This window comes from Bradyrhizobium sp. Leo114 (assembly GCF_055229415.2).
On record NZ_JBUYEN020000038.1, the window covers coordinates 1 to 57,671 of the forward strand.

46 protein-coding genes (1 of these 46 running past the window's edge) are annotated in these 57,671 nt (G+C 61.6%); 14 read left to right on the forward strand and 32 right to left on the reverse strand.

All coding sequences use genetic code 11. From position 1 onward, the window contains the following. Positions 1-241: 241 nt before the first annotated feature. The 12 genes from ACZIRK_RS33570 to ACZIRK_RS33625 all read right to left on the reverse strand — a co-directional run bounded on the left by ACZIRK_RS33570 (position 242) and on the right by ACZIRK_RS33625 (position 17,098). On the reverse strand, positions 242-3,202 hold the full coding sequence (locus tag ACZIRK_RS33570; protein WP_130227474.1) for a bifunctional [glutamine synthetase] adenylyltransferase/[glutamine synthetase]-adenylyl-L-tyrosine phosphorylase: 2,961 nt from the start codon (positions 3,200-3,202) through the stop codon (positions 242-244). After that, a complete protein-coding gene (locus tag ACZIRK_RS33575) occupies positions 3,199-4,659 on the reverse strand; it encodes an ATP-binding protein (RefSeq protein ID WP_130227473.1) in 1,461 nt (486 codons plus the stop codon). Before ACZIRK_RS33575 ends, ACZIRK_RS33570 begins: the two co-directional genes overlap by 4 nt. A gap of 84 nt (positions 4,660-4,743) precedes the next feature. Beyond that, positions 4,744-5,424 carry a response regulator transcription factor gene (locus tag ACZIRK_RS33580; RefSeq protein WP_130227483.1) on the reverse strand — a complete coding sequence of 227 codons (681 nt, stop codon included), beginning with the start codon at positions 5,422-5,424 and terminating at the stop codon, positions 4,744-4,746. A 324-nt stretch (positions 5,425-5,748) separates the two neighbouring features. Continuing rightward, positions 5,749-7,332 (reverse strand): Do family serine endopeptidase, encoded by a 1,584-nt coding sequence (locus ACZIRK_RS33585; protein ID WP_130227472.1) that lies wholly within the window; start codon positions 7,330-7,332, stop codon positions 5,749-5,751. A gap of 230 nt (positions 7,333-7,562) precedes the next feature. Further along, complete coding sequence (locus ACZIRK_RS33590; RefSeq protein WP_474418914.1) at positions 7,563-8,906, reverse strand: methyl-accepting chemotaxis protein; 1,344 nt, start codon at positions 8,904-8,906, stop codon at positions 7,563-7,565. Between the two features lie 199 nt (positions 8,907-9,105). Next, the gene (locus tag ACZIRK_RS33595) at positions 9,106-9,603 is read right to left on the reverse strand and encodes a cytochrome c-type biogenesis protein (protein WP_456645064.1); all 498 of its coding nucleotides are present in this window, start codon (positions 9,601-9,603) and stop codon (positions 9,106-9,108) included. Further along, entirely contained in the window at positions 9,603-11,585 is a 1,983-nt protein-coding gene (locus ACZIRK_RS33600) for a heme lyase CcmF/NrfE family subunit (RefSeq protein WP_130227470.1), read from the reverse strand. The genes ACZIRK_RS33595 and ACZIRK_RS33600 overlap by 1 nt, the downstream gene beginning before the upstream one ends. Next, complete coding sequence (ccmE, locus tag ACZIRK_RS33605; RefSeq protein ID WP_130227469.1) at positions 11,582-12,070, reverse strand: cytochrome c maturation protein CcmE; 489 nt, start codon at positions 12,068-12,070, stop codon at positions 11,582-11,584. Before ccmE ends, ACZIRK_RS33600 begins: the two co-directional genes overlap by 4 nt. A gap of 29 nt (positions 12,071-12,099) precedes the next feature. Beyond that, positions 12,100-13,206: a c-type cytochrome biogenesis protein CcmI gene (gene ccmI, locus ACZIRK_RS33610; protein ID WP_130227468.1), complete on the reverse strand. Its 1,107-nt coding sequence runs from the start codon at positions 13,204-13,206 to the stop codon at positions 12,100-12,102. 199 nt (positions 13,207-13,405) lie between these two features. Beyond that, positions 13,406-14,809: a hypothetical protein gene (locus ACZIRK_RS33615; protein ID WP_474418915.1), complete on the reverse strand. Its 1,404-nt coding sequence runs from the start codon at positions 14,807-14,809 to the stop codon at positions 13,406-13,408. Between the two features lie 127 nt (positions 14,810-14,936). Then, positions 14,937-16,310 (reverse strand): sensor histidine kinase, encoded by a 1,374-nt coding sequence (locus ACZIRK_RS33620; RefSeq protein WP_130227467.1) that lies wholly within the window; start codon positions 16,308-16,310, stop codon positions 14,937-14,939. Between the two features lie 116 nt (positions 16,311-16,426). Continuing rightward, positions 16,427-17,098: a response regulator transcription factor gene (locus ACZIRK_RS33625; protein WP_130227466.1), complete on the reverse strand. Its 672-nt coding sequence runs from the start codon at positions 17,096-17,098 to the stop codon at positions 16,427-16,429. Between the two features lie 235 nt (positions 17,099-17,333). On the opposite strand from ACZIRK_RS33625, the gene ACZIRK_RS33630 reads away from it, so the two are divergent. From ACZIRK_RS33630 to gmd, 5 genes are all read left to right on the forward strand, one after another. Then, a complete protein-coding gene (locus tag ACZIRK_RS33630) occupies positions 17,334-17,735 on the forward strand; it encodes a VanZ family protein (protein ID WP_245474837.1) in 402 nt (133 codons plus the stop codon). Positions 17,736-17,897: 162 nt separating this feature from the next. Beyond that, positions 17,898-18,107 carry a hypothetical protein gene (locus ACZIRK_RS33635; RefSeq protein ID WP_028167983.1) on the forward strand — a complete coding sequence of 70 codons (210 nt, stop codon included), beginning with the start codon at positions 17,898-17,900 and terminating at the stop codon, positions 18,105-18,107. Positions 18,108-18,232: 125 nt separating this feature from the next. After that, a complete protein-coding gene (locus ACZIRK_RS33640) occupies positions 18,233-19,726 on the forward strand; it encodes a phosphomannomutase/phosphoglucomutase (RefSeq protein ID WP_474418916.1) in 1,494 nt (497 codons plus the stop codon). A 353-nt stretch (positions 19,727-20,079) separates the two neighbouring features. Then, complete coding sequence (gene galE / locus ACZIRK_RS33645) at positions 20,080-21,084, forward strand: UDP-glucose 4-epimerase GalE (RefSeq protein WP_474418917.1); 1,005 nt, start codon at positions 20,080-20,082, stop codon at positions 21,082-21,084. A gap of 260 nt (positions 21,085-21,344) precedes the next feature. Beyond that, positions 21,345-22,436, forward strand: a complete 1,092-nt coding sequence (gene gmd, locus ACZIRK_RS33650) for a GDP-mannose 4,6-dehydratase (RefSeq protein ID WP_130229127.1) — start codon at positions 21,345-21,347, stop codon at positions 22,434-22,436. Between the two features lie 94 nt (positions 22,437-22,530). Here the strand turns inward: gmd and ACZIRK_RS33655 are convergent, their stop codons facing one another. The 4 genes from ACZIRK_RS33655 to ACZIRK_RS33670 form a co-directional block, all read right to left on the reverse strand. After that, positions 22,531-23,829, reverse strand: coding sequence for a WcaI family glycosyltransferase (locus ACZIRK_RS33655; RefSeq protein ID WP_130229128.1), 1,299 nt, complete (start codon positions 23,827-23,829; stop codon positions 22,531-22,533). 64 nt (positions 23,830-23,893) lie between these two features. Next, complete coding sequence (locus tag ACZIRK_RS33660) at positions 23,894-24,871, reverse strand: GDP-L-fucose synthase family protein (RefSeq protein ID WP_474418940.1); 978 nt, start codon at positions 24,869-24,871, stop codon at positions 23,894-23,896. Positions 24,872-25,132: 261 nt separating this feature from the next. Further along, a complete protein-coding gene (locus tag ACZIRK_RS33665) occupies positions 25,133-25,405 on the reverse strand; it encodes a hypothetical protein (RefSeq protein ID WP_474418918.1) in 273 nt (90 codons plus the stop codon). A gap of 181 nt (positions 25,406-25,586) precedes the next feature. Next, positions 25,587-26,678, reverse strand: a complete 1,092-nt coding sequence (locus ACZIRK_RS33670) for an ABC transporter substrate-binding protein (RefSeq protein WP_474418919.1) — start codon at positions 26,676-26,678, stop codon at positions 25,587-25,589. Positions 26,679-26,863: 185 nt separating this feature from the next. On the opposite strand from ACZIRK_RS33670, the gene ACZIRK_RS33675 reads away from it, so the two are divergent. The 3 genes from ACZIRK_RS33675 (at position 26,864) to ACZIRK_RS33685 (ending at position 30,694) form a co-directional block, all read left to right on the forward strand. Continuing rightward, positions 26,864-28,363 carry an undecaprenyl-phosphate glucose phosphotransferase gene (locus ACZIRK_RS33675; protein ID WP_474418920.1) on the forward strand — a complete coding sequence of 500 codons (1,500 nt, stop codon included), beginning with the start codon at positions 26,864-26,866 and terminating at the stop codon, positions 28,361-28,363. Positions 28,364-28,697: 334 nt separating this feature from the next. Further along, on the forward strand, positions 28,698-29,375 hold the full coding sequence (locus ACZIRK_RS33680; protein ID WP_474418921.1) for a class I SAM-dependent methyltransferase: 678 nt from the start codon (positions 28,698-28,700) through the stop codon (positions 29,373-29,375). A gap of 353 nt (positions 29,376-29,728) precedes the next feature. Continuing rightward, on the forward strand, positions 29,729-30,694 hold the full coding sequence (locus tag ACZIRK_RS33685) for a glycosyltransferase family protein (protein WP_474418922.1): 966 nt from the start codon (positions 29,729-29,731) through the stop codon (positions 30,692-30,694). A 188-nt stretch (positions 30,695-30,882) separates the two neighbouring features. Here the strand turns inward: ACZIRK_RS33685 and ACZIRK_RS33690 are convergent, their stop codons facing one another. The 11 genes from ACZIRK_RS33690 to ACZIRK_RS33740 all read right to left on the reverse strand — a co-directional run bounded on the left by ACZIRK_RS33690 (position 30,883) and on the right by ACZIRK_RS33740 (position 44,263). Then, positions 30,883-31,836, reverse strand: coding sequence for a hypothetical protein (locus ACZIRK_RS33690; RefSeq protein WP_474418923.1), 954 nt, complete (start codon positions 31,834-31,836; stop codon positions 30,883-30,885). Then, the gene (locus ACZIRK_RS33695; protein WP_474418924.1) at positions 31,820-32,734 is read right to left on the reverse strand and encodes a glycosyltransferase; all 915 of its coding nucleotides are present in this window, start codon (positions 32,732-32,734) and stop codon (positions 31,820-31,822) included. The genes ACZIRK_RS33690 and ACZIRK_RS33695 overlap by 17 nt, the downstream gene beginning before the upstream one ends. A 6-nt stretch (positions 32,735-32,740) precedes the next feature. Further along, positions 32,741-33,754 (reverse strand): hypothetical protein, encoded by a 1,014-nt coding sequence (locus ACZIRK_RS33700; protein ID WP_474418925.1) that lies wholly within the window; start codon positions 33,752-33,754, stop codon positions 32,741-32,743. A 233-nt stretch (positions 33,755-33,987) separates the two neighbouring features. Then, positions 33,988-35,256 carry an O-antigen ligase family protein gene (locus ACZIRK_RS33705; protein WP_474418926.1) on the reverse strand — a complete coding sequence of 423 codons (1,269 nt, stop codon included), beginning with the start codon at positions 35,254-35,256 and terminating at the stop codon, positions 33,988-33,990. A 31-nt stretch (positions 35,257-35,287) separates the two neighbouring features. Further along, positions 35,288-36,238: a glycosyltransferase family 2 protein gene (locus ACZIRK_RS33710; protein WP_474418927.1), complete on the reverse strand. Its 951-nt coding sequence runs from the start codon at positions 36,236-36,238 to the stop codon at positions 35,288-35,290. A gap of 495 nt (positions 36,239-36,733) precedes the next feature. Continuing rightward, positions 36,734-37,456, reverse strand: coding sequence for a hypothetical protein (locus tag ACZIRK_RS33715; protein ID WP_474418928.1), 723 nt, complete (start codon positions 37,454-37,456; stop codon positions 36,734-36,736). Positions 37,457-37,481: 25 nt separating this feature from the next. Then, entirely contained in the window at positions 37,482-39,788 is a 2,307-nt protein-coding gene (locus ACZIRK_RS33720; protein WP_474418929.1) for a polysaccharide biosynthesis tyrosine autokinase, read from the reverse strand. Positions 39,789-40,116: 328 nt separating this feature from the next. Then, on the reverse strand, positions 40,117-40,743 hold the full coding sequence (locus tag ACZIRK_RS33725; protein ID WP_474418930.1) for a hypothetical protein: 627 nt from the start codon (positions 40,741-40,743) through the stop codon (positions 40,117-40,119). A gap of 120 nt (positions 40,744-40,863) precedes the next feature. Further along, positions 40,864-42,342, reverse strand: a complete 1,479-nt coding sequence (locus tag ACZIRK_RS33730) for an O-antigen ligase family protein (RefSeq protein ID WP_474418931.1) — start codon at positions 42,340-42,342, stop codon at positions 40,864-40,866. A 36-nt stretch (positions 42,343-42,378) separates the two neighbouring features. Continuing rightward, positions 42,379-42,963, reverse strand: coding sequence for a hypothetical protein (locus ACZIRK_RS33735; protein WP_474418932.1), 585 nt, complete (start codon positions 42,961-42,963; stop codon positions 42,379-42,381). Positions 42,964-43,063: 100 nt separating this feature from the next. After that, positions 43,064-44,263: a polysaccharide biosynthesis/export family protein gene (locus ACZIRK_RS33740; RefSeq protein WP_474418933.1), complete on the reverse strand. Its 1,200-nt coding sequence runs from the start codon at positions 44,261-44,263 to the stop codon at positions 43,064-43,066. A gap of 315 nt (positions 44,264-44,578) precedes the next feature. On the opposite strand from ACZIRK_RS33740, the gene ACZIRK_RS33745 reads away from it, so the two are divergent. The 3 genes from ACZIRK_RS33745 to ACZIRK_RS33755 all read left to right on the forward strand — a co-directional run bounded on the left by ACZIRK_RS33745 (position 44,579) and on the right by ACZIRK_RS33755 (position 46,859). Then, positions 44,579-45,130: a hypothetical protein gene (locus ACZIRK_RS33745; RefSeq protein ID WP_474418934.1), complete on the forward strand. Its 552-nt coding sequence runs from the start codon at positions 44,579-44,581 to the stop codon at positions 45,128-45,130. Between the two features lie 73 nt (positions 45,131-45,203). Beyond that, the gene (locus ACZIRK_RS33750) at positions 45,204-45,479 is read left to right on the forward strand and encodes a hypothetical protein (protein ID WP_456642941.1); all 276 of its coding nucleotides are present in this window, start codon (positions 45,204-45,206) and stop codon (positions 45,477-45,479) included. A gap of 195 nt (positions 45,480-45,674) precedes the next feature. Then, positions 45,675-46,859, forward strand: a complete 1,185-nt coding sequence (locus ACZIRK_RS33755; protein ID WP_474418935.1) for a hypothetical protein — start codon at positions 45,675-45,677, stop codon at positions 46,857-46,859. Positions 46,860-46,866: 7 nt separating this feature from the next. On the opposite strand, the gene ACZIRK_RS33760 is transcribed toward ACZIRK_RS33755, so the two are convergent. Further along, positions 46,867-47,484 carry a transglutaminase-like cysteine peptidase gene (locus ACZIRK_RS33760; protein ID WP_130229131.1) on the reverse strand — a complete coding sequence of 206 codons (618 nt, stop codon included), beginning with the start codon at positions 47,482-47,484 and terminating at the stop codon, positions 46,867-46,869. A 268-nt stretch (positions 47,485-47,752) separates the two neighbouring features. On the opposite strand from ACZIRK_RS33760, the gene ACZIRK_RS33765 reads away from it, so the two are divergent. Both ACZIRK_RS33765 and ACZIRK_RS33770 read left to right on the forward strand, forming a co-directional pair. Further along, positions 47,753-48,490 (forward strand): metallophosphoesterase family protein, encoded by a 738-nt coding sequence (locus ACZIRK_RS33765; RefSeq protein ID WP_130229132.1) that lies wholly within the window; start codon positions 47,753-47,755, stop codon positions 48,488-48,490. Positions 48,491-48,587: 97 nt separating this feature from the next. Then, the gene (locus ACZIRK_RS33770; protein WP_245475001.1) at positions 48,588-49,217 is read left to right on the forward strand and encodes a hypothetical protein; all 630 of its coding nucleotides are present in this window, start codon (positions 48,588-48,590) and stop codon (positions 49,215-49,217) included. A gap of 1,471 nt (positions 49,218-50,688) precedes the next feature. On the opposite strand, the gene ACZIRK_RS33775 is transcribed toward ACZIRK_RS33770, so the two are convergent. From ACZIRK_RS33775 to ACZIRK_RS33790, 4 genes are all read right to left on the reverse strand, one after another. Then, a complete protein-coding gene (locus tag ACZIRK_RS33775; RefSeq protein ID WP_028169089.1) occupies positions 50,689-51,510 on the reverse strand; it encodes a DUF2182 domain-containing protein in 822 nt (273 codons plus the stop codon). 49 nt (positions 51,511-51,559) lie between these two features. Continuing rightward, positions 51,560-52,189, reverse strand: coding sequence for a DUF1326 domain-containing protein (locus ACZIRK_RS33780; protein ID WP_130229135.1), 630 nt, complete (start codon positions 52,187-52,189; stop codon positions 51,560-51,562). A 184-nt stretch (positions 52,190-52,373) separates the two neighbouring features. Beyond that, on the reverse strand, positions 52,374-53,747 hold the full coding sequence (locus tag ACZIRK_RS33785) for a SagB/ThcOx family dehydrogenase (protein ID WP_165435496.1): 1,374 nt from the start codon (positions 53,745-53,747) through the stop codon (positions 52,374-52,376). 94 nt (positions 53,748-53,841) lie between these two features. Then, entirely contained in the window at positions 53,842-56,088 is a 2,247-nt protein-coding gene (locus ACZIRK_RS33790; protein ID WP_474418936.1) for a TOMM precursor leader peptide-binding protein, read from the reverse strand. Positions 56,089-56,950: 862 nt separating this feature from the next. Here ACZIRK_RS33790 and ACZIRK_RS33795 point away from each other — a divergent pair. Beyond that, positions 56,951-57,671, forward strand: partial view of a VOC family protein gene (locus tag ACZIRK_RS33795; RefSeq protein ID WP_245475002.1) — the 5' portion only. It continues 149 nt past the right edge of the window; 721 of the gene's 870 nt are visible here — the first part of the coding sequence; its start codon is at positions 56,951-56,953; the stop codon falls past the right edge of the window.

The following is a 57,671-nucleotide window of genomic DNA, read 5'->3' on the forward strand; positions in this document are numbered from 1 at the left end:
ATGCTTCGACGTATCCATTCCAATGCGGATAATCTGCGTCACGAACGGCTCCCTCGTTTGAGATTTCGACAACCTCATTCTGGCACAACTGATGCCGTAGGGGGCCGTCCACCCCATCAACCACAGGATCGGGTTGTGGCGCGCGCAAGCGGTTGCGGCGGAGCACATTACAAACGCCTGTGGTTATGGGTCCCGGGTCAAGCCCCGGACGACACCGAATTTGTAGCGATCGGCGCCGCGCCTAACGTCCGCCGACGATCGCGTTGAACACGCGCCTCACCTCACCTTGCGTCTCGCGCACGCCGGCTTCGAGGGCGGAGAAATCCGGCGTGTCGCCTGCGCGCGCCATCACGCGTAGCAGATCGTCACCGGCGGTTTCGGGATTGAATTTGCCAATCACGCAAAGGCGCAGGATCTGCGTGAGGTCGTGATAGAGCCGCGCGGCCGAGCGCAGCACTTCGGCTTCCGACTGGCCGAGCACGCCGAGTTTTGCGGCGTTGTCGAGCACCTGCAATGTGGAGACGCTGAGGATGTCGGGCTTCTGGGCGGCGTGCACGAGTTGCAGATATTGCGCGATGAAATCGATGTCGATGAGGCCGCCAGCGGCGAGCTTCAGGTCCCAGATGTCGTCCTCGCCCTTCTCGAGCGCGATCGCGCGCCGCATCTCGACGACGTCGTTGGCGGTTTTGCCCGCATCGCGCTTGCGCGTCAGCACGCGGCGGATGATGTCTTCGATCTTCTCGCGGAACGCCGGCGATGACGAGATCACGCGCGCCCGCGTCAGCGCCATGTGCTCCCAGGTCCAGGCCTCGCGCTCCTGATATTCGGCGAAGGAATCGAGCCGTGATGCCAGCGGACCGGCGCGGCCCGATGGGCGCAGCCGCATGTCGACCTCGTAGAGCACGCCGTAATTGGTTCGTGTCGTGAAGGCGGAGATCAGGCGCTGGGTGAAGCGGGCAAAATACTGCGCACCGTGCAGCGCGCGGTCGCCGTCGGAGTCCGGGCGCTCGTGGTCGTAGTCGTAGAGCAGGATCAGGTCGAGATCGGACGACGCCGTCATCTCGCGGCTGCCGAGCCGGCCCATGGCGAGGATCGCGGTCTCCTGGTCGTTGATGCGGCCGTATTGCGTAGCGAACTGGTCGGTGACGAGGCCATGCACGGTGTGCACGATGCCTTCCGCGACGTCGGCGAAGGCGACGCTCGCCTGCTGCGCCGACACCGTGCCGGAGAGGATCCGCGTGCCGATCAGGAACAGGCTTTCCTGGCCGAACAGCCGCAGGCGATCGAGGAAGTCCTCGTAGGAGCCGGCGTCCTTGAGCGTGATCGCGAGCCGCTCGGACAATTCGCGCTGGTCCGGCATCGCGCCGAAGAAGCGCGGATCGATCAGCCCGTCCATGATCTGCGGCTGCCGCGCCAGCATGTCGCCGAGCCGCGGCGCGGCGCCGAGGATCAGCGCCACCAGCGCGACCAGGTCGCGGTTCTGGCTCAGCAGCGTGATCAGCCGCCCGCCCCGCTGCAGCGCCCCGAGGAAACGGTCGAACGCCACAACCGCAGCGTCCGGCTCCTCGGCATGCGCGAGGCCGTCGATCAGGCCCGGAATGAACTCGAGGAAAGCGTTGCGCGTCGCCTCCACGCGCAGCGCGCGATAGTCGCCTTCGATCCATTGCTGCACGGTCTTTGCGACCGCGACCGGCTTCTCGAAGCCGAGACTCACGAGGTGCTCGAGCAGCCGCTGGTCTTCGGGGCCGGCGCCGTAGTTCAGCTTCGGCAGGTTTGCCGTGCCGGTCGGCTCGTCGCCCTCGAAAAGCTTAGCGTAATGGCCCTGCACGATGTTGAGATGCGCGAGCAATTCCATCGCAAAGGTGGCCCTGCTCGTATAGCCGAGGAAATGAGCAAAGCGCTCGATCGCCGCCGGATCTTCCGGCAGCGTGTGCGTCTGCTCGTCGGCGATCATCTGCAGGCGATGCTCGACGCGGCGCAGGAACTGATAGGCCGCGGTGAGCTCGTCACGCGCCTCAAAGGTGATCCAGTTGCTGGAGGCCAGCATCGCGAGCGCCTCGAGCGTCGGCCGCACCCGCAATTCCGGATGCCGCCCGCCCGCGATCAACTGCTGGGTCTGGGCGAAGAACTCGATCTCGCGGATGCCGCCGCGGCCGACCTTGACGTTGTGGCCCTCGACCGAGATCTCGCTCTGGCCGCGGTAGGTCTGCATCTGCCGCTTCATGTCGTGGACATCGGCAAGCGCGGCGAAGTCCAGATGCTTGCGCCAGACGAAGGGGGCGATTTCCGCAAGCAGCACCTCGCCCGCCCTGCTGTCGCCGGCGCAGGGGCGCGCCTTGATCATCGCGGCGCGTTCCCAGGTGCGCCCTTCCCGCGCGTAATAGTTCAGGGCCGAATCGGTCGATATCGCGACCTGCGTCGACGCCGGATCGGGCCGCAGCCGCAGGTCGACGCGGAACACATAGCCGTCGCCGGAGCGCTGCTGCAGCATGCGCGCCATCGATTGGGTGACGCGGACGAAGAACGGCTGTGGTTCGATATCCTCGGCCAGCGAGGTCGCAGCCGGATCGTAGAAGACGATGAGATCGATATCGCTGGAATAGTTCAGCTCGCCCGCGCCCATCTTGCCCATCGCGAGCACGATCAGCCCGCTGCCCTCTTCGGGATGGTCGGGGTCGGGCGCATGGAGGCGGCCGCGCGCCATCTCCTGGCGCAGCAGGTAGCGCAGCGCCGACTGCACGGACGCGACCGCAAGGTCGGTCAGCGCGGCGGTGACCCGTGTGACCGGCCACACGCCGCCAATGTCGCAAAGCGCGATCAGGAGCGCCGCCTCCGCCTTCATGCGGCGGAGCAGTTGCATCACTTCGGCCTCGCCTGAGGCGGCGAACACATCGTGCGAGGTCTTGTCGATCAGGTCGGCCAGATGCGGCTCCGGGTCGCAGGAGAGCAGCCGGATCAGCCGCGCCGGATCGGCGCGCACGAGCTCGAACAGGAACGGCGAGCATTCCGCAATGCCGAGCAGGATGCGCTTGGCGAAGGGATAGCCGAGCAGTTCATCGAGCGCGGCCGATTGCGCCGGCTCGAGTTCGGCGAGCCAGTCTGTCAGGCGCTGTTCGGCTTGGATGGGCGCGGACACATACGGTCCGTCCGCGAACCGCGCGGCCAGACGATGTCCCGCGGAGCCCGGCGCGGAAGCGTTCATGCCGCCTTCTGTGGCACATCCTGCGTTTGGGCCGCAAGCCTGTCAGCCGCGCCGGCACGCGCCGGCAGCACCAGCGTCGCAACCAGCCCGGGATGGGCGTCGCCGAGCCTGAGCTCGCCGCCATGCAGTGTCGCGACCGCCGCGGCGAGGCTGAGCCCAAGCCCGGAACCCGGCAGCGTGCGGCTCGCCTCGAGCCGGACGAATCGTTCCACCGCGTGCTTGCGATCGGCTTCGGGAATGCCCGGACCATGATCGGTGACGCTGAGCAGCACGGAGTCGGCCTCGCGCCGCGCCTCGATCAGGATCTCCTTGGCTGCGGCGGCCGCCTCCGGGTCGATCGGCTGCACGACCGGCTTGCCATATTTGATCGCGTTCTCGACGAGGTTGGCGAGCGCCTGGCTGATCAATTCACGGTTGCCGTGCATCGCGCTGGGCGCGGTCTTCACATGCAGGCTCATGCCGTCGTCCTCGGCGAGCGGCTCGTAGAGCTCATGGATGCCGGCGGCGACATCGGCCGCGTCGAAATCATCCATGTTGCCGCGCGCCTGACCGGACTCAGCCCGCGCGATCATCAAGAGTGCATTGAAGGTACGGATCAGGCCATCGGATTCCTCGATGGTGCGCTCCAGCGCCGCCCGGTAATCGGCCTCGCTCCTGGCGCGCGCCAACGCCTCCTCGGCGCGGTTGCGAAGGCGCGTCAGCGGGGTCTTGAGGTCGTGGGCTATGTTGTCGGAGACCTCCTTCAGCCCCGTCATCAGCGCCTCGATGCGCTCCAGCATGGCGTTGAGGTTCTCGGCGAGACGATCGAGCTCGTCGCCGCTGCGGCCGACCGGCAGGCGGTCGGAGAGATCGCCGGCCATGATGCGCTGGGCGGTGCCGGTCATGGCATCGATCCGCTGCAGCACCCGCCGCGCGACGAAGATGCCGCCGCCGATGCCGAGCACGACCACGACCAGGATCGACCATTGCGCGGCTTTGGCAACGATGCCGAACAGCCGCCGCCGCTCCTCGAGGTCGCGCCCGATCAAGAGCCGGAAGCCATTGGTCATCTCGGTGACCCGCACCAGCGCGCGGTGATCGGTGTTGTCGTTGTCGTCGAGCCGCCGATAGGCCGTCTCGGTCCAACCCTGCATTCCCATCACCCCCGGCGCCAGCGAGCCGACATTGCCGGCGATCGCCTGCCCGTTCGGTGCGGTTACGAGGTAGAGGTTGGCGCCCGGCCGCAGCGCCCGGTTGCCGATCGTGAACACAAGGCCGCGCAGGCCGCGCCGGTTGTAGATCTCGGTGACCTCGCCGACCTCGGCATTGACCGTGGAGGTGATCTGCTCGGTGATCAGGCGGCGCGTATTCCAGGCGAAATAGCCGAGCAGCGACGCTGCGAACAGCGCAAACAAAAACAGATAGACCAGCGTCAGCCGGAACGCCGTGGTGCGGATCAGTTTACCGAATGCCGTCACGGATGATGCTACCCAAGATGTTGCTGTTGCGCGTTGCTATCCGATGCTCCCAAGCACCGATGCAGCTACGTCTTTCGGACTCAGCTACCGTATCCCGTCGCGGATCATGTACCCTGCCCCGCGGATCGTGTGCAGCAAGGGCCGCTCGAAGCCCTTGTCGATCTTGGAGCGCAGGCGCGAGATGTGCACGTCGATGACGTTGGTCTGCGGATCGAAGTGATAGTCCCAGACATTCTCGAGCAGCATGGTGCGCGTCACCACCTGCCCTGCATGCTTCATCAGATATTCGAGCAGGCGGAATTCGCGCGGCTGCAGCGTCAGCTCGTCCTTGCCGCGGGCGACGCGGTGCGACAGGCGGTCGAGCTCGAGATCGCCGACCCGATAGACCGTCTCTTCCGCCGGGCCGACATTGCGGCGCGACAGGACTTCGACGCGCGCCAGCAGTTCGGCGAATGAATAGGGTTTCGGCAGGTAGTCGTCGCCGCCGGCGCGCAAGCCCTTGATGCGGTCGTCGACCTGGCCGAGCGCAGAGAGGATCAATACCGGCGTACGGTTCCCCTTGTCGCGCAGCGTTCCGATCAGGGACAGGCCGTCCCGCTTCGGCAGCATGCGGTCGACGACGAGGACGTCATAGTCGCCGCTTTCGGCCATCGACAGGCCCTCCTCGCCGTCGTCGGCGAGGTCGGCGATATAGCCGACTTCGCGGAACGCCTTGACGAGATAGTCGGCGGATTCGCGATCGTCTTCGATGATCAGGAGGCGCATCTGGGGTGCGGCTAAAGGTGCGGTGGCGGTCACGGGATTGGTTTCCTCTCAGCATGGCGCGGCCGCCCTGCACATGCAAGACGGCCGCGCGCGTTCGCGTTGATTTGCATGATCCTTCCGGAAAACCGGCTTCCGCTTTTCCGGATCATGCTGGAGGGGAAAGAGTGGGCGGTGAAGCTGGGGGACCTCACCGCCCTAGGCCTTCCGACGGAGGGGGGCGCATTCCACCGGAAGGTAGCAAGAGGGGGCGAGCGTTGAGGCTCGCTCCCCAGGAAGGGCCGTCGGCGGGGGCGACGATTGCCGGCGACGCCTTCCATCTCGTATTTAACCCTTCGCCAGCGGGACTGCCACAAAGCGCGACGAACCGCCGCTCTTTACACGCATCAAAACGCTGTTCTTGTTGTCGTTCCGTGCGGAGGTGATCGCATCGCGCACATCACCGGCGCTGGTGACGTTCTTGCCGGCGACTTCAAGAATGACGTCGCCTTCCTTGAAGCCGCGCTCGGCCGCGGCGCTCTTCGGGTCGACCTCGGTCACGACGACGCCGTCCTTGCCGGCGCCGGCCACGCTGTTGGCGGGGGCCACCGTCAGGCCGAGCTTCGGCACATCGGTGCCGCGGGAAGAAGAGCCGCGATCGCCGTTGTCGTTATCGGCCTTGGCCTCAACCGTGTTCGGCAACTGGCCGAGCGTGAGGTTGACGGTCTTCTCCGTGCCCTTGTGCAGGACGTTGAGCTTCACCGCATTGCCGGGCGCCAGGCCGCCGATGGTGCGGGCGAGCTCGCGCGCGTCCTTGACCGTTTCGCCGTTGACGGCGGTGATGACGTCGCCGGACTCGATGCCGGCCTTGGCCGCCGGACCGTTGGCCTGGGGCTCCGCCACCAGCGCGCCTTCGGCCTTCTTCATGCCGAGGCTGTCGGCGATGTCGGAGGTCACCGGCTGGATCTGGACGCCGATCCAGCCGCGGCTGACCGTGCCCTTGTCCTTGAGCTGGGCGACGACGCTCTTCACCGTCGCGGCCGGGATCGAGAAGGCGATGCCGACGCTGCCGCCGGAGGGCGAGTAGATCGCGGTGTTGACGCCCATCACCTCACCGGACACGTCGAACGCCGGGCCACCAGAGTTGCCCTTGTTCACGGGCGCGTCGATCTGGATGAAATCGTCATACGGGCCATTGCCGATGTCGCGGCCGGAGGCCGAGACGATACCGGCGGTAACCGTGCCGCCGAGCCCGAAGGGGTTGCCGACCGCCAGCACCCAGTCGCCGATCCGCGGCTTGGTGTCGGACAGCTTAGCGAACGGGAAGTTGGAACCACCCTCGACCTTGACTAGCGCGAGGTCGGTACGCGGATCGGTGCCGATCACCTTGGCCGAATAGGTCTTGCCGTCATCGGTCGTGACCTCGACCTTGTCGGCGCCGTCAACGACGTGGTTGTTGGTCACCGCAAAGCCGTCAGCCGAAATGAAGAAACCCGAACCCTGGCCGGTCACGATGCCACGGCCACGCGGTCCGCCGCGCATGCCCGGGGGGAGTCCATCCTGTCCACCGAAGCGACGGAAGAAACGCTCCATCGGCGAGCCCGGCGGGAACGGCGAGTCCTCGTTGCTGTCGTCCTTGGCGAGCTTCTCGCCGATATTGACTTTGACCGAAATCACCGACGGCTTCACGCGCTCGACAATATCAGCAAAGCCGACCGGCTGCTGAACCTTGCGGACCTCGTTGTTGACCTGCGCCTGCGCCGGGCTGGCGAACAGATCGCTCGGCGTGTGCTGCGGGCTCAAACCATAGCCGGCGACGCCGAGGCCGGCGACGACCGAAGCCATCAACGCAAATCTGCGGGCCGAGAACAGCGAAGGCCGCGGCGCGCGGTAAGACGGCAGAGACGAAAGATCGGTGGGTCGTTCGGTCATTCTAAAAATCTCCAAGAGCCAGAACTCGAAAGGTGCGGGGGCAAGCACCGGACGTGTCTAAACATGGGGGTGTCAGCCTTACGGCGCGCTGGCTGCGGAATTAAACTTTCGTAATAGAGACGAGACCGGGTGCGGCAGAATATCGCAGCTCCGCCAATGGGTTAGTCGCGAGCTGCAGGAGCTCGCGGTAAGTCCCGCCCGAAGGTTCCAGGTCGCAAAATCGCGAGCCGTCAGACTGCCCTGACGCTGGCAATGAAACCCTCGACCTCGCGCTTGAGGATGTCCGCCTGCTGCGACAGGTCGACCGCGGAATCCTTGGCCTCGCCGGCCATGCGGCCGGTGTCGGACGAGGTGGTGGTGATCTGGACGATGTGGTTGGTGACGTCCATGGTTCCCCTCGCCGCGTCCTGGACGCTCCTGGAGATGTCCTGGGTGGCGTTGCGCTGGCGTGCGGTGTCGACGTCGATGCCCGACATGATCGAGCTGATTTCGGCGATCGTGTTCGATATCCCATCGATGGCGCCGCGCGTTTCCGCCGTGATCGCCTGGATGCTCGTGACCTGCTGCGAGATCTCCTCGGTCGCCTTGCTGGTCTGGCTGGCCAGGTTCTTCACCTCCGAGGCGACCACCGCAAATCCCTTGCCGGCCTCGCCGGCCCGCGCGGCTTCGATGGTGGCGTTGAGCGCCAACAGGTTGGTCTGCGAGGCAACCGTCTGGATCAATTGCACGACGGCCCCGATCTTCTCGGCCGCGTCCGAGAGCGCGTGGATGGTGTCGGCGCTCTGGCGCGCCTGCGCCACCGCCCCTTCGGCACGCTGAGTGGCGTCGGTGACACGCTGACTGATCGCCGCGATCGAGGTCGTCATCTGCTCCGCTGATGTCGCCACCGTCTGGACGCTGGTGCTGGCCTGGCCGGCTGCGCTGGCAACCGCGCTCGCCTTCTGGCTGGTCTCGTTGGCGGCGCGCGACAGCGTTTCGGCGTTGCCCCTGAGGCGGACGGCCGATGCGGCAACGCTGCCGACGACATTGGCGACGAGGCCGTTGAAGTCGCGGATCTTCTCGTCGAGATAGCGAGTCCGCTCGCGCTGGTTGTGGGCGTCGCGCAGTTCCTGGTCGGTCAGCCGCTGGCGTTCGATCCCGTTGGTCTTGAACACTTCGAGCGCGCCGGCGAGCAGCCCGATTTCATTGCTCCTGCCGAGACCCGGAATCGGCGTCTCGTACTTCTGCTCGGCCACCTCGCGCATCGCATGCACCATGCCAGCCAGCGGCCGCATGACGCCGTCCCGAACCGCGAAGTAGGTGGTCAGGCAAACCGTAAGCGCGATCACGGCGATCGCACCGCAGGCAATAAGGAAGTAGGAGAACGCGGTCTGCGCCTCCTGATAGATCTGCATGGCATGCTCGCGGCCCGGGCCGCTCAGCGATTTGAACTCAGCGGCAAGCGCCGTGATCTCGTTGTTGAGGTAGAGCACGGCGATGAAGCCCGTACCGCCGCCGATCCCAAGCAGCACCAGAAGCGCAATGACAACGGATGCGACAAGGAAGCGGATAGTCAGATTGCTGTTGGAAAACATCGGCTTGCTCAAGAGCGTTACGACAAAGCATCATCACGCTCTATCGTTTTGTGAACGTGATCCTCTCGGACAACCGGTACCCACTTTTCCGGATCATGCTCTGGAGGAAGGGCGAGGCAAAGTTCCACACAAAAGGTCAAGATTGGATGAATGCCGCAATTGATGCCGACGCCTATGGACCTACGTAACAGTACGTAGATCAGCCACGCCTTTCCGGCGCTTCCTCCGACATCAGCGCAGCCAGCCGGCTCTCCTCCTCAGGAGTGAGATGGGCGCCGGTTGTGGCGCCCGCCGGGGCAACTGGCCGGCGGCGGCCAAACAGCCAAAGCGCCACGCCGCCTCCGACCAGGACTAGCGGCGGGACCAGCCAGAGCAGCAGCGTATGCGGATTGAAGCGCGGCTTCAGCAGGACGAATTCACCGTAGCGCGCCACCAGGAAATCGATCACCTGCCGATCGCTGTCGCCGGCCGCGATCCGCTCGCGGACCAGGATGCGCAGGTCGCGCGCCAGCGGCGCCTCGGAATCGTCGATCGACTGGTTCTGGCACACCATGCAACGCAGTTCGCGCGACAGCTCCCGCGCCCGCGCTTCCTTGGCGGGATCGGCCATGATCTCGTCAGGCTGCACGGCGAACGCCGCCGGTGCGCCGAACGACACGGCGAACGCCAGCACACAAGCTGCAAGCGCCCTCCGCATCACTCCGCCGCCTGCAATGCGCGCGCGGCCTTGGCCGGCTTGGGCGCACCGACGCGCAGGCGCCGGTCGGACAGCGACAAGAAGCCGCCAAAAGCCATCAGCACCGGGCCGAACCAGATCAAGAGCACCATGGGCTTGTGATAGATGCGCACCGCGATGCCGCCGTCGGCGGCGATATCGCCGAGCGAGATATAGAGCTGGCTCACCCCGCGCGTCAGCAGCGCGGCCTCGGTGGTGGACGCACCGCGCGTGGTGAAATTGCGCTTCGACGGCGTCATGACGTTGAGCGTCTTGCCGTCGAGGCCGACCGTGAACCTCGCCACCATCTCGCGGAAATTCGGTCCCTGGCGCTGGCCGATATCGTCGAGCTTCAATTCGTAGCCGGCGACTTTCGCGGAGTCGCCCGGCTTCATGGTGCCGATATATTCGCTGTTCCAGGTGGTCTCGCAGACGATCCCGATCAGGGCGATACCGACGCCGGCATGGGCGAACGCCGTGCCCCACGCCGCCCGCGGCAGGCCGCGCGCCCGCTGCACGGAGGTGCCGAACGGAAGCCGGAACAGCCCGATACGCTCGGCGAGGTCGGTGAGCGCCCCAGCGACGACGAATACCGCAAGCCCGATCGCGAGCGGCGCGAAGCTGGCACCGCCGCGCGTCCAGGCCCACAGCACCGCGATCGCAATCAGCGCGACGATCCCGGCCGCGGTCAGGCGCTGAGCGGCGCCAAGCAGGTCGCCGCGCTTCCAGGCCAGCAAGGGGCCGAACGGCACGGCGATCATCAATGGCACGAACAGCGGCCCGAAGGTCAGGTTGAAGAACGGCGCGCCGACCGAGATCTTGTCGCCGGTCAGGACCTCGAGCGCCAGCGGATAGAGCGTGCCGATGAACACCGTCGCGCAGGCCGTGGTCAGGAACAGGTTGTTGAGCACCAGCGCGCCCTCCCGCGAGATCGGCGCGAACAGGCCGCCCTGCTTCAACGATGCGGCCCGGGCCGCATAGAGCGACAGGCTGCCGCCGATGAAGAGGCAGAGGATCAAGAGGATGAACACCCCGCGCGTCGGATCGGTCGCAAAGGCGTGCACCGAAGTCAGGACGCCGGAGCGCACCAGGAAGGTACCGAGCAAGGACAGCGAGAAGGTCAGGATCGACAGCAGGATAGTCCAGACCTTCAGCGCGTTGCGCTTCTCCATCACGACCGCCGAATGCAACAGCGCCGTGCCGGCGAGCCAGGGCATCAGCGAGGCGTTCTCGACGGGATCCCAGAACCACCAGCCGCCCCAACCGAGCTCGTAATAGGCCCAGTACGAGCCCATCGCGATGCCGAGCGTAAGGAAGATCCAGGCCAGCAGCGTCCACGGCCGCACCCAGCGCGCCCAGGCGGCATCGATGCGGCCCTCGATCAGGGCGGCGACCGCGAAGGAGAACGAGATCGAGAAGCCGACATAGCCGAGATAGAGCATCGGCGGATGCACGGCGAGGCCGATATCCTGCAGCACCGGGTTCAGATCCCTGCCCTCGATCGGCGGATTGGCAATGCGCAGGAACGGATTCGAGGTGAGCAGGATGAAGAGATAGAAGGCGCTCGCGATCCAGGCCTGCACCGCGAGCACGTGCGCGCGCAGGGTCAGCGGCAGGTTGTTGCCGAAGGCGGCGACGAGGCCGCCGAACAGCGCCAGGATCGACACCCAGAGCAGCATCGATCCCTCGTGGTTACCCCAGACGCCGGTGATCTTGTAGATCAGCGGCTTCATCGAGTGCGAGTTCTCGAACACGTTGACGACGGAGAAATCCGAGGTCACGTGCAGCATCACCAGCGCAATGAACGAGGCACCCACGAACAGGAGCTGCGCGAGCGCGGTGGAGCGCGCGACGTTCATCAGCGCGACATCGCCCCAGCGCGCGCCGAGCATCGGCACAATCGACTGGATCAGCGCCAGCCCAAGCGCCAGCACCAGCGCGTAATGTCCGGCTTCCGCGATCAACGCATCGCCCCCTGCACCGGCTGCGGCTCGGCCGAGGCGCTGGGCTTGCCGTAATCGTCCTTCCAGTGGCCCTGCTTCTTCAGGGCGTCGGCGACCTCCTTGGGCATGTAGGTCTCGTCATGCTTTGCGAGCACGGTGTCGGCGCGGAACACACCGGATTGATCCAGCGCGCCCTCGGCGACGACGCCCTGCCCTTCGCGGAACAGGTCCGGCAGGATTCCCTTGTAGGCGACCGGCAGCGTGGCGCTGCCGTCGGCGACCTCAAACGTCACCGCGAGGTTGTCGCCGCGTTTGAGCGAGCCTGGCTGCACCAGGCCGCCGAGGCGGAACCGCTTGCCGGCGGAAATATGCTTTTCGGCAACCATCGAGGGCGTGGAGAAGAACACGATGGAATCGCGCAAGGCGCTGAGCACCAGCGCGGCCGCCACCGCGAGCACCGCCAGCGAGCCGCCGATCATCACCAAGCGCCGCTGCTTACGCGTCATGGTTCCCTATGGTCCTGTCTGTGCGCATGTCATCCATCCAGCCCGAGATTCTTCAGGCCTTCATTGAGCTGGCGCAAGCGTTCGGCATCATTGGCAACCGCCTGGCGGGCATCGGTGAGCGCGGCAACCGCCTTGTCGCGCTCTCCCATCACCATATAGGCACGCACCAGCCGCAGCCATCCCTCGACATCGTTGCCGTCCTGCTTGAGGCGCGTGGCGAGCCGGTCGACCATGCCACGGATCATCGCGGAGCGGTCGTCCGTGCTCATGTCCTTGGCCGCGGCCATGGTCTCGTCTGACAGCGCGGGCGCGACGACAGCGCCGCCGACCCGCGTCAGCGAGGCCTGCACCAGCGATCGCCACGGCGCATCCGCCGGCGCCTTGGCGAGCATCGCGCGCCAGATCGAGGCTGCGTCGTCCTTGCGGCCGTCCTGCTCGGCGGCGAGCCCGAGGAAGTAGTTCGCCTTGGGATCGTCGGCGTTTTGCGCCACGGCGCGCTCGAATTCGGCCTTGGCCTCCGCGGTGACGACGCCTCCGGCCACACCGGTCAGCGCCTCGCCAAGATCGGCGCGGCGTTCCGAACTGTCGCCGTTATAGGTGATCGAATTGCGATAGGCGCGCACCGCGTCGTCGTAACGGCCGAGCCTGGAGAGCACCGGCGCCAGCACGTTCCAGCCGCGGCCATCGGTCGGATTCTTCTCGAGATGCGCCTCCACCTGCGCCACCAGATTGGCGAGCGGCTGATTGACGTCTGCCATGCGGCTGCGCGCGGCGAGCGGAAAATCGCCGAGCTGTGGCGAGCCCAGCGCAAGATAGAACGCCGCCGCCATCACCGGCAGTCCGACCAGCGCCGCCACGGCGGCCGACCGCCGCAGCGGCAGGTTGGCTTTTGGCGCCGCCGCAGCCTCGCCGTCCACGGCGGCAAGCAAGCGTCGGCCGATCTCGACCCGCGCCGCCTCGGCTTCCGACGCCCCGATCAGGCCCGAAGCAAGATCGCGCTCGATCTCGGCGAGCTGGTCCTTGTAAACATTGGCCTCGCTGCCGCCTGATGTCGCAGGGGTCGCGCGACCAAGCGGCCAAAGCACGGCGAAGATCGCCGCGACCGTCATCAGCGCGAACACAAACCACAGTGTCATCAACGAGTTCCCGGGCGAACGGCACCGAAAGCTGGTACCGATGTGCCGCTTTACACCACCGGCGGGAAGCGGAGCAATTGACAATTGCTGGATCGGAACCGCCCTCCGTAACCAACCGGAGGGAGAAATTGCGGGAGCAACCGAATTTTCGCGCGACCCCGATATCGGATCGCAGAAGGAAAACCGTAAAAAATGACGATCAGCCAGCGCGGGACGATTTGCGCTCGCCGGTCATGGCGTTCTCCGCGGCGCGGTTCATCAGCGAAGCGTAGTCGTGGCCGAACAGGACCTCGCAGAAGCGGATCGCTGCGCTGGCCTGCTGCTGACGATAGCCCCGCACCCTGTGGTCGCCGGCGCGCAAGGACTGCACCAGCGCCTCCGTCGACTTCTCGACATATTGCTGCAGGTCGGAATAGGTCCGCAGCGTCACCTCGTTGATCGCGAGCTCGCTCGCATAGGTGCGGCACACCGCGACGAAGTCGATGAGCGCGGCGACCTCCTCGACTTCGGTCGTGTCGATCATGGCGGCGGCGGAGATATCCTTGTCCGGGCGCTGGCGCAGAATGCGGCGGACCCGGCCGGGAACGCTGTCGATCTCCGATTGCATTGAATTGGAGATATCGGCCCGGATCGAGGCCAACTGCCTGCCCCAGGTGGATTCGTTGCGCAGGTCGAGCTCCGTACGCAGGCCGCGCACACCATCATGCAGCGTCTTCAATTGATCCCCGACATTGTCGAGATGACCGCGCCGGATATCGCTGCGCAGGCAGGCTGCGAGATAGGAGAGATCGTGCAAGGCGATCGTGACGGCAACGCCATAGGGCGTGGCGGCGACGCGGATCTCGTCGTCGGAAGCCGCCATCTTGATCGCGAGGCGGATGATCTGCCAGGGCGCGACCAGGCGCTGCATCACCAGCGACAGCGCGAAGGGTAGCAATTGCGGCGTCTGCAGCGAGGGGACGTTGAGCGCGGCGGTGACAGAGGCGATCTGGGTGTCGCCGAACATCCGGAGCTGGCTCGGAAGCCGGCTGCCGAGCGTCTCCAGTGCCTCGCGCGCGCGCAGCACCAGCCCGATCGACACCAGGTCTTCGACCACATTGGGCGGGCCGACGCGCGACAGCGCCCGCTGTTTGTCATCACCGGGCACTGGCGTCGCGACCTTGACGATCGCCTCCGCTGCGGCGACCTGATATTTGCGGGCTGCGGCCTCGGCGGCCGAAGTTGCACCGCTGTCGTGCGCCTTCACAAGCGCGGTCTCGAATTCGCGGGTCGCATCAGGCGCGCCCTCGCGGCCGAGCCACTGCCATATCGGCAGCAGCGAGGTGCGGCGGACCTGTCCCGGCCGGATCGGGAAATTGCCTTCGGCGAGGAACGGCTCGAGCGGACGGAACAATAGGCGCGCCGGATCATCGCCCCGGGGGCGCGTCTCCTCCTCCTCGGCCCGGCGCACGATCTTGCGCAACTGCTCGAGCACCAGGGTGGCGACGCTGACGTCCTCGCCGCGCTCCACTGCGCGCTCGAACTCGCGCATCAGCAGCGCCTGCGATTGCGGCGGAAGCTGCGCGAGATAATCCCTCAGCCGCTCGGTTGGTGTCTGGCTCATGGGCCTGGGGTGATTGAATGCTCGTGATGGCGACGCAGGAGGCGTCGGCTCGGCATGATAGGAGGGCGCGCGTTAAGAAGGCGTTTAGGAAATGATGCACGGGCGCCCCTCGCCGCGCCCGCGGCCTTCAAACTCCCGGCAATTCCAGTTCCGCCCGCAAGCCGCCGATCGGCGCATTGCGGAGTGACAGGCTGCCGCCGTAGAGGCCGGCGAGATCGGTGACGATTGAAAGCCCGAGTCCCGAGCCCGGCTTGGATTCGTCGAGCCGCTGGCCGCGCCGCGACACCTGGGCCCGCTCGGCGGCCGACAAGCCGCGCCCGTCGTCATCGACGATAATATGCAGCCGCGGGCCGGCACCCGGCTCCGCTGGCGGCTCGACCAGGACTTCGATGAAGACCTGCGAGGCCGCCCATTTGCAGGCATTGTCGACGAGGTTGCCGGCCATCTCCTCGAGGTCCTGGCGCTCGCCGCGGAATTTCGCCGATGGGTCGGCTTTCAGCTCGATGGTGATGTCGCGGTCGCGGTGGATCTTTTCCATGGTTCGCCGCAGTGCCTCGAGCACCGGTGCCACTTCGGTGACGGTGGCGACGATGGTGACGCGCGCGGCGATGCGGGCGCGCTCCAGGTGATGCGTGACCTGGTCGCGCATCACTTCGGCCTGCTCCAGCACCTTGGCGGCAAAGGGATCGGGGGCATGCGTCGCGGCCTCGTTGACGATCACCGACAAGGGCGTCTTGACCGCGTGGGCGAGATTGCCGACATGGGTGCGCGCGCGCTCGACGATCTCGCGGTTGGCATCGATCAGCGCGTTGGTCTCGCGCGCGAGCGGCGCGATCTCCACCGGAAACTTGCCTTCAAGCCGTTCGGCGCGGCCGGAGCGGATATCGGCGATCGCCTCCGAAATGCGCTTGAGCGGCGCCAGGCCGAAACGGACCTGGAAGATCGTGGTCAGCAACAGCACGATGCCAAGCGAGGTGAAGGTGCCGCCGAGGTAGTAGTCGAAGCTGCGCGTCTCATCGAATATCTCGCTGGCGTCGCCGGCGACGCCGACCAGGAACCTGCCATCGCTGCCAAGATCGACCGGACGCTCGACCATGCGCAGCGTCTGTCCTTCGGGGCCGTCGACATAGCCGGTGCGAATGCCGGCGGCGGTCAGCTCAAAGCCCTGATCCTCCAGTTTCGGCAACTTCTTGTCCCACAGCGACCGCGAGGCGCGCGTCTCGCCCTTTTCCACGTCGGTGCGCAGGATCTGCCAGTACCAGCCGGACAGCGGCAGTTCGAACAGCGGCTCGCCGAGCTGGAACTGGTGATCCGCCGGCTCATCAGGCGTGGCGACCTCGGCGATCAGGGTGCGGAGATAGAGGTTGAGGCGACGGTCGAAGGCACGCTCCGTCGCATCACGATACACCGAGGACAGGATGAAGCCGGTGATCGCCAGGATCACCACCAGCCATGCGGTCGCCGACAGGAACAGGCGGGTGGCGAGCGAGCTTCCACGCATCAGAGCAGGATCCCGAAAAGGCTGGCCCCGCATCTAATGCGAGGTGGGCACCGGTTTTCGGATAAGATCATGCTGCGATCAAAAAGTAAGCCCGGCGACCAGCGGCGCCGGGGCGGTTACGCGCCTTTCGGCGGCGGCGTCAGCAGATAGCCGAGGCCGCGGACGGTCTGGATGATGTCGACGTCGAGTTTCTTGCGGATGCGTCCGACGAACACTTCGATGGTATTCGAGTCGCGGTCGAAGTCCTGGTCGTAGAGATGCTCGACCAGCTCGGTGCGCGATACCACGCGCCCGGTGTGGTGCATCAGATAGGCCAGCAGCCGGTATTCATGCGAGGTCATCTTCACCGGGTTGCCGGAGACGCTGACGCGGCCGGTGCGGGTATCCAGTGTCACCGGGCCGCAGGTCAATTCGGACTGGGCGTGGCCAGTGGAGCGGCGCAGCAGCGCCCGGATCCGCGCCAAGATCTCTTCCATATGAAAGGGCTTTGCGACGTAATCGTCGGCGCCGGCGTCGAAGCCTTGCACCTTGTCGCTCCAGCGGTCGCGCGCGGTCAGGATCAGGACCGGCATGACGCGGCCGTTGCGTCGCCAGGCTTCCAGCACCGAGATGCCGTCCATCTTCGGCAGGCCGATGTCGAGGACGACGGCGTCGTAGGGCTCGCTGTCGCCGAGATAATGCCCCTCCTCGCCATCGAAAGCACGATCGACCACATAACCGGCATCCGTCAGCGCGGTCGTAAGCTGGCGATTGAGATCCGGATCATCCTCAACGACGAGTAGGCGCAATTTGGCCTCCGATGGCGAGTCGCAGCATAGCTAAGATGAGACCCACCGGCGTGAACGGGCTATGAACAAGATGAACGGTGTCATGTTACTTTTTGTTCATTTCCGCGGCTTGATAGCAGATTTGGACCGGCTGAACAGCCGCCGGGTTAACGATATCGACTGATAGCGCCGCCATGCGTGCGGCGACGATCGTGCGTGGGTTGAGCTCGGCCCCGTTTTTGCTTAGCAACAACCTATGAATCAACGACTGTCCCTGGGCGCCGCCTGGCTGGTGCTCGCCTTCATCGCCTTCGCGACGCTTTCCCCGCTTCAAGACCGCCCTGTCGTCGCAGGTCCCCAGTTCGAGCATTTCACAGCGTTCGCGCTGATGGGATTTGCATTCGTGCGGGCCTATCCCAACCGGCTGCTCTTGATCATCGCAGTCGTCATCGGCACCGCGTTCGCGCTGGAGGCCCTGCAACTGCTGACGCCGGATCGGCACGGCCGTCTGCTCGACGCGCTGGTCAAGGCTGGCGGCGGGCTCTCCGGGATTGCCATCGGCCATTTCGCGGAATTGCTACTGCGCGGCCCGCTCAACCGCTTCAAGGCAATACGCCCCGACGGTGCGCAGGAGCCGCCGTCGGCGCTGCAGCCTTAGCGACAAACGCAGAGCGTTTGTGCTGACCGCTTAGGGTTAAAACAGACGTCACATTGAAATGCCACGATCATCCGAATAACCTCAGCCGCACGGCGATGCATTGCTGGCATGAGGCTTGCTTCGTCGACAATTTGTAGCGTCCGGATGGATTGAATTTCGAAAATGAGTTTTCAGCTCGTATGCATTGAATGCGACAGCATCGGCGTGGTGATCGACGATGGTGAACTCGCCCCGCCCTCCGCGATCGTCAAATGCAGCCATTGCTCGGCCGCGCGCGGCACGCTCGGCGAATTGCGCAGCTTGGCGCTGTCAGACCGGCGCGACTTGTTCGATGTCGGCTTGGGCATCGGCACGACGGGCGCGGCGATCTAGCTGAGGCGTTTCTATTTCCGCGATGAAGGACCGCGTGGGTCGCGCTCAGCGCGTCGTGCTATCGCGATGATCCTGTCTCGATTTGATCTCCCGAACAACCGACTGTCTCTTAGAAAGACGACTGCATGTTTCCAAGACCAAAACCGGTACTCCTCCCGAACACCTACGCCTTCGAATCCGAGCCGATGGTGAAGCCGACCGGGTTTCGCGAATATGACGCGCGCTGGCTGTTCGGCAAGGAAATCAATCTGATGGGCGTGCAGGCGCTGGGCATGGGGCTCGGCGCGCTGATTGCGGAACTCGGGGTCAAGCAGGAGATCGTGACCGGGCATGATTTCCGCGGCTATTCCGCCGCGATCAAATATGCGTTGATCTCCGGCCTGATGGCCGCGGGCTGCAAGGTGCACGACATCGGGCTCGCGGTGACGCCGATGGCCTATTTTGCGCAGTTCGACCTCGACGTGCCCTGCGTCGCGATGGTCACCGCCTCCCACAACGACAATGGCTGGACCGGCGTCAAGATGGGCGCGAGCCGCCCGCTGACCTTCGGGCCCGACGAGATGACGCGGCTGAAGGAGATCGTGCTCGGCGCCAGCTTCAGCAACAAGGCCGGCGGCGGCTACCAGTTCCACGAGAATTTCCCGGCGCGCTACATCGCCGACCTCACCAGCCGGCCGAAGCTTAAGCGCAAGCTCAAGGTGGTGGCGGCCTGCGGCAACGGCACCGCCGGCGCGTTCGCGCCGCAGGTCTTGGAGGCGATCGGCTGCGAGGTGATCCCGCTCGACACCGATCTCGACCACACCTTTCCGAAATACAATCCGAACCCGGAAGACATGGAGATGCTGCACGCGATCCGCGACGCGGTCTTGCAGCACAAGGCCGATGTCGGCTTCGACGGCGACGGCGACCGCTGCGGCGTGGTCGACAACACCGGCGAGGAGATCTTCGCCGACAAGGTCGGCGTGATGCTGGCGCGCGACATGTCGGCGATCCACAAGGACGCGCAGTTCGTGGTCGACGTGAAGTCGACCGGCCTGTTCATCACCGATCCGGTGCTGCAGCAGCAAGGCGCGAAAACCGCGTATTGGAAGACCGGCCATTCCTACATGAAGCGCCGCACCAACGAGCTCGGCGCGCTCGCCGGCTTCGAGAAGTCCGGCCACTTCTTCTTCAACAAACCGTTCGGCCGCGGCTATGACGACGGCCTGGTCTCGGCGATCGCGATCTGCGAGATGCTCGACCGCGCGCCCGGCAAGTCGATGGCCGACCTGAAGGACGCGCTGCCCAAGACCTGGTCGTCGCCGACGATGTCACCGCATTGCGCCGACGAGGCCAAATACGGCGTGGTCGACGCCGTGGTGAAGCACTTCGAGGGCCTGCAACAGCAGGGCGCCAAGATCGGCGGCCAGGCGATCCGCGATCTCGTCACCGTCAACGGCGTGCGCGTCACGGTGGAGGACGGCAGCTGGGGCCTGGTGCGCGCCTCCTCCAACAAGCCGGAGCTCGTGGTGGTAGTCGAAAGCCCGGTCAGCGAGCAGCGCATGCGCGACATGTTCGAGACCGTGGATAGCGTGCTGCGCACGCATCCCGAGGTCGGCGAGTACAATCAGAAGATCTGATTGAGCTGTTCGCCATGCCCACCGTCGTCATGCCTTGCGCATGCGGGCATCCAGTACTCCGCGGCGTCTCAATCGAAGACGAACCTCTCTGGAATACTGGATCGTCCGCGTTCGCGGGCGATGACAGTGGAGTGACGACTTACGCGGCCGCTCCGCAGTCGGCCGCCATCCATCGGGAAGGCGCCCGGCAACGTCCTCGATGACCGAGCGAAATTCTTTCCGATCGATCTTGACATGCCGGCCTCTATCCCGCTGTCTACCCCTCGCATCGCACCTTTGCTTTCAACAGCTCTAGATTGTAGAGACTCTTTGCGCCAACGCTCCTTGAGAACCCAATCTAGCGGAGAATGACGATGATCCTTGTGACCGGCGGGGCCGGCTATATCGGCTCGCATGCTTGCGTGGCCTTGCTGGCTGCGGGCGAAGATGTCGTCGTATTCGACAATTTCTCCAACAGCAGTCCGATTGCCCTGCAGCGCGTCCAGCAGATTTGCGGCAAAGCGCTGATTGCCGTTGAAGGCGACATTCGCGACGAACGCGCGATCGAGCAGGTGCTGACGCAATACAACTGCACGGCCGTCATGCATTTTGCCGGTCTGAAATCCGTTCAGGATTCCGTTGCGCAGCCGCTCGAATATTACGATCAGAACGTTATCGGATCTCACCGGCTGCTGCGCGCGATGCAACGGTCGGGCGTCAAGAACATCGTGTTCAGCTCATCGGCCACGGTCTACGGCACCCCGAAATTCCTGCCCTACACCGAGGACCATCCCCTCAATCCCGTGAACCCCTATGGGCGGACCAAGCTCATCATCGAGGACATGCTCCGCGACCAATATGTCAGCGACCCGAGCTGGGGGATCGCCATATTGCGCTATTTCAATCCAGTCGGGGCACACGAGAGTGGATTGATCGGCGAGGATCCTCGCGGCGTCCCCAATAATCTGGTCCCCTTCGTGGCTCAGGTTGCAATCGGACGACGCGAGCGATTGAACATATGGGGCGCCGACTACCACACGCCTGATGGAACAGGCGTTCGCGACTATATCCATGTCATGGACCTCGCGCTGGGACACCTGTCTGCGCTGAAGGCGTTGGACAGTCCGAAATGCTTTTCGGTCAATCTCGGAACGGGTACTGGCAGCAGCGTGCTCGAAGTCGTTCGCGCCTTCGAAAAAGCGAGTAGCCGGCCCATCCCATATGACATCAAGCCGCGTCGGGCGGGTGACATCGATGCCTACTACGCCGCCACGGAAACCGCGTCCCAACTGATAGGATGGAAAGCGGCCAGATCGCTCGAGACGATGTGCGCGGATCATTGGCGCTGGCAGAGCAACAACCCCAATGGATATTGCTGATCGTGACGAGTGAAGACGCCGCTGCGCACGGTGATATCCCGTCCCGCGCGCAGGCCATGATCAAACATGGTTGCGGATTCTCATTGCGCGCAGCGCCGCCTTTTGAGGCAGAGCGCCTTATCGCGTGCTATTTTTACTAACGGGCACACCTTCACGATTAATCCTGTTGGCCGATCGCGCAATAATTCTGCCAGAATATCTGTTCTGGCAGAATTATTGCGTTATGAAGCGGGCTGAAATTTCAGTGCGGGGGCTTATCCATGACGAAGAAACGAGCTTTAATCACCGGCGTTACCGGTCAGGACGGTGCCTATCTGGCAGAACTGCTCCTGGAAAAAGGATACGAGGTCCACGGCATCAAGCGCCGGGCTTCGCTTTTCAACACCGATCGAATTGACCACATTTATCTCGATCCCCACGAGGCCAATCCGCCATTCCGTTTGCATTATGGCGACCTCACGGACTCTTCCAGTCTGGTCCGTATCGTCGGCCAGGTCCAGCCGGACGAGATCTACAATCTCGCAGCGCAGAGCCATGTCGCCGTTTCATTCGAGGAACCCGAATACACCGCAAATTCCGACGCGCTGGGCACGCTGCGCCTGCTCGAGGCCATCCGCATTGTCGGCCTGGAGAACAAGACACGCTTCTACCAGGCTTCGACTTCCGAATTGTACGGGCTTGTGCAGGAAATCCCGCAGAAGGAGACGACGCCCTTTTACCCCCGCTCGCCCTACGCCGTCGCCAAGCTCTATGCGTACTGGATCACGGTCAACTACCGTGAAGCGTATGGAATGTACGCCTGCAACGGCATCCTGTTCAATCACGAGTCCCCGGTCCGCGGCGAGACATTCGTGACGCGCAAGATCACGCGGGCGCTGGCGCGGATCCATCTCGGGCTGCAGGACCGCCTCTACCTCGGCAACATGGACGCGCTACGCGACTGGGGTCACGCGCGCGACTATGTCGAGATGCAGTGGATGATGCTGCAGCAGGACAAGCCGGATGACTTCGTGATCGCCACCGGCAAGCAGTATTCAGTGAGGGATTTCGTCAACCACGCCGCGGCCGAGATCGGAATCAAGGTCCGATGGGAAGGCAGCGGGGTTCACGAGAAAGGCTATGACGAGGCGACCGGCAAATGCATCGTTTCGGTGGACCCCCGCTATTTCCGGCCGTCGGAAGTCGCGACCCTGCTCGGCGATCCCTCCAAGGCAAAGCAGAAGCTCGGCTGGGAGCCGAAGACCTCGTTCGAGGCGCTGGTCAAGGAAATGATGCAGGAAGATCTTGAATCGGCCAAGCGGGACGAACTGATCAAGCAGCACGGCTTCCGCTACTACGCGCGGCACGAATAGCCGCAGAGCGGGATCCGCTTGCGGCGATTGCTCGAGCGCATTGGTTATCCAACCGCTCGAGCGTTTGACCAGCTTATTTGCCGGTCAGGCGCACCTACTCCTTGACCGGAAGCAACAGCGCTTCCGGCTGGAGCTGTGTCCCACCGCTGCTCTGCGGCCTGACACTGTCATCATCGATGGACAGCATCTCCCTCAGCCACTGATGGATGATGCGTTCCCTGTTCCAACGTTCAAGCGCGCGCGTCCTGCCCTGCTTGCCCAGGACATTTCGAAGCGGCTCATCTTCGCCGAGCGTTCGGACAGCCTCCGCCAGCGCATTCGCATCACCCGGCGGGACGACCAAACCGGCGCCTTCCACTTCATCGGCCAGCCCGGTACCCGATCCCGCCATGGCGACGACCGGGCGCCCGGAGGAGAAGATGGCTCCGAGCTTGGAAGGCAGCACCAGATCTGCCGCCTCTGCCCGCTGCGGAATCAGGTGAATATCGGCGCTCGCCATCAACGCGGCAAAACGATCGTTGGGCTGCACGCCGAGAAAATGGATGTTGCCGCGCCCCTGTGACATCTCCAGGAGTCTCGGCTTGTGAGGCCCCTCTCCGGCGAGAATGAAATGAACGTTGGGGTGACTTTGTTCGAGAACAGAAGCCGCCTCCACGACGAGGTCGAGTCCCTGCTTATTCGACATCGTTCCCGAGTAGAGGGCGACGACGTCGTCTTCTCCAATCTCGAGCTCAGTCCGGAAATTGACCGTTGCGGGACCCGGAGTGATTGCGCCGGTGTCGATCCAGTTTCGGACCTCCCTCACCTTCTCCTGCGGAATTCCCTTCTCTTTGAGACGTCGCAACATCTGCGGTGAGATTGTGGAGACACGGTCGAAGGATTTCAGGATTCTCGCTTCCGCGCGCAGCATCAGCCGACGGAGCCTTTGGTTCTGCAAAAGACCGAGATCAAAGGCCGCGTCCACCTCAAAGTCCTGCACATGAAGCCAGGATTTCGCCCCGGTCAGGCGCGCGGCGGCGGCGACGAGGGCCGCTGATGTCAGCGACGGCGCCACCGAAAGCATGATGTCGGGTCGCCACGAGAGCGCCGTCCGCACCAGAGGGATCGCACTCGCCAATGCAAACGACGCATGGTGAACGAGCCGCTTGGCCCCCGACGGACGAGCAGGCACGTAGATTGGCGTACGGATCACCTGCACGCCATTCAGCTTTCTCGACCGGAAATACCAGGATCTGAAGCCCCGAGGAATTCGCCACGCCGGATAATAAGGCGGTGCGGTGATCACTCGGACGTCGTGGCCTTCGGCCACGAGACTTTCGCAGAGCTCAGTGTTGTATTTCGCGACACCGACAAGATCGGGCGCGTAGTTGATGCCCACCAGAAGTATGCGCATTAAATGCAGACCAAATCAAAGATGTTAAGTTTCTTAGTTTTTAGACGAGATACTGCACTCCCGTTCAGTTTGACGCACTGGGACTAAGCGCGAGATTGCGGCCGTGTCCGCGGAGAAAATCGGCGTAGGCCGCGGCGAGGCCGGCACGCATCGAAATCTGCGGGCGCCAACCGAGTTCGCGGATACGCGAGCTATCAAGCAGCTTGCGCGGGGTGCCGTTGGGCTTGCTGACGTCGAAGACGAATTTGCCCTGATAGCCGACGACCTCGGCGACCAGAGCCGCGAAATCGGCGATCGAGAGTTCGTCCCCGCTGCCGACATTGATCGGCATGTCCTGCGAATATCGCTTCAGAAGGAAGGCGCAGGCATCCGCCAGATCATCGACGTTGAGGAATTCGCGGAGCGGCGTGCCGGTGCCCCACACGGTAACCGTCGGCGCTCCCGCGAGCTTGGCTTCATGAAAGCGGCGGATCAGCGCCGCCGGAACGTGGCTGTGATCCGGATGATAATTGTCGCCCTTGCCATAGAGATTGGTCGGCATGGCCGAGATGAAATCATCGCCGTATTGACGGCGATAGGCTTGGCACATCTTGAGGCCGGCGATCTTGGCGATCGCGTACCACTCATTGGTAGGCTCAAGCGGGCCCGCCAGCAGTTGGTCCTCTCTGATCGGCTGCGCTGCGTGCTTGGGATAGATGCAGGACGACCCCAAAAACAACAGGCGCTGAACCCCGACCGCGTGACTCGCACGCACCACGTTCAATTCGACCGAGAGGTTGTCGCAGAGAAAGTCGACCGGGAAATTGTTGTTGGCGCCGATGCCGCCGACTTTCGCGGCGGCATGCACCACGACTTCGGGCCGGTTTGCCTCAAACCAGCGAAGCGTCGTCTCTTCCTTGGCAAGATCGAGCGCGCTTCGGTCCGCTGTCAGGACCGTGCAATTCTCGGTTGAGAGCCGACGTACGATCGCTGAGCCGACCATACCTCGGTGTCCTGCGACAAAGATTCGTTTATCTGCAAAATCGTAATGAAAGGGCGCCATCATGCGCCCCCTTCCGCGTGCCCCGCGCGGAAAAACAGACAATCAAAACTCATTTCAAAAAAAGCCCAACACACGCTGCGCGCTTGCAGCCCCAAGCGCGCGAACTTGCTAACACAAGCTTCACCATTAGACAGCCCCACGCCCAACCTCACCATAGTTCATGGTGAATGCAGAGAGCCGCACAAACTTGTGGCAACACACGGCGCAAGAAGGCAGCAGCGATTGAGCTATCGCGCCGGTGAAGCAGCTTCGTGCGGTGATTTAGTAGGCGCGCCGAAGGACTGTTGTGCCGGGATTCACGCAGACACGATCCCAATACCATCCGTACGGCGTTTCAATGCGGACGCGTGGACAACGACGCCACGGCACGTAGCCGTAAGGATAAGGTTGCCCCCAGAAGGTGACGGCCTGCACGCCAGTGTCTGCTCGAAGCATGGCTGCCGTTGCCGGCATCTGAACGGCGGCCGTGGCCGAACTTGCCATCACGGCAACGCCAAACGTCAACCCAATAACCCCAGCGAATGTCTTGAGCATCAAAACCCCCTAGCCCCAACAGCGCATCCCAAAGCCCCGCCGTTGCTGGCAGTGACAGGGAAGCGAGAAATCGCGAAAATAAAGCCCCAATGGCATTAGCTTTATCAACGCCACGCAGCGAGCGCAACTTGACCACGACGATCTGCGCGCCGCTGTGGTTTATCGGCATCGGTTGCGGTGCTCAGGGGTTGCCAGGCCATGCCCCCGGGCCTTCGAGATCGGGCGACCGGCGGTAGACGTCGCGGACGAAGCCGTAATTTACCGCTTGCGACAGCGGTACCGTCTCCTCCCCCAGCTTTGCGAACATCAAAATGTCACGCAGCGTTCGCCAGCGGCTTTCGTCATAATCCGCGATTCGCATCCCTGTCGGCGAGACGAGATCGCGCTGCTGCTGAAGGTCGAAGGTCACGCGCTCCGCCCGCAGGCGGGCGGGATCGAATCCCACGATCAGCGGCACGCTGCGTGCATAGTCACCATAGGCGAGCTGCCAGCCGCGGATGATGGCTCGCAGGGCCTGGCCGACGATGGAGGGGCGATCGTGGACGAGATCGGAGCTGGCAAAATAGACCTGGCCCGGCACGTGGATGGCATATTCCTGCGGCCTGATGATGTTGAGGCGGGGCATGGCGGCGTCGGAGGGCAGCGGCCGCGCGCCGATGTCGGTGATGACAGCATCGACCTCGCCTGCGCGCAGAGCCTCCAGATTGTCGCGGTCAGCGACCTTGGTGATCTGGCTGCGCGGCAGGCCGAGCTGCGCCATCATGGCGTCGAAAATCACCTCGCCCTCGCCTCCCCTGAGGACACCGACCCGCTTGCCGATGAGGTCGGCGGGACGCCGCAGCCCGGAGCTCTCGAGGGTGAGGATCACGACGGAGGTGTCGAGGAAGCTGGCGGCGAATGCCGTGACGGGCACGCCGCGCCAGGCCGCCAGCAGGAACTTCTGCCCGGTTGTCACACCGATGGCATGCTCGCGTGCGACCATCTCGACAAAATCCGCGGTGGCTTTCTCCGCGACCGTGATCGTATGACCGTCCTGGGCGAACAATCCCTGCTGCTTGGCAAGCATCTCGCCGGCAAAGCGCGCACCGAAACGGCCGTCGAGGAAGATCGTTGTCTCATTGCGCGCAGGCGTTGTGGTGCGCGCAGGAGCAATGTCGTCGCGCTTGAACGCCAGATAGGCGACACTGAGGATGACGAGCGCGGCGACCGCCAGCCAGGCCCGGCGATATCTGCGTCGCGCGGCCTTGCGCGGGCGCCTGGACGTCCTGCTCAATGGGAGACTCCGCGAGATTTTCGCAACGCGCGCAGGGGTGAGATGCAAATGGGATACAATGCCAGCATATTGAGTAAGGTTACCGTTCGGTATCCCTTGTTTTCGTTCACGTTTGGATTGATACGCTGAGGCCCGGCTGAGCAAGTATTTTCATCAATTTTGTTTTGGCTGGCGGATACTTTTTCATGACGATATTGGCGACGCGTCCGGCCTCCTTACCCACGGGGGGCCCACCTCTCCAGCCTGCACAAGTTAACGGCCAGCTCCCGGAATGGTCCGGGCGGAGCTGGCTGCGGCCGGCACTGGTGGAATGGCTGGTGACGCTGGCGGATGGGCTGTTGATCTTCGTCTGCGGCGTCGGCTGCACGGTAGCATATCACCTTTTCATGCAATCGACGCTCGGCAAGACCGACATCTACGCCGCTGCCAGCCTGATGGTGGCGATCAATTTCGGCCTGCTCGTCACGGTGCAGAAGGGCTATGAGCTGACGGCGATCACCGACCTGCCGCGGCAGCTTCGGATCACGCTGACGACCTGGACCGGCGTATTTGCCGCGCTGCTGGCGATCGCCTTCACGATGAAGGTAAGCGAGGAGTTTTCCCGCGGCACGACGATCTCGTTCTATCTGGTCGGGCTGATCGCGCTGTCGCTCTGGAAGACGGTGGCGGCGCGCTGGACACGGCGGGCGCTGCGCGAAGGCGCGTTTGCCAACAGCCGCGTGGTCGTGATCGCCGAGCAAGGGCTGCAGGCGACCTCGGCGGCGATGCTGGAATTGTGCCAGCACGGCTATCGGCTGATGCGCGTGTTCGAGATCCGCTCGAGCGAGCTCGCCTCGCCGCTTCTGATGTCCTCGATCGGCCCGCGCTTCGACGAACTCGTCGCCTACGCGCGCGAAGAGCGGATCGAGCATGTATTCCTGCTGATGAACTGGAGCCGCCAGCACGCGATCGACAGCCTGTTGGACGGGCTGAAGATCCTGCCGATCCCGGTGCACCTGGTGCCCGACGCCAACGTCTCGCGCTTCCTGAAATACCCGCAGGTGCACAGCGGCAGCGCCTGGACGGCGGAGCTGCGCCGGGCGCCGTTGAGCTGGAAGGAGCGCGCGGTCAAGCGCGCGCTCGACCTGATCGGCGCCTCGCTCGCCTTGATCGTGTTCGCGCCGATCATGCTGTTCACCGCGCTCTTGATCAAATGCACCTCGCGTGGGCCGGTGTTCTTCCGCCAGACCCGCAACGGCTTCGGCGGCCGGGCCTTCCGCATCTTCAAATTCCGCACCATGCGCGTGCTGGAGGACGGCCCGACGATCCGCCAGGCGACCAAGAACGACCCGCGCGTGACGCCGATCGGCAAATGGCTGCGGAGGACCTCGATCGACGAGCTGCCGCAGCTCTTCAACGTGCTGAAGGGCGACATGTCCCTGGTCGGCCCCCGCCCCCACGCCGCCGCCCACAACTCCGAATACGAGCAAATCATCGGCAACTACGCGTTTCGGCATCACGTGAAGCCGGGCATTACGGGCTGGGCCCAGGTGAACGGGTATCGCGGGGAGACGAGGACGGTGGAGCTGATGCAGAAGCGGGTGGAGTATGATCTGTGGTATATCAATAATTGGACGGTGTGGTTGGATCTGCGGATCTTGCTGGGGACGCTAATGGTTACTTTTACACGGCCGACAGCCCACTAACGAGCTAAAGCGGCATGCGATTAGGTCTGAACCGGGCGCCTTCGCGACCGTCCAATCAAAATGTCGAAAACAACCCCATGCAAAGTAGCAATCACGCCTTCCGTCACCCCGTGCAGCCGGGCATTACGGGATGGGCCTAGGTGAACGGATATCGAGGGAGACCCGCGGGCTCAAGCTGGTGCAGAAGCGCGTGGAGTCTGACGCGTGGTACATCAATAATTTGGAGCTTGTGGTTGAATATGAAGATTGTTCTTCGGACGAGTGTCGCGTGCGTGGTTGGGCACCGCGCATATTAGTACTCGGTCCAACAAACACAGAAACACGGGCAGGCACTATGGCACGAAAAGTCTCTTACGACGCACAGACTATAAACTCACCGAATCCGATTGCGAGATTTGCGCACCGAACGCGCGCGTCTAGGTCTGTGGCGTTGGCAACGAAATATCTCTCAAACGGTGCGGCAGTTTGTGACTTTGGAGCCGGCACAGGATTATTCTTGAGTCAACTGGGCGATATGAGGCCAGACACCGTGTTGTACGCCGTTGAGCCTTATATGCCGGCGTCCGCGGATTCCAGGATCCGCTACGTGTCTGGCCTCGACCTGCTCCCAGAGAAGTTGGACCTGTTGGTCTCATTTGAGACCTGCGAGCATCTGTCGGACGATGACCTGAGCGCATTTCTGGCGAAGGGGGTTCGATCGCTTCGGGCCAACGGGACACTCATCTTGTCTGTCCCGATCATGATGGGCCCGGTGCTTTTCCTAAAGGAGCTGAACCGCATGTTTCTGTACAGGCGGAAATCCGACCATTCTGTCGCGGAATTGATCGCCGGCATTTTTGCTCGGCCGGTCAGCCGCGCGACCAATCGGTTGGTAAGTCACAAAGGTTTTGATTTTCGCCGGCTGCGCCAGATGGTTTCCGAACACTTCGCCATCGAGCAGGAGCTCTATTCCCCACTACCCTTGCCTTGGTGGGCCAACTCCCAAGTTTTCCTGGTATGCCGCCCCAAGTAAATCAAGGCTGCTCGCGCAGCGAAAGACATAGTTGGCATCGGTCAGATTTTCCCGTCGAGACACAGCCTTGCCTACATCACGTCCAAATTCACCAAGCTTCTGAGTGAAGACCGTGAAAGTGCTGAATATCTCCCAACCCGCGCAAGAGCGCAACCGCGCCTGATGCATGCCGCGTTTTGCGCACCCAAGCGCTTATTGATATACCCTCCGCTGCGCGTCGCTGATAAACGAACGCTTATCGACGCCATTGAACGCCAAATTCAGAAATGAAAAAAATACTCTTTGTAAGCTTCGCCCCTAAACATACTTCATTTGTCAGAAGGGTTAGGGATGCTCAGGGAGGATCTTTCGAGTTGGAAGTCTATTCTACTCGAGTAGACAGGAACGCCCAGTCAATTTTGCACCGATTGCTTACATTCTCCCACGTGCGCTTGTTGTTCAATCTTCTTAAATCCGACGCCGAAGTCATTTGGCTGTGGGGCATTGACGTTTGCCTTGTCGGATCACTTGTGAAGTTCTTGCGTCCCCGCAAGACCATCGTGTGGGACATCTCGGATTTGCATCCAAGACTATTGGAGAACTCGTTCCAGGCCAGATTTCTTCAACACGTCGAGCGAACACTTCTTCAAAAAGTGAACTGGCTCCTTCTGACCTCTCCAGAATTCTTCGACAAATATTATTACCGCTGGATAGAGAGGCAAAAAGTGTGCGTAGTTGAAAACTATCTACTAAATTCGCTTCGCCAGAATGCGCCCGCGCCTCCTCCAGAACTCGGCAAACTAAAGATTATTTACACGGGATTATTTCGCTCTGAGCATCTCCTTCGTCTCCTTGCTAAAGTAGCAGTGGAGCTACCCAAGGAGATCGAGTTCCACCTGCATGGCTACTGTAGCAAGAATGTAGACGAACGGCTTCTTCAAGAGTTGAAGACCAAAGACAACATCATCGTCCACGGGTCCTATAGCATGGAGGATTTGCCCAAGATTCATGCAGGCGCTCATCTTATCTTTGGTTTTTTGGATGAGACAGCCGACCTAAACGAACGGTGGCTGCTTCCCAATCGAATATACCATGCGGGAGCCTTTCGGCGGCCGATCTTGACTAATCGAGCGACCTTCACCGGAGAGATCGTTCTCAAACGGGGGCTCGGAGCAGTTTGTGATTTGTCAGTGTCCGAAATCGTCTCTACTCTCCGAAAGATGACTGCAAATAGCGGAGAGGTCTACTTCAAATTAGTCGCGTCGATACCGCAAGACGGTGACTACTTTCTCGATGGTCACTATAGGCGCTTTATGGAGAGAGTGGCCGCAGATCTTTAAGCAATTGCGCTTGCTTGAAACCGGGAATGTAATGGCACACACCTCGTGTGTTCTCTGAACGCGGGTACATTCAGCGCTATTTGGCGGCACGATCCATGATCTGACTGATTGGCATTGTAGCGTTTGAGGAATCTTGCCAGACCTCGCTTTTGCGCATTTCTTTCATTCCCTCGAAACGGCGTAAAGCATTAGTTCGACAAGTTATCGCGGGCGCTCCGCTGATATACCTGCACAGAGCGCACGAAGATCGGAGCGTCCCCGCTGCTGATTACTAACACCATATGATGTCCATCGATCACGGAGAAATCGAGAAATTCCTCCATTCGTTCCCTTGTTGCCGGAACGCTCTTCCAGCAATACGGCGGGGCAATTGAATGGCCGTTGAAAAATGTCTGAATGCAGCCGGGGCGATCAGCGGTCGCTGGCACCCAAACGCCAATCACGGTCTGCCATTCGTTCCAATCGGTGCTGGCGGGGAATGCACCGGAATCTGCAGTAAATGAGCCCTCGCGTTTACAGAAGGGGCGACGGCAAATATGCTGCCCCAATCTTAGCTCGCCCTTTGCAATATAGGGCCCAAACCAGTCGATCCAACCGCTGTGAAACCCAGGTGGCGAGACCTTAAAATATTCCAGGATGTCCCATTCAGCGAAGTGCGTGAAGCCAGGATTCTTGCCAAGCCAATGATCATCACCGCTTCCGTCCAGATGCTCCTTTGACATCGCCCAGAAAGAAGGGTGCGCTTCATTTGCAGCCCGCGGATGGGGATCGAACCTTAGTTTCAGTTGTACGCAAGCTCCCCCACCGAAGGCGGTGCCCACGAATCCGGGCGCTGTTGATGAAGATGCGGCCGTCACAAGAGAACCGCTGAATTCGCCTCGGGCCGAGATGCTACCGTCTGAATGCTGATAGGCGAGGTCCTTGTTAGGTCTAACATTGAACCAGTTCCAGCGATACCATCGATATCCTGGCTTGTAGGAGGCCTCGCCATCAAAGATCTGGCTGCCCTTACTAAAATCGCTGTCGAACGTCTTCAGTGTGTAGCCAACCGCTCGGCAAGGGGCAGGCACTTCGGCCAGTACCGGCGTTGCCACTACCATAGCTGTGAAGAAAGGGAGGAACAACTTAACGCTTCTGTTCATGCCGCGGGCCTTTGCTTCCCTGTGGGAGAAGCCATTCAGAGAAGAAGAAGTGCGCCTCTTGAGAGCGCTTCCGATCCTTAGATAAGAATCGCAAAATCCGCCTTCGGCCGCGTTGCAATTCAGGCCTCACGCGTTGGCGGATCGCAAACCAAGGCCAATAGATTAGGCGTCCGAGGACGAAGACAAGCACCGACATCCCGATATGCTCACGGTGCATCTTCTTGACATAAACGTACTCACTTCGCTTCCGCGATCTGAATTGGGCGGAGGCCTGGCTCTCTCGAATTCGAAATGCGCCGAGCCGTTTTCTTACCCACCGTCCACGCCGCCCCCAGCGCAAGCGCAAGAAGAAGGCGTAGTCGGTGTAAACTCGAAGATCAAACGCTTCACCCGGAAGATGGCGGGTTATCGAGCGTCTCCAATACACGCACTCCGAATACATCTGTCTGTAGAACAGAAAGTGGTCGAGATCGGAGAGGCCACGGATGGGTGGACCGTAGTAATAGCCTCGATCTTCCTCTCGGAATGCTACGTCGTCGGAGTAGACGAAGTCGACGTCGTGCTTCGCAAAAGTAGCCCGCACCTCCGGGAAGGCGCCAGGCATGACTATGTCGTCAGCGTTCAGCCACAAGACAATGTCGCCGCTTGCTATACGAAGTCCTTTCTGCAGCGCGTCAAGTTGACCACGGTCCGGCTCTGAGACCACTTTGATGGACAACGCTGAGAAAGCGGACGCAATAGCCAACGTATCGTCGGTACTATTACCGTCGACTAGGATTACTTCTACCGCGTCAGCCCCTTGCGACTGAATCGACTGCAACGTCGCAGCGAGGTAGGGCCCTGCATTGTACGCAGGGATGACCACGCTAATAGAGAAAGGAATACGACCGTCAGCCATTGGCGATCATGACAATTTGCGAGAAACTGAACGCCAACGGATAGCGAACGCGGCGAAGACTACCACAAACAGCACTAGATGCGCTGTGACGCGCAGCCACAACGATTCGGTCGCGTTTGTTACTACCACGGGAATGCACGCACCTATAACCAGAACGGCGGCCGCGGCCAGCGACGCAAACAGCTCGGCAAAGGCCGAGACCCGTGCCTGGAAAAACACAGAAAAAGGGGCCTTGGCGAACATAATTGCCCCCGCAATCACCGACAGCGTTATCGGCTCCATGCCTACTTGGTATTTGCTCGGCAGCATCAACAAAATGAATGCGCCAGTTTCTATGAACACGACGATCCCCAGCACGCTAAGAAAAAGAGCTGCGCCTCCCGCACGCAGTACTTCGCGCAGCTGCTGGTGCTCACGACCTGCTATACTTAAACGACGCAGCAGCAAAGGCCCAAAGACTCCAGGCAAGAACAAAACCACATTGTAGAACTGGCTACCAAGCGCAAATACAGCTCCTTCCACCGGCCCTCCTTGGGCAAGCAACTGTCGCTGCAGAAGCCAAAGACCAAACTGGAACGATAGCGAGGCGCAAAAAGAAAGGACCGAGAAGATGAAGATGCCGCTTCCGCTGTGCTTAAGAAAGGCAAAGAGCGAGTTCCCGACCTGCCTGATGTCGTGATGCAAACCGCCCCAGAGCAGTGTAATCGCCGAGACAATGCCGCCAAGTGAAACGGCAAGGGCCCCGAGCCGTAACGCCTGCGTTAAAGATAGGCTCTGCGCGACCGCAAGGGTGACGCACAGTGTAGAAGCGCTTAGAAGAACCGGAATGGTACTTCTAAGGCGCTCACCGCGCGCAACCAGGGCGGCGCCGCCGATCACCTGCAAGCTGCTCATGCCGGAAAATACAAGAAACCAAGCCAGCCCCTCGAGGCCAAGCGGCACCTCAGGAAACGCAAAATAGAAGCACGCCAGCGAGATCAGTACTGCTAGTGAACCGGATCCAAGCAAAACGGCGCTCAAGATTGTATTCTCTAGGCGGAGGCGGTGCCCTCCTCCACGCGCGAGAACTACCGCTATCGGCGTCGGCAAATTCAAGCTCGTGAAGGTGACTACTACGCTAGCAGACACCTGGAGAAAGGCGTAGATGCCAAAATCGGCGGGGCTCATCGCGTGAGCGAAAAGTAGAACGGCGAGAAAGTTAAGCGCGCGCGCACAGACGGTTAGCGCCAAGTAGATTGTAAGTGACGCCTGCATCATCTTGTATTGTAAGTGGGCGCTCGCGGTGGGAGCGTGATCGAGAGGAAAAAGATGAGAAACGATGGATACAGGTTTTGAAGCGCCGCTTCGATGGACGCGAAGGCGACTGTTACCGTGCAAGCTGCGACAACGAACCGAAGTAGCGTTTGTTCATCTTGAGTCAGGGATCGTTGGCGGGCGAGGCGCCGCGCATAGGCTAGACAGGTATAGGGCGCACTCAGCAAGATCGCAACAAGCCCAATTGCTCCGACAATACCAGATTTTGCGAGATAGTTGATCAGAACGGAGTGGTAGTACAAGAGAAGATTCTTGTCCGTGCTTGGGTCGTCTGTCACGAACGTTGTTCCGAGACCATTGCCAACTAGCATGTTGCTCTCGAAATCTGACAGACCTAGTTTCCAAATAGCTATGCGGGCCAACGTAGATCCGGAATATTGATTTTCTTCGACCGAAACGGACATGAGGTCGCTAGCTACAGTGATAGGGAGCGTCGTTGAAGCTAGAATAGCACCCGCAAAGAATAGCCAGGGCACCACAATTGACCGGAGCAGAACTCGCGAGTTGACGAGTCGGATGACTCCAAGTTGGCAAAGGAGCGAAACAGCAAAGGCAATTTCGCCAGTCCGCGAGTCAGCCATGAAAATCACCGTCGCGCTAACTGCGGCAAGGATGCCGGCGCTCCAGCGCTGCGCTTTGTTGCGTTTCGTGAATAGGGCGACCGACCCAAACACTGTTGCGACCAAACTAGCGAAATAACTGATTACCGCTGGATGTGGTGTTAGTCCGTAGAGGCGTTCCCGTTCAAGCCCGATCAAACGGAAAGCGCGCTCGGGTGCAACAACGCTCAATACCACCGACCCGATAACAACCGCCACACTCGCAACAAGGATGAGTCGGATCACCTTCACTCGCTGAGAAAAGGCTAAGGTGCCCACGAAGATCGCAAGAATTCCTGCACCGAGAATTCGTGCAAAAATTGGAAACGAGGATTCAAGAGCCCCATTCAAGAACATAGTGAAGCCGACGGTCACAACGAAAAATACAATCGGCCAGCCGCGGCGGATACCGTGCACCGAAACAAACGGCACCGTGACGCACATAAGGACTACGATGAGCCAGCGGATCGGTGGGACAAAATTGGCGCCTTCGCCAAGAAGCTCCGGCTCGATAGCCCAAGAAAGGACGAAAACCGCGCACAGGAGAGGTACTTCCCACCCTGCCCCACGCGCACTTATGGCACCCTCTACCATGGCTCGCTGCTTCATCACCACGTCCTGTGTACACATTTCGAGTCCCCTAACGGCGGAGCGCGAGCGCCGTTAAGTAAGTCGATGTGCTAACGGGAGCTCGATAGCGCCGGACGAAGGCCAAGAGCGGCACGCGCTTTCCAAACAATTCCGAAAAATAGATCTGGCAGTTCATTTTTTTGCGGTGACGAACGGCCCAGCGAAGAGCCCGGAAGCAGCCGACCGGGAGCAGCCAGAGAGGCGCCCTGATTAGCTCCCTGCGCAGATAGTTGGCGGCTTCGAGTGCAATGTGGCGCGCCCGGTTTCGATTGATCGGAGATTGCGCATGGAAAACACGTACGCCGGGGACGCTGCGGATTTCGAAACCGGCATCCATAATCCGCAGGGACCGCTCGACCTCTTCCCCCTGGCGGTAGAACTCACTGATATAGTCACCTGCTGCAGTAATTGCCCCCCGGCGGTAAACATTGCCACAACCTGTGTACGTTCGAAGCCGGATAGACTCCGAGTCGGATGGCCAGAGATATCCCTGCTCGGCAAGTCCAATGTTCAAGGCGGCAACTCCCGTACGCGGATGGTCGCGCATGAACATCACGATCAGCTCGAGACCGTGGTCATCCTCCAGCCAACTGTCATCATCCAGATTGAGAACGAACTCGCCCGTGCAATGCGCCGCACCGAAGTTCCGCGCTCCTATTAGACCGAGGTTCTCGGGTGTGCGCAGATAGATAACGTTCGGGAATTCTTTGACCACGTCCAGAATCGTGGACCCTGGCGTACTATCGTCGACAACAATTATTTCCTTGTTGCGATAGGTTTGAGCTACCGTGTGACGCAACGTGGTGCGCAGGTCTTCGGCGCGCATATAGGATGGGATCAGGATCGAGATGCGGCCAGCCACAGCAGACACGGTCTTCGCATTGCAACCGTCACGAGATAGCTCCAAACCCGCTGTGGACGTATCGGGGACATCTGTCACCTCGGTGTTGAATTCAACCAAGAAGATCTCCTCTACACTATCGCGAGCGCATCTTTGAAGCAGGCCGAAACGGCCGCTGATCTAGCGTGGCGAGCGGTCATTTCTGAAAAATTGAATATCGAAAGCTCCGCACTGCGGTCATCGTTCCGAGTATAGTGTCAGACCGTCCATAGCTCTGGAGCGTCACGTCATTGCATCGATCCGACTGGAAGTAACAAACCTTCAACTTAATGACTCTCGGACAGTTGTTTTTCACGCTAACTACGTGATCAAGAACATTGGGACTAGAGACGTGTGCGCGTGCCGCGGCCTCAACATCCAAGCACGGCCGACCAACAGCATCGCGAATAATCGGCTTGCTAGACTGTTCGGCGGGTCCCTGCATTGTGAGCTTAGAAATGCTTGAACTGTTTGTTTGGGCTCGTGCGGCAGTAAAGGCGCCCTGCGGTATGGAGAACAGCACAAAAACAATAGCCGCGTAGCGCCCCGTCTTTGAGCGCGTTTTCCTGCAACCGTTCATCGCCACCATCTTTCATCAATCTCAACCCCGGGCACGCTGACCTTCACCCCATCCCGTGCCAGCCTTTTCGCAAGCGCCTCGCGCGAGGTGATATCCGCCTGCTCCAGGCTCGCCACCAGCCGATCCTTTTGTGCCCAGCCGACGCTGATCAGGTTGATCGCCGCTTGCTCAATGAAATCAGAGTCCACCATGGCAGCGAACTCAGTCACCGCCTTCTGCTGCGTCGCCTCGCTCAGCATTGGAAAGATCGCGAGCGCTAGGAGGTTGCGGCGGAGCGCGATCCAGCTCTCGAACGGGCCGCTTGCGTAGGACTGGTCGAGATAGCCGAGATTACGGATGTCAAAACCATTGTGGGTGTTGCCGACCGAGTAGAGCATCAACCAGAGAAAGCTATCCGCCGGGTTCAGGGACAGCGAGGATTTCACCTTCTCCGCGGCAGCTACGGTCTCCTGGTCGGCCTCCTCCGAGCCCGTAGCTTCCTCGGCCGTGCGAAGGCGGATAAGCGCCGCGGCCTGCGCAAGCGCCGACTGCACCATGGCACCTTTGGAAGCGCGTTCGATACTCGCCAGCGTTTCGCTAAGCGCGCCCGACTTGAAGCGGTCATCCGCCACGACGCGCGACGATATCTCGCGAGCCGGCGCCCCCGCCCGGAATGACGGCAGCGTGCTAGATGACCAGAGCACGGCGGCAAGGGCGAACAACAGCAAGCCTCCGCGCATGCACGCTTGCCGCATCGGCGAACGGCTATTCCACATACCCATAGCGCGCGTAGTATTTCTGGTAATAATAGCGGCCGTGGTAGGATTCATACCGCGCCAACGCCTTCGTGTCGGCCTTGTTCAGCACCACGCCGAGCAGCTTGTTTTGGATCTCCTGCGAGCCGCGCAAATTGTGGCTGACGACATCGATGTTGGTCCTGCCCCACTCGACCACAAACACATACGAATCCACGAACGACGACGTCACGCGGACGTCGACCACGGGCGCCATCGGCGGCATGTCGAGGACCACGTAGTCGAACTTCGAGCGCAGCAGGGTTATCAGCGCGTGCATCGGCTTGGAGGCGAGGATCTCGTTGGTGTGCAGGAGTTTTGAGGTCGTGCCTGCGGGGAGGATCGCGAGCCTAGTGACGGGATCGACCGTCAGCACGTCCTCGAGCTGCACCTTCTGCGCGACGACGTCGACGAGGCCGGCTTGCGCAGTCGGCACCAGCGCGCGCGACAGCGAGGGGTTGCGCAGGTCGCAATCGACCAGCAGCACGCGCGCGCCGCTATGCGCCATCAATTGCGCGAGGTTGGTCGAGAGCGTGCTCTTGCCTTCGTTTGGCAGCGTCGAGGTCACCGCCAGCACGCGGTTCTCGCGCACGATCGAATTGAGATCGACCGCAACTTTCAGCGTGCGGACGGCCTCAGCGAATCGCGACAGCGGATTCTCCACGACATACCGGAGCAGGTCCGGCTCCGGATTGTTCTTCGGCTTTGCGAGCTTGCCGGCGAGCTTCGACTGCAGGCCGGCCGGGAGCTTCGACTGGAGGCCGTCCGGGAGCCTCGACGGTAGGCGGGCCGGCGGCGCCAGCGAGGGCAGGATCGCGATGCAGTTCGTGCCCAGCACCTCCTCCACCTGCGAGGTGGTGCGGAACACCTTGTCGGTGAGCTCGCGCGCCATCGCCGCGCCGAAGCTCAGCATCAAGCCGCCCATCAGCGCGGCGGCGAGGATGATCAGCGTCTTCGGATAGCTCTTCTTCAAGGGCGCGGTCGCCGCGCTGATCACACGCGCCTCGGTGATCGGGAAGGATTGCTGCTGCACCGATTCCATGTAGCGCTGCAGGAAATTGTCATACATCGCCTGGTAGGACTGCGCGTTGCTCTCGAGCTCGCGGAGCTGGATCTGCGCCTGGTTGGTGAGCTGGGATTCGGAGACGACATTGGCGAGGCTGGTCTTGATCGCCTCCTCGCGCGTCACGGCGATGTCGTAGTCGCTCTTGTAGGATTCCTGGATGCGCTTGAGCTCGTCCTGAATGTTCTTCTTGATCTCGGCCATCTGGTTGCGCAGGTTGACCGCGGCAAGATGCTCGCTGCCATATTTGGTCGACCAGATCGATTCCTTCGAGGCCATGTCGACATATTGCGCGCGGAGCTTGACGATGGTGTCGTTCTTCAGGGCATCGGCGACGTTGGCGTCCGGAATATCCTGCTTGAGCATGTCGTTCATGCGGTCGAGCCGCGCCTTGGCTTCCGCGGTCGCCGCATGCGCCAGGATCAACTGGCTGTTGACCTCGGCGAGCTGCTGCTCGTTCATCAGCCGCCCGCCGGTGTCGACGATATTGTTGGCGGTCTTGAAATCGACCACGGCGCGCTGCGCGGCGGAGGCCTGCGTGCGCAATTCCTTGATACGGTCCTGCAGCCAGACGCTGGCACGGCGGGTCGCCTGGTACTTCGCCTCGAGCTGGTCGACGATATAGGCGTCGGCGATCGCATTGGCGATCTTCGCCGCCTTCTGCGGATCGAGCGAGGTGAAGCCGATCTCCATCACGTAGGTCAGGCCGAGCCGCTTGATGGTGCGGTTCTTCTCGAACCGCTCCAGCGCCTTGCGCGTCTGCTCGAATTCGGACGGCGCGCTGCCGGTCGAGAACAGGCTGCCGATCCCGCCGATCACGGTGCCGAGCAGGCCGCCGCCGCCGCCGGTGAATTCGGGATCGTCGATCAGATGCAGGTCGCGTATCACCGCAAGGCTGATGTTCTCGGATTTCAGGATCTCGACCTGGGTCTCCACGGTCGCCGAATCCACCGCGATGTCGCCGAGCACGGATTGCTGCTGGAACAGCTGCACCTTGCGGGTGTCGATCACCATCGAGGCACTCGAGGTGAATTGCGGCGCGGCGGTGAACAGATAGAGCAGCGCGAGGATCAGGCACGCCGAGACGATCGCCACCATGGTCGGAAACTGCCGCCGGATCACCTCCAGATAGGAAGTCAGCGTCTGCGATGGGGAGCTCTCGACTTCGATATATTCGCGGTTGATTTCCGAGGTCGGCTTATTCACCTGCAGCATCTGCAATTCCTGAAATCAACCAGCGTTCAAGTATCGAAGGATAACGGATCTGGATTTTTAATCTTGGATCGCCCCGCGGCCCGCGCGAGCGAGGGAAATACCGTGCCCCAAAGCGCGATGCCGTGCGGCAGAATAGCATGGCGCAGGACCGGGATGAACTTAATTGATGCGGTGCAGTCGCACTCCACACACGAGATTTCGCGTGAAGCTTAACGGCGCTCGCGCGCGACCATGAGGCGCGTTTGACACCCCGTCCAAATACGGAAGAGCGGCGCATTGGCGCCGCTCTCGAAAGCCGATTGAGATGCGTCGACTGAGCTGAACGCGCTCAGCGGCGCGGGCTGACGCTGCTGGTCGTGCCGCCGACCGAGCCGCTGAAGTTCGAGCCGGAGTTCGCATAATGCAACCCGCCGAACGTTCCAGCGCCGCCATTGTTGCCGCCGAACGCGGCACCGAAATTACCAGTCGGCCCGCCGGCGCCGGTGCCACCGCCGCCTGCGCCACCACCACCACCGCCGGCCGCCGCGATCGCGACGTCACCGGTCGCGGCCTGATAGGCGGCGATCACGTCCTGGTTGTTGGTGCCGGCGATCGCCCGCTGGATCTCGTCGGCGAAGGCCTGATCGTTGCGAGCGGCAAGCCGCGCCACCTGCGCCAGACCCGCTACGATGGCCTTGACCTGATCCTTGCTGGTCGCCGAATCCTTCAGGAGCCCGATCAGCGCCGGAAGCGTCGTCGGATCGGATGCCGCGAGGTCGCGCACCCGCGAAATCATCGCCGCGCCGGCTTGCGGATGCTGCTGCAACAGGCTCGTGGGCGAGCCCTTGAATTCCGAGATGATCTGCGCCGGAAGCTGCTGCCGCGGCGGATAAACGGCCGCGCTGGCTGCCGATGAAATGGTCGCGACGATTGCCGCCGCCGCGGCCACCCGCAGCGCAAACTTAACAACGCTCATATAATTCCTCCTGAAATCAGCCGCCCCTGAGCGCGAGAATATCGCTATGCGCGGTGCAACGTAGCGGAACCGGTTCCCGCTGTCCACTCATTCTAAAAACTTCGTTAAGCGGCAAGCGCTTCAAAAATAGACAGTTTTATGAACTTCAAGGGTACGCGGCTGCCGCTGCCCGGCTGCGTCGTCGCTGCCCTCCTGCATCTCGCTCGGCTTGATCGCGGCCTCGCCGGAGCGAAACGATTGCGCTAGCCCAGCGCCAAAAAGCGCAAAGAACGGAATGCTGTAGCCGGGGACTTGCAAAGTAAAGTCGAGCATCGAATGCAACAGCGAAAGGCAGGCGGTGGCTGCTGCCGCGAGCGGAATGATGACGTCACGCCGCCGTCCGAAGACGCCCTTGGCAAGAACGACGAACATGACGATCCAGCCGGTTGCCACCAGCAGCGCGAGCGGAATACCGACCTCGGAAGCAAGCTCGAGCGGCGTCGAATGCGCGGCATCCCAGACGCCGCGAATCGAGATGTTCGGGCTGCGATACGGCGGGAAGGCCCATTGAAAAGTGCCCATCCCGGTGCCGAACCAGGGATTGTCGGCGATGATGCGCAGCGTCGACCTCCACGCTTCCACCCGCCCCTCATCCACCAGCCCCTGCGAGTCAAACCGGCTGGAGACCCGCCCGCCGAGCAATTGCAACAGGCCCAGCGCGACGACGATACCGGACCCGAGCGAAATCCATATGCCGGTGCGAGGTGGCAGATCCTTCCGCAAGAATACGGTGAACGAGACGATCATCGCCAGCAGCGACAGGCCGACGCCGGCGCGTGAGGTCGTCATGAACATCGCCATCAGGCAGATCAGAAACGCCAGCGCCTGCGGGATGATCTCGCGTGGCGGGATGTCGGCCAGGTCTCTTGAAAGGCGCACCCAGATCAGGCGCCGCTCCGACATCCGCCGCCGGATCTTCTCGAGGATCAGCAGCATCCAGATCACCGCACAGGACCCGAAATAAGCGGCCGCGGTGTTGCGGTTGATGAAGGTCCCGGTGACGCTGCCGAGATAGGCTGTCTTGTCGCGCCAAAGGATCATGGTTGGCTCGATCAGGAACGACAACACGCCGTAGAGCGCGTAAGTAGCGCCCGAGGCTGCGATCACCCACAGGATAAGCCGCGCCCGCTCACGCTCCGCTCCGATGATCAGACCAAGCAGCAGCGCCAGGACGTTCGCGAGCGGCGCGCCGAGCGCAAAGAAGGCTTCGTTCTTGACGATGGACGCGGATGGCGCAATCGGTGTGCCGAGCAGGTCGGAGGCCTGCTTCCAGATCGGGTGAAACGGCGCAAGCCAGGGCTGATCGGAAAGCTGCTCGTGCAGCACGAATGCGTATCCCGCAATGACCACCCCGATACCGGCGATGATCCGTGCATGCTCGCTTCGCAGCGCGCGGGTGGAGGCGAGCGCCAGCGCGAGACCCAGACAGAGGCACCAAAAAGCAATCGAGAGGTCGTTGGTGGAGCCGAACGGAAACGGTGCGCCGGCAACGACAAAAATCAGGATGCTGGTGGAAAGCAGGTTTCTCGACCACCGGATATTGAGCCTGCCTAGCCGCATGAGCCTCTTCGCGCGAATCTCATTATTTCAAGCTTCTCAGAAGAAGCAGTTGAACGGATAAATCTTCAGGTCGACGTTCAGCCGGCTGTCCCTCGTTTGTGCGCGCACCGCATAGAAGGAACCGCTCTCGTCGCTGCCCTGCCCCAGTTTGATGCCCGGCGTGAGCTCGTCAGCGGGCACTCGGAGTCCGATGTGACGATTGATGGACGAGACCTCGATGCCGTTCTTGTCGTCGCCGAAATTCGCCTTGATCTGTGTGACCGTGACTTTCGGCAAACCCCGTCGCTGATGGCAGGTCTCCTCCTCCCAGATCTTGGTTTGCGCAACCAGCGGTGCGCCTGCGTTTTCTGGAATGACGATATCGGAAAAGGACGGTGAGAGCATGCCAAAATAGCGCGATTCCTGGGAATTCGCTGACAGACGCACCGTAAAGGAAAGCGCCCCCTTCGAGCCGCGCAGCCGCTCCATCACGGGAGCATTCGGCTCGGCGGAAACGACGACATCGATCCGGTGGCGAACGCCCAGCGTCTCAGACCGGGCCCGGCCTTCGCTTGCCAGCAGGCCGATCACCACGCACGCCGGAGCAACAAGGCTACCCCGCCCGAGCCGAACCAACAGCATGTGGCCTCTTCAGATGTGAGCAACACGAAGTTTGCTCATAAACGCAAAATGGCACCGAGACAAAGTCACGGTGCCATTTTGTTTGCCTGGCCGAGGTGAGTTACGGCGCGAGCTTGATGTTGTTGCGGAAGATCAGCGCGTCGTTCGAGAGGTTAACTGCATCGCCGCCGGTCGCCATGACCACCCGCAGGAAGGTCAGGAACTTCGCAACTTCGACGTTACGCGAGTTCGAGACGTAGAGGATATCCTGGTTCTTCATCATCACCTTGGTGGCGAGGAAGAAGCCACCGGGATCGCGGAAGTTCACGCTGAAGATGACCGGGATCGTGTCCGAGGTATACTTGCTGATGTCGATGCCGAGCTGAGCCGCCACGTTCCGAGGCTCGCGACGATACAGGAACACCGCGGCCGGATCGGCCTGCGAGTCAAGCAGACCGCCCGCCTTGCCAACCGCTTCCCCAAGATTGATGCGCCAGGCGTCGAAATTGAATTCGCCGCTCTGACCGCTCGCGCCGAACGCCAGGAACTTCTGCTGTTCGCGGTAGACATAGATGCTGTCGTCGGGACGAACGTAGATATTGTTCTCCGGCGCCATCACGAGATTTTCGAACGGCACCGTCGCGCGCTTGCCACCGCGCTCCAACATCACCCAGGTCTCGAAGCCCTGGCCCTTGATGCCGCCCGCGCGCGTGATCGCGTCGAGCACCTTGTCCTTGGCACCGGCAGCGCTCGCCGGGTAACGCGCCGGCGTGTTGACCTCGCCGAGCACGCTGATGAGCTGCGTGCGCTGGCTCGCCATCGCGACGACGGCCTGCGGCTCGATCGCGCGATTGCCGATCCGCTCGATGATTGCCCGCTGGATCTCGACGGCGGTACGGCCGGCGGCCCTGATCTGACCGGCATAGGGCACGGTGATGAAGCCGTCATTGTCGACCGATTGATCGGGAATGGTCACGAAGTTACCCGGACGCACACCTGCTTCCGCCGGGATGAAAAGACCACCCGCGGCGGCTTCGAAGATCGTGACGCTGACGACGTCGCCAATGCCGAACACGATGCTCGCCGGCGGCCGCTGGTCGGTGAAGGCACCCGCGAGGCCCTTCGGCTCGTGGGTGTGAAGGATCTTCACCGTGGTCGTATTGATCGGAATGAGTTCGTATTGTGGCCCATTCTCGGTTGTTTGGGACAGAACATCGTCGGTGAGCGGCCCGGAACCCGGGTTAGTCGAGCAACCAGCAAGCCCCAAAGCAAGCAACAAGGTAGACGTGCTCAAAAATGAGCTTTTCGCAAACGAAAACATGAATCGCCCCAAACTTCCCCAATACAGCGAAGTCGTACGGTGCCATTTGCACTGCGACAAGACGTTCAAGCTCTGAAGGGATGGTTAACGGCGATTTGGAACCGCGAGTGTTGCCTCAGCGCAACTATTGGGTAGGTTTCGTGACAACCCTTGATCAGATATGCAACATTTGTGACAGCCAACCTGCCCTTTAGGTGAGCATAGTCGTGCAAGCGCGAAGTTTGAGATCGATCGTCCGAGTTTGCCAACCCGGGAGGGTTTGCTAAGCCTCAGGCGATCTATCGTCTCGGAGCGACCTTTTTCATGCTTCCAGCCTTGGGATTGCTGCTGGCGGTCGGGCAAGTTCCTGCCGGTCCGTCCAATCAATTAACTTATGAGAATGCCGTCTGTCGCGTGGCGGGCTCAACGCCGGTCTGCCGGATGACCCCGATACCTGTGGCCAATATGTCGAACTGGAAGTTCACCCGGACCCTGGGGATCAAGCCCGATGAGAGCTTTGTTGCCATTATGAAGACGGCCGACGCATTACAGTCCGATCCGGATTTTGCCGGCCTGATCATCCGCTGCGCGCCGAGGGGCAAAATCGAGGTGCTGGTGGCGCTGATCCGGCCATTTCCACCGCGCAGCCGTCCCCGGGTGACACTCGCCTCCGCGGGATTGTCTCAGAGCTTCGAGGGCACGATGGCCGCCGCAGGGGCAGCGGTGCTTCTGCCCGAAGAAGCAGGCGTGCTGGCCGGCGGCAAATGGCAGACCACGCCTTCGCTGGCGGTGACCGTCAAGGAAAATACCAGCGAAATCAAAGGTATCGTTGCTCTCAACGGGCTCCGCGAAGCCTACAGCACGCTGCTTGCAAGCTGCAGCCAGTAAGCTGCAATCTGCATATCCGACTTAAGCGCGTTTTAAGGTCTGGAGCCGACACTCCGAACAGGAGTGTGTGCGTATGGCTCAGGTTGCAATCTTCAGCTTTCTCTTTGGCGCCGTCTTCGGCTTGCGCTTCAAGGTGTTCGTGCTTCTGCCTCTGACGCTTGCGACCGGCGCAATTGCGCTCCTGCTTGCCCCGATCCTTTCCTTGACGCTGGTCGAAAGTCTCACAGGCTTTGCGATCGGCTCACTTGCCCTTCACGGTGGATATCTGTTCGGATCATTCACGCGCTTCGCCCTCGCGGCGGCGCGGGCGACGCGCGCTGTGGCTCGTCCGCTCAAGACCGCCCGCTGATCCCCCGCCGCGCTTGCGGATCCAATTGTCACGACCGCTTCTTTGAAATGAAGCCGACGGGAGATATGGTGGCGACTCGGTTCAGGCATTTTCCGAGCAGTCCGATTGTCCGTCGCTTTTTTCGCCCTCCTCTTCGCGCTCGTTTTCACCACCGTTCTTGAAACTTCCAACTCCGGCTTCGTCACCGAGCTCGGAATGGCCGCTGTAGGCGTGTGCCTGCTGGCGGCATCGATGAGCGTGAGCAAGGCGGATCGGGAGCATTTGCTGCGCGCGACGGCGAACCTGCGCTGGGTGTTGATCGCCATTCCGCTCTGCATTGGCGCGCAATTGATGCCAATCGGGTTGTCACTCGCTCATCCGATCTGGACCACTACGTATGATGCCCTGCAGGGAATCCCCTTCGGATACGTCACGGCCGACTTCAGCGGAACACTCGGCGCATTCCTTCTGGCGCTCGCTTGCGTCGCGCTGATCGGGGTGACGATCGTCCTTAGCAGGGATCGGCGGCGGGCCGAGCTCGTCCTGTTCGTGTTGAGCACCCTGACAGCTCTCGTGGCCGTGCTGAAAATCGTCGATCATCGGCTGCAGGGAGCGAGTATCGGTCCGGATGGCTGGGATTTCGCGACCAGCTTGAGCGGCCTTGGCGTGGCGCTCAATCTCGCCGTCATGCAATTGGCCGCGGAGCGCGCCGAAACGCGTCACGCGATCATCCGTTCCGTTGCTATCGGCATGCTGGGGCTCGCGGGCCTGCTGATCAACGGCGCCGTCATCCTGGGATATTCCGACACCAACAGCGCGGTTGCCTGCGCGCTCGGCGTCGCGCTGTTTCTGCTCATCCTGGTCATTCGCAGGCTGGACCTGTCGGTCCTGGCTGCCAGCGCGATTTGCGTGGTCGCAGCCATTGGCGCGGCCCTCGTTCTGACCTGGATCTTCGAAAAAGGCTCTGGATCGCCGTTGCTGCGGCTTCTGCCGATCCAACCAGAACAAGCGCGCGCGGTCCTCGACCGCCTGCTTGCCGATACGCGCTGGTTCGGTGCCGGCGCCGGAGCCTTCCAGTCCATCGGCCGGATCTATCAATCCGGCGATGCAACGGCACCGCTTGCGGTCCCCTCCGCAGCCATCGCACTATTCGTGGAAACGGGCTGGATCGGCTTGGCACTCGCAATCGCGATCGTGCTTTCCCTGCTGACGGGCCTTGTCTCAGGGGCGCTGCGGCGTGGCCGCGACTCCTTCTTTTCGGCGGCGGCGGCCGCCAGCCTTTGCTTCGCCGTTGTGCAGGGATTTGCCGGTCCCGGCCTGCTACGTGCCGGGGCCATCGTCTGTCTTGCAGCGATCGCGGGGCTTGGCCTTTCGCAAAGCGTCAGCCAGGCCGCACGGTGAGCTGAGTTCAGGCGTTGCGATCGCCCAGGGATGCCCAATAGTTGGGGTTCTTGGGCATCTGGATCCGCACCCAGCGATAGGGCTTGCGCGACCAGGGCGAGATGTTCTGGGTCAGATTGTCGAGGACCAGGTCGCCGCTGAACGTGCGCACGACGACGACCAGGTGATGCTCGCCCCAGGTCGTCACCACCTCGCTGAGCAGAACGGCACGGGCCGGCCACCCCCTTGCGATCAGCTCGTGGCGCTTGGTCACCGCATAGTCGTTGCAGTCCCCGCTTGCGGGATGCAGCAGCCATTTCTCGCCGGCCAGCCCCTCCAGATTGGCCTGTGGCCGAATCCCGGTGTTCACCGAATGGTTGACCTCCTTGAGATCGGCCCAACGCTCGGCGGTGAGCTTCAGCCGTCCGCCTCGGAACACCATGCGGCGCGGTTTGCACTCGCCGGCATATTTGAGGCAAAACATCGTGAACGCCATCGGCGGCAATGTCGGCGCATCGAACTTGATGTATTGGATAGCCCCCCGCAGCGCCATTGGCGTGCCGACAAAGCCGGCCTTCGCCCTGTGCTGCAGCCCGATCGTGAAGATGGCGGCGGCAACCGCCAATATCTTTGCAACTCCGCGCATTTTGCGCCCCCCGTTCTTGTTGCGGGGAAGCTACAAAAGACCTCTTGAGATACAGCTCATTCGCTGCGCGGCCCTTTAGTCAAAACCGAAGCAACTCTTTCTGAAACAATTAACGATATCGGTCCGAAATGGGCTCTGCTAAGAGCCGTGGCAGGGTTGATCGGCTCTAGCGTTTTCGAGCGAAACGGACGTCGGTTCGCGATGAAGAAAACGCGTCAAAACAAGAATCTGGAGCTTCAGCTCCGGAGGCAGGCGAGTTGGCTTAAGGATGGGTCTGACCCGACGCTTTCGCAAGAACATCAAGCCCCGGCTTCCCGATGGCGTCCGCGTCTATGCGATCGGAGATGTCCACGGACGCGCCGATCTTCTTCAATCGCTCTTAACCGTAATTGACGTTGATCTCGACCGTTCGGCGCCGGAGCGCGCCATCCAGGTCTTCCTTGGCGATTACGTCGATCGCGGGCCGCAATCGCGGGCCGTGCTCGATATCCTGATCCGGCGCAGCCAAAGTCACGAAACGGTTTGCCTCAAGGGGAACCACGAGGTCTTCCTGCTCGACGTCCTGAAGGACCCGGCCAAGCTCCAGGAGTGGCGCCATTACGGCGGCCTCTTGACGCTGATGTCCTATGGCGTGACCCCGACCATGAACCCGACGACGGAACAGCAGGTCGAGCTCATCGAGGGATTGAAGCGTGCCTTGCCGCCCGAGCACCTTGCGTTCATCGAGCAGTTGCCGACGTCGTTCACCTGTGGGGACTTCTTCTTCGTGCACGCCGGCGTTCGTCCCGGCGTTGCGCTCGACAAGCAGCAGGACCAGGATCTGCTCTGGATCAGGGAGGAGTTTCTCAATTCCGAGGAGCGTTTCGGCAAATATATCGTTCACGGACACACGCCCGTCAGCGCGCCGGACGTTCGGCCGAACCGCATCAACATCGATACGGGCGCATATGCGACCGGCAACTTGACGCTGCTGACGATACAGGGTGATAGTCTGCTCGCAATTTGAAGTTTCAATTGGGCTTTATCCGGCACCGGCGAACGGTGCCCATCCACAAAGTCAGCCGATGAATCAAATGACCTGGCTCCGCGCGACGGGAACGTGCATGGCGGTGATACTGATCGCCTATGCCGCCTTCAGCTTCTGTGCGGACCTAAGTCGGTCGAAGCTTCGTGCAGACGACTTGTTGACGGGCAGACTTCACGGCGAGGCCGCGACAACAGGCTTTGCCTCCACCATCCTCGCCGCGCTGTTTCCATTCGACGGGGATTTTCTCGCTGATCATGCGATCGCGAAGGCAGCGCAGGTTCTGAATCAACCCGCACTCGATCCTGCCACTCGGGCGGAGGACAGTCAGGCCGCTCAGGGCGCCGTCGCGGCCGCGCTGAAAGTTTCGCCGATCAGGCCGGTGCTTTGGTTGACGCTTGCAACGTTGAAAGCGCGGACCGATGGCACCGCCCTTCCCGCGCTGAAGGCGTCCTATCTTACGGGACCAGTGTCGTCCGATGTGGCGTTCATGAGACTTCAGGCCGTCACGTCGAATTCGGCCGCATCGGATGAAGAGATGCGCCTGCTCGCCTTGTCGGATATTCGCACCGTGCTCGCGAACCGCTCCCGTTTCGAAGCCCCGCTCATCGCAGCCTATGTGCAGGCCACACCGCCCGGCAAAACCCTGCTGATGGAATCCGCGCAGGCCCTGGATCCGAAGTTCGGCAACCTGCTGCGGCGTTACTAGACTCGTGCAGGGTGCTCATGAACGCTGACATGTCGGCTTCTTGAGCAGAACCCATTTAGCTCGATCCGAGCCCTGCCGGGTGTGAGCCGGGTGACCCGTCAAGGACATTGGTCGAAGCAAGAACAGATGACCCAATTGCGATCCCGCAAGTCAGTCGCAACGGTGCTGAACGGGCGTTTAATGCACCGTTCAGTCAACATTCAAAACAGAGCTCTTAGTCTGCAGAAGCATTTGCCACAAAGGAGAAGGCACCAAAATGAAACGGCTTCTGATCATCGGACTTACCGGCTGTGCTTTTGCGCTTGCGCCAACTATGTCGGCGTCGGCTATGCCCGCAGCAACACCCTATACGCTGGGCGGAGCCGATGAGGCGGTCATTCAGGTCAGAGGCGGTCATGGGCACGGGCATGGGTGGGGCCATCACGGCGGTCGCGGCCATCACTACGGTTGGCACCGGGGCCATCACTACGGTTGGCATAGGGGCCATCACCACGGTTGGTACCGCGGCCACCACCATGGCTGGCGGCATCATCACCATTGGCGATGACTTTCACCTCAGGCCTAAGAAAGGGGCTGCAGGAGTTGGCGGCCTCTTTCTCTCGCCCAGTATCTTGGGCGCAATAAACCGAATGCGCAGTTCGAATTCGTCCTCGATCTTCGCCGCGGCGTGTCCTTGTTGGTCAGTTGCATGCCCCGCAAATAGATATCCGGGCACGCCAACGCGCTTCGAAGCTGTCGGAGTCTTCCAGTGCCGCCGCTTGTGCGTCTATTGGATCGCTGGTCTTCGCTATCAGGACGCCGCCCGCTTCTGGAGAGCCCGGTGCGGCAGATGCCTCCTTGGGCCACGCGAGCAACGATTTCGAAAGCATGGGCTTGCCCGCATACCAGCATTTTCTTCCGTCGATGAGACGATAGGACCACCACTGCCCTCGCGGATTTGATGGCATCGCGGCGCTGCATTGTTGCGTTGCCTGTGCATTTGACATCCCCATCAACGGGAGCACAGAAATGCAAGCGGTCAAAGCTAACGATTGTAGCGGCTGTCTCATAAGCGCACCCAACCGCTTCGTTGCCGCAATCGGCTTATGGCAACGATCAAGTCGGGGCGTTCGAGTATTCCAAGGATATGGACATCATCCTTGGGGTACGACCGAAAGTGTTCTTCCAAAATGAGCTGGGCTTCGCCAATTGCCTTCAATTGTTGATCAGTCATGGCTGGTTACTCATCAAACAAATAAATACCGGCGCTAACTACCGAACGGAGAAATCAAGCCATTTCTGGGAAATATCCTCGCTCTTCTTGGAGCATTCGATCAATTTTTGTTTCAAAATAGCGGGTTTTTACCGCACGGATCGACCTGACGCGAAGCCCCTCTTTATGAAGAGACGGTTGTCCGCACATGGCCCTGGCCAACGGGCGGCGATCGGCGATTGGTGTGAGAAAGAATTAGTTTTAAGGTTGAACTGCTCATCACTGCGGCAAGGACACCAGCAGCCAAGCGCCCGCGGCCACACATGCAATGCCGGCAGCACGCGCGATCCATCGTCCGACCGGCGTAAGTTTCTCCAAAAGGACAAGCAGTGCCAGGAGCGCAATCCAAAGCACGTTCATCACCCCGCCTACGAACAAAAGCGCCATCAAGACCCAGCAGCAGCCGACACAATAACCTCCGTGCCGAAGCCCCAGCAGCAGGCAGCCTCGCGGGTCGTCGCGAAAGCCGCCGTGGCGCATCAGGAACAGAAACGGCGACTGGCATTGAGCAAGACAGACGTCCTTGAGCGGTGTCCATTGATAGACTCCCGCCGCGATCAGCACGATTGCGCCGAAAAGGTTGCTGGCGATCACCATCCGGGAATCCAGCAGGGCTATCCGCTCGATCACCCATTGGAGAAAGGTTGCTGCCAGCGAAAAGCCGCTCCAGGCGAGGAGATAGCCGGCCGCAAACCAACCGGTCGCGGCGAACGGCTTGCCCTGTGCTTTCCCCTGTCGGCCCACGCGGGCGTACATGAGGATCATGGGAGCTGCCGAGGGTGCCATCATTCCGACCATCATCACCGCCCACATCAGGAACACATACGCGAACTCGACCGCTCGCCATGGCTCGTTGGCCGGCAACATGATTCCGATCCCGGCCGGGATCATGCGGAAGCCGGTCATGTCCATGCCACCCATGTCCATGTCGTTGGCGAGCCAGAGCACATAGCCCCATGCCAGCGCGGCAATGATCCCGATCGCGCCGCCGACGATCCAGCGATCGCGCCGCAGCACGGTTTCCAGGCGGCTGTCGATCATTTGCGAGGAGTGCGTCCGGTCTTGTCGAAGGGCCGTATCAGGCGCTGCATCACGGCTGGTTCGACCAGCTGATCGGCGCATAGAGGCCGTTCTTGCCGGAATTGTCCCAGCGCATGCCATGATCGGTGAACGTATTGCCGGAGGCGCCAACCGCCAACACCATCCTGTCGGGGCTGACCGGATGGCCGATGTTCGCCCACATTTCCCCGCTCGGATGCATGGTCGGCAGCGGATCGACGGACATGTGCAGAATATCAGGGATTTCCGCGGACCGCGTCTTGCCGTCGATCCGGAATGTGATCGGGACTTTCTTCACCCCAAGGTTCTTGCTGATCAGCGGTGTGAACGCGGCCATAGGACCGCCGGCCGCGCCGGTGAAGATCGCGGCCAGGGCCTCGGTCTGCTCATCGTCGGCGCGCTGATCGATATAGGCGGCCACCGACCAGTCTCCGTCTGCCATGACCCCAGGTGCGTGGAGGATAACCAGAACATTGAGTCCATCGAGCGCGATGTCGCCATAGCGGCCACTCTCGACGTGGAAGATCAGCGGTACATTACAAAAGCCCTCGGTCGGTCGCGAGGTCAACGGGGGAGCCGCTGACACAAGGCACGGACACACGAGGCTACAACTGCAATTCTCGAAATAGTCACCGGAAAGGTGCCATGTGACGTCCGCCATCGCCCTCTCCCGATAGGCTGAGCTCGACAGATTTCTTTCGAATGCGGTAGGTCTACGGGGAAAGTTACGCCGCGCGGCAAACAACCGCAAGTCGATTCCATTGTGGAGGATCCCTTAGACCTGCTCCCGTCTCGACGAGCAGAATGAGATTGCCGCATGTACTGCGAAAAAATGGGCCGGCTCTCTAGCTTGCGGCCAGCGGTTTCCTGCCGCGTCCGAGTGCGAATTGGCCGACCGGGCTCTCGACATGAAATTCGAGCTCCGTCATTTTTGCAAACAGATCGATGTTGATCGTACCGATGGCGCAGCCGCCAAGTCCCATATCGGTCGCCGCCAGGTAGAACGTCTGGATCAAAGTGCCGACGTCCTTCAGGATCAGCGAATATGCGATCGAGCTGTATTTCCAGGAGATCCGCCCAAAGCGCGCGGCGATCGTGATCAGGACCTGTGGCGGACCGGACGCGTCCATGGCAAACTCGGCCGCCGTCGAGAGCGCATGGAGTTGCTGGGCGGAGGCGCCGATCGCTACCAGTGCGTGGCCACCCGCGTCGTAGTGGTAAAGTCCGCGGTCGAGCCCCTCGCAGTTTGACACCGCGAGGTATAATTCCAGCTCGTAGGCGCTGCCCGCGGACGGATAGGGCCTTGTGCTGTAGGTCACTTCAGGAACGCCAGAATTCGCATCGCTTTTCCATTCCGACAGCACGCGGGCTGTAGCGTCGAGAAACTGCGCGAGTTCGGCGAGCGTGATCGGGTGCTCGTCGTCGAAATCCCGTATCGAATGGCGTTCGCGCAACAGCTTCGCAAAGGGTGAGATCGGCTCCGAAGTGGAGAACTTGCGGAGGTCGATTGTCTTTCCCGGCCAAGGTGGACGCACCGCCGGCAGCGGTGCAACTGCGCCCGCATAGGCGAAGGTGCCGCCAACTGGATTGGCATGCCGGCCCTCTGTGGTCCGCGTGTGAAACAGCAGATCGTGAAAGTCCCACAGAACGAGATTGCCGTCACCTTCATTCAACCGAAGGCCGTCGCCGCTCTTCGCGTCAAGCTTGAGCAGGATCTGGCTGTCAAGCAGCAGTCCAAGCAGATCGAGGTTGAAGAAGGCCGCCTCGCGCCGAAGCTTGCTGATCTTTTGCGGCCGTGACAGGGCAGCGAGGGTCGCGGCGATGGCGGGATCGCCAATCCGAAACAGCGCGCCGGCGCGCGGCGATTCCAGCACCATCTCATTGCCGCGCCGGCGCAGATAGGCAAAGCGCGACAACACGACGATGTCAGCATTGCCCAGCTTTGCGCATTGCGGCCAGTATTCAGGGACCTGCGGCTCGATGACCACGAGATCCTGCTCGTCACGCGGAGAGTACAGGCGGTATTCGACAAGCCCGTGCCGCGCCAGTCGATGCACCAGGACGTCGACTTCCCTGGCGACGGCGCTCTTGCCGGCAAAGGAAGCGAGCGGCAGGCCGGCAGCCAGATGTCCCGCGCGATCCATCGCGGCCGCGCTGAATGGTCCCAGACTGACCGAGTAGTCGCCCAGGGCGGCGGCGATGCTTCCGTCCGCCTGCATCTGAAGGGAAAAACGACCGTTCAATCTGATAGCAATGACTGGCGCGATCTTCCTGGCTGGCTTTTTCCGGGGAGCGCGCACGAAAGACCGAGCCTCAGGTGTGTGGTAGGAACGGCGTGAGTTCGCTTTCCTGTCGCGGGCGATCCAATAGTCCAAGCTTCACCGGAACATCGTAAAGCCGGCCCGGTGCGAAGCGGCGATAGAAATGCCGCAAGCCCGGAACGAGCACTCTGACGACGGGGACCTCGACATCGGGCCGCGTCTGGTCGAGCACGAGGAAATCGTATCCGGCGCTGGTGGCGATCTCGACGCAGGCATTGACCTGGTCGCGCGTATTGTCGTGAACCCTAAGGCTCGGCGCCGGCGGGACGATCGGATCGTCGCTGGGGATCAGGAACGGATAATCCTCCAGGCGCAGCGGCGTGACACCGTCAAGCGTCGGCTTCTCGCCGCTTCCGCCGCCCATCATGCCGATTGACATGAACTGGGTCAGCTCGGTTAGCGAACGCAGCAAAGCTATGCGGCGATCGAAATGCGCGCCGGAGCCGAACTCGATATTTTCATGTCCGTTCTGCATCCAGTGCGTGATCGCCACGTAAGCGGGAATGCCGAGATCGCTGGTGATGTCGAGCACCCAGAGCCTGCGCCCGGCGTCGGCAAACTGTGCCTGCAAATCCTGCACATAGGAATCGTCGAATTGCTTGAGGTTGACCTCGGCACGCTGCAGCCGGTTGTACCACCAGATGGCATAGGCATCGCGCTCGACCAGTTCGAGGAAGCCCTGAACAATGGCTTCCTCGCGGGTGTTGCCGGCCGCGCATCCGTTGGAATCGGTATGGAAGCCGCCATAGAAGAAGTACAAGAGGCCGGTCGGAAGATATTTGAAGCGCTTGTCGCGCAACGACCAGACCGGCGACCACTCGGTCTTGGTCGAGGGATCGAGCGGCTCAGGAACCGGATGTGAATCGTCCGGTGACGGGGCATGTCTGTTTTGAAACTGTGTTTCGCTGAAAAGCTGGACGTCGTTGGGAAGAACGGCGTCGCCGGGAGCGAAATCGATAAAGCGGCGCTCCGTCGTGATCTCGTCACCTTGGAAAATGCCCGAGTAGCGCTCGATCGCTTCCATCAACGCGCTCGCCTCGCCCTGCTCGGCTGTGGAGCCCTTGCCGAAGCTGCCGCCGCTCAGTCCCGACCTGAGCTGATCGAGGCTTTGGGCCGGCGCAGAGAAATTGTGATAGGCGTAGAAATTGGTGTTCATCGGCAGATCAGCCTCGATCCGCTCGAGCCGCGTCACCACGCCGGTCAGCGGGCTTACATGCTTGCGGAACCGCGCCACCGTGGCTCGCGACGTCACGGTGCGGTATCCGCCGCTGGTCATGATGAGCTTTGTGCCCTCGGCAATCTCGATCGGCGTCGCAGCCCGGCGCGGATTCTGCAGCTTCTTGTTGCCGCAGGTGGGACATTGCGGGCGCCGCGCGACATAGTGCTTGGCGACGACCGCACCAGTGAGATCGAAGCTTGCAATGTGATCGCGCAGATCTGTGCGAAAGCCGGAGGCAATCGCCTTCGCAATTTCAACGGCAGCAAAGTGGATGGCGGTCTGCCCGATGGTGTCGCTCGCCAGAGGCGATACGACGACCGCACGCGCCTGTCCGCGGTCGAGAAACCCCTTGATCTCCCGATTGCGTATCATGCGATCAAACAGACAAGTCCAGCAGGCGCTCTCGCCCGGTTTGAACACGGGTCCCACCAGTGGAAACACGCCCGACGGCTGCACCAGCAGCCAGGGCGTCTTGTCAGACACGCGCTCGCGGTTCATCTCAGCCAATCGCCGGTCAAGATAGTCGCTTACGAGCGTGATCACGAGCTTAGGCGAACGCTTGGCGAAGCGAACGCCGAGTTTGCTCAAGGCAGCGGTAAGTTCGCTCGCGCCTTTGACATCGATCGATTCCACCTGCACCGGGCAATTGCGGAGATTCTGTTCCGCGAGTTCGAGAGGCAGGCCGAGGCTCGCCCAATATCCAGCGACGGCGCCTGCGAATCCGTGCGATGCTGCCGTCACGACATATCGGCGCTCGATCAGCCGCTTGATCGCCTCCTCGATCTTGTCGGGCGGGAAGCTCTTCGAAAGCTGGCGGATGAGCTCTGGCGCAGCCTTTCCATTTTTTCCGATCGCCGTGGCCAGCGCACAATAGAGTTCGCCGTGCAGGAAGAACTTGCGATCCTCGGAATAGAGGCAAACCGCATCGGGAGGCAGGACATAGGCGGTGAAGTTTGGCGCGAACTGCAGGATGTCTTTGCGGGTCTGCTTCGTAACACGGGTCTTGCGATTGGCTGTCATCGGGTCAGCACGCGGATCTTGTTATTTGCCATTTCAGATCGCCCGCAAGTGTTGCAACCAAAACAGAAATGGCCGGGTCGATCGCGAGCCCGGCCAATGAATTCCTGGCTTGTCGGTACACAATCAGTACGCGCCGCAGCCTAGCACCAGCGGCACCGGCCCCAGGATGCACAGCAACCTGCGCATGCGACCCACGGCACTCCTATTCCTATCCAACCAATGCCACAGCCACCACACCCGACGCCGCATCGGCAGGCTCTGCATCCACAGCCCCCGCAGCCGCGACAACCACCGCATCCGCGGAAGCCACCGCATCCCCGGAAGCCACCACATCCACGACAGCCACCGCATCCGCGCTGGGCTAGCTGCACGCCGCTGCCGAGGTTTTCGTTGTCGAAGAGATGGAAGGTGGCGAGGCTGACGTCGGCCAGCTCCTCTTCACCGAGCGTGATCACCATACCAGGTGAGAAATTCGGCCTCTGTTGAACATCGCCCGTCGGTACGGCTGCTGCCGATGCGCTCCCGGCTAGCGAAAAAGTTAGTCCAGCGACTCCCAACGCCGGTACGGCGGTTTTGGTTACTCGCCTCTTTTTCGAAGCTTGCTTCACCCGCGCCATGGTCGCATCCTCCGATGTTGCAAGAAGGATCTTCGTTGGAGTGATCCTACGCCGAGCAAATAAGGCAGGCAAGATTGATGCACACACGAAAATGTAACGACACTCGTTCAGATAGCATTCATCTTCATGAACGAAGTCGGTGCATTTTCGTCCATCGCAACGAGGTCCGCGCCGTAACGCGGATTGCAACGCGCGCGACTTGATGCAGTGCGCAATCGTCGCCAGGCTTGAGCGGAGGAATTGGCTTGATCAATCAACTCGGACGCTTCGCCTGGTATGAACTCCTGACCACGGACGTCGCGGCAGCAGGTGCCTTTTATGGCGAGGTCGTCGGCTGGGGTGTGAAGGATGCGTCGCTTCCGGAACTGGCCTACACGGTGCTCAACGCCGGCGACGTTCCGGTTGGCGGGCTTATGGAGCTGCCGGAGGAAGGGCGGCGATTGGGGGCAACGCCGAGATGGGTCGGCTACGTCGCAGTCGATGACATCGATGCGACAACCACACAGATCGGGCGTCTTGGAGGCGCAGTCCTGCTACCGCCAACGGGCAGCAATATCGGCCGAGTTTCAGTGGTCGCCGATCCGCAAAAGGCGACTTTTGCGCTGGTCACTGGGCTGACATATGGCCAACGGCAACCCGTCGGGTTGGACGAGCTCGGGCGCGTGGGCTGGCATGAGTTGCTGGCCGAGGACCGGAACAAGATCTTTGATTTTTACGGCGTGCTCTTTGGCTGGCGGAAAGCCAACGCTGAAACCGACCCCGCAGATTTGTATCAATTGTTTTCGGCGGCCGGGCAGACGATCGGCGGCATGCTCACCAAGCTTCCGAGCGTGTCGCAACCGTTTTGGCTCTATTACTTCAATGTCGACGACATCGGCGCGGCTGCCAAGCGCGTGAATGCTGGCGGAGGCCGGGTTCTCCAGGGACCGATCGAATTGCCCGATGGCTGCTGGATCGCGCGATGTG

Coding starts and splice junctions, on each gene's coding strand:
- ACZIRK_RS33620 (WP_130227467.1), bottom strand. CDS start 16,310: ATGCGTGGAAGCTCGCTCGCCACCCGCCTGTTCCTGTCGGCGACCGCA.
- ACZIRK_RS33660 (WP_474418940.1), bottom strand. CDS start 24,871: ATGGCGCCCTTTCATTACGATTTTGCAGATAAACGAATCTTTGTCGCA.
- gmd (WP_130229127.1), top strand. CDS start 21,345: ATGACGAAGAAACGAGCTTTAATCACCGGCGTTACCGGTCAGGACGGT.
- ACZIRK_RS33655 (WP_130229128.1), bottom strand. CDS start 23,829: ATGCGCATACTTCTGGTGGGCATCAACTACGCGCCCGATCTTGTCGGT.
- ACZIRK_RS33765 (WP_130229132.1), top strand. CDS start 47,753: ATGGGTCTGACCCGACGCTTTCGCAAGAACATCAAGCCCCGGCTTCCC.
- ACZIRK_RS33675 (WP_474418920.1), top strand. CDS start 26,864: ATGACGATATTGGCGACGCGTCCGGCCTCCTTACCCACGGGGGGCCCA.
- ACZIRK_RS33750 (WP_456642941.1), top strand. CDS start 45,204: ATGGCTCAGGTTGCAATCTTCAGCTTTCTCTTTGGCGCCGTCTTCGGC.
- ACZIRK_RS33680 (WP_474418921.1), top strand. CDS start 28,698: ATGGCACGAAAAGTCTCTTACGACGCACAGACTATAAACTCACCGAAT.
- ACZIRK_RS33770 (WP_245475001.1), top strand. CDS start 48,588: ATGGCGGTGATACTGATCGCCTATGCCGCCTTCAGCTTCTGTGCGGAC.
- galE (WP_474418917.1), top strand. CDS start 20,080: ATGATCCTTGTGACCGGCGGGGCCGGCTATATCGGCTCGCATGCTTGC.
- ACZIRK_RS33570 (WP_130227474.1), bottom strand. CDS start 3,202: ATGAACGCTTCCGCGCCGGGCTCCGCGGGACATCGTCTGGCCGCGCGG.
- ACZIRK_RS33760 (WP_130229131.1), bottom strand. CDS start 47,484: ATGCGCGGAGTTGCAAAGATATTGGCGGTTGCCGCCGCCATCTTCACG.
- ACZIRK_RS33705 (WP_474418926.1), bottom strand. CDS start 35,256: ATGAAGCAGCGAGCCATGGTAGAGGGTGCCATAAGTGCGCGTGGGGCA.
- ACZIRK_RS33780 (WP_130229135.1), bottom strand. CDS start 52,189: ATGGCGGACGTCACATGGCACCTTTCCGGTGACTATTTCGAGAATTGC.
- ACZIRK_RS33640 (WP_474418916.1), top strand. CDS start 18,233: ATGTTTCCAAGACCAAAACCGGTACTCCTCCCGAACACCTACGCCTTC.
- ccmE (WP_130227469.1), bottom strand. CDS start 12,070: ATGACGCGTAAGCAGCGGCGCTTGGTGATGATCGGCGGCTCGCTGGCG.
- ACZIRK_RS33775 (WP_028169089.1), bottom strand. CDS start 51,510: ATGATCGACAGCCGCCTGGAAACCGTGCTGCGGCGCGATCGCTGGATC.
- ACZIRK_RS33595 (WP_456645064.1), bottom strand. CDS start 9,603: ATGCGGAGGGCGCTTGCAGCTTGTGTGCTGGCGTTCGCCGTGTCGTTC.
- ACZIRK_RS33690 (WP_474418923.1), bottom strand. CDS start 31,836: ATGAACAGAAGCGTTAAGTTGTTCCTCCCTTTCTTCACAGCTATGGTA.
- ACZIRK_RS33615 (WP_474418915.1), bottom strand. CDS start 14,809: ATGAGCCAGACACCAACCGAGCGGCTGAGGGATTATCTCGCGCAGCTT.
- ACZIRK_RS33720 (WP_474418929.1), bottom strand. CDS start 39,788: ATGCTGCAGGTGAATAAGCCGACCTCGGAAATCAACCGCGAATATATC.
- ACZIRK_RS33755 (WP_474418935.1), top strand. CDS start 45,675: ATGGCCGCTGTAGGCGTGTGCCTGCTGGCGGCATCGATGAGCGTGAGC.
- ACZIRK_RS33665 (WP_474418918.1), bottom strand. CDS start 25,405: ATGCTCAAGACATTCGCTGGGGTTATTGGGTTGACGTTTGGCGTTGCC.
- ACZIRK_RS33730 (WP_474418931.1), bottom strand. CDS start 42,342: ATGCGGCTAGGCAGGCTCAATATCCGGTGGTCGAGAAACCTGCTTTCC.
- ACZIRK_RS33635 (WP_028167983.1), top strand. CDS start 17,898: ATGAGTTTTCAGCTCGTATGCATTGAATGCGACAGCATCGGCGTGGTG.
- ACZIRK_RS33785 (WP_165435496.1), bottom strand. CDS start 53,747: ATGCAGGCGGACGGAAGCATCGCCGCCGCCCTGGGCGACTACTCGGTC.
- ACZIRK_RS33735 (WP_474418932.1), bottom strand. CDS start 42,963: ATGCTGTTGGTTCGGCTCGGGCGGGGTAGCCTTGTTGCTCCGGCGTGC.
- ACZIRK_RS33740 (WP_474418933.1), bottom strand. CDS start 44,263: ATGTTTTCGTTTGCGAAAAGCTCATTTTTGAGCACGTCTACCTTGTTG.
- ACZIRK_RS33725 (WP_474418930.1), bottom strand. CDS start 40,743: ATGAGCGTTGTTAAGTTTGCGCTGCGGGTGGCCGCGGCGGCGGCAATC.
- ACZIRK_RS33695 (WP_474418924.1), bottom strand. CDS start 32,734: ATGGCTGACGGTCGTATTCCTTTCTCTATTAGCGTGGTCATCCCTGCG.
- ACZIRK_RS33715 (WP_474418928.1), bottom strand. CDS start 37,456: ATGCGCGGAGGCTTGCTGTTGTTCGCCCTTGCCGCCGTGCTCTGGTCA.
- ACZIRK_RS33585 (WP_130227472.1), bottom strand. CDS start 7,332: ATGACCGAACGACCCACCGATCTTTCGTCTCTGCCGTCTTACCGCGCG.
- ACZIRK_RS33590 (WP_474418914.1), bottom strand. CDS start 8,906: ATGTTTTCCAACAGCAATCTGACTATCCGCTTCCTTGTCGCATCCGTT.
- ACZIRK_RS33630 (WP_245474837.1), top strand. CDS start 17,334: ATGAATCAACGACTGTCCCTGGGCGCCGCCTGGCTGGTGCTCGCCTTC.
- ACZIRK_RS33790 (WP_474418936.1), bottom strand. CDS start 56,088: ATGACAGCCAATCGCAAGACCCGTGTTACGAAGCAGACCCGCAAAGAC.
- ACZIRK_RS33580 (WP_130227483.1), bottom strand. CDS start 5,424: ATGCGCCTCCTGATCATCGAAGACGATCGCGAATCCGCCGACTATCTC.
- ccmI (WP_130227468.1), bottom strand. CDS start 13,206: ATGACACTGTGGTTTGTGTTCGCGCTGATGACGGTCGCGGCGATCTTC.